Origin of the sequence: Mesorhizobium sp. M7A.F.Ca.US.010.02.1.1, assembly GCF_004023085.1 — a bacterium.
Taxonomy (GTDB): domain Bacteria; phylum Pseudomonadota; class Alphaproteobacteria; order Rhizobiales; family Rhizobiaceae; genus Mesorhizobium.
This window is the reverse complement of record NZ_RZRV01000010.1, coordinates 57,672-113,471: the sequence shown is the minus strand read 5'-3', so window position 1 is coordinate 113,471 and position 55,800 is coordinate 57,672. Positions and strand designations below refer to the sequence as shown.

The following is a 55,800-nucleotide window of genomic DNA, read 5'->3' as shown; positions in this document are numbered from 1 at the left end:
GGAAGCCGCCGACGCTGGTGACGACGCCGAGGGATATTTCCATGAGCTTCTTCATGGCTTCGGCGCGAAATACTTGGCGTAGGCGGTAGCGAGCGAACGCGACGCCAGCCGTAGATCCTGTTGCGCGTCTTGGACTTCCGGCCGGTCGCCCGCCTGCAATCCGGCCTCTGCAAGCGCCACCGCGACCGACAAATCGTAGACTGCCTTTGTCAGTGAAGCTTGCTCGGCGGGTTCACTGGTTTGCGCGGACCGGATTTGCGCCCCGGCGTCGGCAAGCGTCTTGCCGATCGATTGCAGCGTATCCACCGTGTATGTGGTCGGCGCCGCCCCCGCCGCCCAAGCGTCCAGCGTCATCATCACGGTCTGCGATGCAGAGGCCGCAGTTCGTGATTGCTGCTCGACCTGATCGGAAGATGAGCATGCCGACAAAATCAGCAGAAGCAGGCACAGGCAGTCGAGCCTGAGATGGCGGCGTCTAGCAATCAAATCCGGCGTTTGGTGCGCCACGGAATAAGTCTCCCCGGCCCAACAAAACTGCGGCCTGCGTAAATCTGATCTAGAGCGCTCGTCGTGTCCGTCAACGACCGCGGCTCCCGATCCGGAGCACGAGGCGGCGAGCGAGGTCCAGATCGGTTTCAATTGGCACATCAGCGCAAGCTGAAGGTCAGTCGGGGCGATCCCCGCTCGAAGCGTCTCGGATTCTGTATTCGTTAACGAGGCCGAGAACCTGACTTCTGACTGTGTCGCGCGCGTCGGGCTGGATGAAAAACATCAGCCGTTCGACCGCTTCCACGACTGCTTCCGGCAGATCCGAAACCGCATCGGTGAATTCGCTGCCGTGCTCGTACATATTGTCCGTCAGTTTCTTGTCGAGGTCGGAAAGGATGCCCATTCATCCACACTCCAGATCCGTGCTGTATTAAACTCAGTTCGGCACCGTCACCGCGACGTCGCCTCGCCTGTTGCTGCCGGCCATCGATCACTGTTGCCCCGGCATTTCCGTGTTTTCCCTGGGATTTTTCTGGACGCCGGCAGCCGGGGCGGTATCCGCGGGGGCATTGCCGCCCTGGTTCTGCTCCGGCGCGCGTTTCAGCGGCGAGGTCTGCCAGCCCATATCGACGTAGAAAAAGCCCACGACGAAACCGACAATGATGACCGCCGCTATCACCAGCGAGATTATTGCGTTGCGTCGCTCCATAGGCCTAGTCGCCACTTGGCTTTGGAGATGCGGGCTGCGTTGGCTGCGTACCTTGCTGGTCGCCGCCGGTGCTGGTCTGCGGCGTCGGGTTGGTGTCCGTCGTGGGATTCTTGTCCACCGGCTGGCTGTTCGTAGTGTCCGTCTTGGACTTGGCCGGATCGGCATTGTCGTTGCACCCCGCCAAGGCGAGTAATGCCGCTGACATCAATAGCACTGCTCTCATGCCGATTTCTCCTGGCTGAGTTCGGGCGAAGCCGCCTGCCAATGACCTATTCGGTCGAACCGCACCGAAAGCCCCTGTTTGACCGCGCTTCTAGCCAGCAAATGGTCCAGTTCGGCGTCTTCGATCGGACTTCGTACGACTTGGCGAATGGCCTTGCAGGCAAGTTCCGTCGAGACGAAATCATATCTCCTGCTCCTGGCGACAACATATTGTTCGACCAGCATTTTCACGCGCCTGAGCGCGATTTCTTCGGCGTATTGCATTTTATTCCTCCTGCGCCCCGAACTGCCGAACGGGTTTGTTGTTCCAAAACATGATTGTCGAGGTGATTAGATGCTCGCGCTTTCCGATAGAAAGCGCGAGCGGATCAGGCTGAGGGGACCCGATCGTGCAGCATCAAACAAGGGGAGCAACGATGCTGCATGATATCGAACTCGCCCGGACCTGAGTTGTTCCACCTCTCCACGCCGCGTGTTCATTGAACTCAAGAACAAATCCTTGTCACGGCCTGCATACGGCCACGCATTCAACCTCTCCGTACGGAACAATCCGTCCCGACAGTGGTTCGGCCGAAGCGAAGCTCGGAGGACGAGATGACGAATGAAAAATTGGCCGTGGTGACGGGCGCCTCGAGCGGCATTGGGAAGGAACTCGCCAAACTGTGCGCCAAGGACGGCTACCACCTGATCCTAGCCGCCGACGAGCCCGCGATCCAGCAGGCAGCTGAGGCGCTCGGTTCGCATGGTGTGACTGTCGAAGCCATCGAGGCCGATCTGGCGACCGAGGAGGGTGTCGATCGTTTGATCGCCGGGATCGGCGATCGCGATGTCGACCTGTTGTTCCTGAATGCCGGACGTGGGCTCGGCCGTGGTTTCGTCGATCAGGATTGGAAAAAAGTACGCCGCATCATCGACACCAACATCACCGGGACAGTCTATCTCGCGCATCAACTCGGAGCCAGGATGGCACGCCGCGGCCGAGGCCGCATTCTCTTCACAGGATCGATCGCTGGTTTCATGCCGGGCACTTTCCAGGCGGTCTACAACGGCACCAAGGCTTTCATCGATTCCTTCTCGATCGCACTGCGTCATGAGTTGCAGGCCACAGGAGTCACAGTCACCGTGCTGATGCCCGGGGCAACGCAGACGCGGTTCTTCGAACGCGCCGAAATGATGGATACCAAGGTCGGCACCGATGAGAAGGACAATCCCGCCGATGTGGCCGAGGCCGGCTACGAGGCGATGATGGACGGTGAGGAACAAGTCATCAGCGGCTGGAAGAACAAGCTGCAGGTCGCCGCGGCACATGTGACGCCGGCAGGCACGCTGGCCGAACAGCACCGCAAGATGGCCGAGCCGGGTTCTGCCTCCAAAGGCTGACCTTCAGCCTTCACGCCAGAACCAAAATGTCGGGCAGACTCTTCTGCCGACCTTCTTCCAAGGCAGGAGCACCATCATGAAAGCGCTCACGTGGCACGGCAAAGGCGACATTCGATGCGACCAGGTGGCTGATCCCGCCATCGAGGATGATCGTGACGTCATCATCAAAGTCACCTGTTGCGCCATATGCGGCTCGGACCTGCATCTGATGAACGGATATATGCCGACGATGGAGTCGGGCGATGTGCTCGGACACGAGACGATGGGCGAGGTCGTGGAAGTCGGCAGCGGCCATTCGAAATTCAGAAAGGGCGACCGCATCGTGGTGCCTTTCAACATCTCATGCGGCGAATGCTGGTTTTGCCAGAAGGGGCTGTTCTCGCTTTGCGACAGGTCCAATCCCAATGCCAAACAGGCTGCCGAAGTGATGGGACAATCCCCGGCTGGCCTGTTCGGCTATTCGCATCTGGTCGGCGGCTATTGGGGAGGGCAAGCCGAATATCTGCGCGTTCCTTTCGCTGATGTCGGTCCGATAAAGGTGCCCGAGGGAATGGACGACGAACAGGTGCTGTTCCTCTCCGACATCTTTCCAACCGGCTATATGGCGGCTGAAAACGCCGGCATCGAGCCAGGCGAAACCGTCGCCATCTGGGGTTGCGGTCCGGTTGGTCAGTTCGCCATTCAGAGCGCATGGATGCTCGGCGCCGGCCGCGTCATTGCCATAGACAAGGTGCCGGAGCGGCTGGCGATGGCTCGCGAGCACGGCAAGGCCGAGACGCTCGACTTCAGCAACTCCGATATCTACGACGCCTTGATGGCGATGACCGATGGCCGCGGTCCGGATCGCTGCATAGACTGTGTCGGTACCGAGTCGGATCCCGGCGCCAGTGCCGACTCCATGCTCGACAAGGTCAAGGCTGCCGTCTATCTCGGCACCGATAGGCCGCATGTATTGCGCGAAGCAATTTACTCCTGCCGCAAAGGCGGCACCATCTCGGTGCCCGGCGTCTATATCGGCCTCGTCGATCATATTCCGTTCGGCGCCGCCATGAACAAGGGACTGACCTTCCGGATGGGTCAGACGCACACGCAACGCTATCTCGAACCGCTCCTGGCCATGGTACAGAAGGGCGACATCGATCCCTCCTTCGTGATCACGCACCGGGCAGACCTCGAAGCGGGACCGGACCTCTACAAGACGTTCCGTGACAAGCAGGATGGCTGCATCAAGGTGGTGATGCGACCGCATGGCTGAGATGTCGGTATCTTGCGCGGGGTCCACCTTGCGCGGATTCCCCGCCAAGGATAGCACCGACGCTGCCGAGGAACCTGGAACTTTCGACCGTGGCGGCGGTTGACCCGCAGAATAAACTCAGGGCGACGAGACTGTCGTGCCCGCCCGCTGCGAAGGAAGTTATCGCCATGAGCAATGAGAATCCCACATCGAAACCCAGCGTCCGGTCGCCAAACGCCGATGCTCTGCCGCACCCGAGACGGGACGCCAGTGACACAGATGCCGGTGCCAAGCCGCTGACGCCGAAAACCGCCGGCACATCCCGGCCATCGGCCCCGCCGCTGGACAATCCGGTTGCCAATCGAAACGCCGGGCGGCCGCGTCAGGCGAGCACCACGCCTAGGCCGACCGACAAGCCCCTGGACTGATCGAAACCGGCCTCTTGAAATCACAGCGAGTGTTTGTCGGGACGAAGCGATGCCAGGTCGGCCAGGGTGTTGAGAAGTGCAGCGTCGCCTGCCGGTTTCGGCACGAATTTGCAGTTTCGGAAGGGTGTGGGAACGTCGCGCGGCCCAAATCCGGTCATGAATGCGAAGGGGATGCCGCGAGCCAGCAATGTTTCGGCCACGGGCAGACTTGTTTCACCGTTCAATTGAATGTCCAGCAGCGCCACGTCGGCTTTGCCTGCATCGATAAGCTGACGAGCCGCGGCGACCGACGAGACCGGGCCGATCACCGGATAACCCGCCGCACGCAGGCGAGACGCGACGTCTTCGGCGATCAGCCATTCGTCCTCGACCACCAGAACGCGCGGCCTGTCGTCGCTCACGGCGCCTCCTTGTGATTTGCCGGAAACGCGATCTGGACGCTGAGGCCGTCCTTGTGGAACGCGGTCTCGACATGGCCGCCGAGCCTGTAACCGATTTCTCCTTGCAACAAGGTCAGGCCAAAGCCGTTGTCCAAGGGCGCCTTGACAAGAGGACCGTCCTTCTCTCGCCAGCCAAATGTGAAACTGTCATCCTCGATCGACCATTGCACACTGACCTTGCCGTCGGTTTTTGACAAAGCGCCATACTTGGCCGCGTTGGTGGCCAGTTCATGAATGGCCATGCTGAGGGAAAGCCCCTGTTGCGGGCCTAATTTCACGTCTGCGCCATCGAGTTCAACCCGCTCGATGCCGAAGGGTTCGAGCTCCTGCTGGAGCAATTCCCTGACCGAGGCTTCCTTCCATCTCTCCCGGGTCAGCAGGCCGTAGGCCCGCGACATGGCATGCAGGCGGCCGATCAGCGCATCCGCGAACTCCTCCTTCGTATCAGAACTTTCCCGCGTGCGGCTTGCAATGCTGGCGATCACCGCAAGCATGTTCTTGACCCGGTGGTTGAGTTCCGAGATGAGCACCTGCTGATGCTCTTCTGCCTGTGCCAGCGTGGTAACGTCGACAAGTGTCACCACCACGCCCTGGATCCTGTTGCCCTTGTCCCGATAGGGATTGATGCGGACCATGTGGAACAAGCCCCTGGCATCGCGCGCCAGATGGTGATTCAGGATCTCGCCTGTCTCGAACACCTTGTCGATGTGCTGCTTCAACTCTGGGTAGTCGAGTTGGCTCGACAAATCCGTCAGCGGCCGGCCAACATCGGAGGGGCGCAGGCTGAAGAAGGATGACGCCGCCGGCGTGAAGGTGCGGACCACAAGGCTGCGGTCGAGGAAAATGGTCGCGATGTCGGTGCTTTCGAACAGGTTGCGCAGATCGCCGTTAGCGTGGTTGAGCTCTTCTATCTTGGCCGTCAACTCGGCGTTGATCGTGTTGAGTTCCTCGTTGAGCGACTGCATCTCCTCCTTCGAGGCTTCGAGTTCCTCGTTGGTGGATTGCGCCTCCTCATTGACGGAGACGAGTTCCTCGTTCGACGATTTCACCTCCTCCAGTGCGGTCTCGTATTCCTCGATCATCGATTGCAGGCGCTCTCTGGTATCGCGCAGTTCCCGCTCGAGATCGGCGGTGCTGTCACTGTCACGGCTGCCGCCGTCTTCCTCTGAGCGGGCCTGCGTCGGGCCCGACGGCTCGAAAAGGACAAGGTAAAGCGGCTCGCCGTTGCCGCGTTCCGCGAGCGGCTCGATCGTCAGCCTGATCGGCTGGACCCGTTCGTCGTCTTCCTCCACGGTGAGGTTTTCCCGCACCACTGTGCGGCGCGTGGTCGTCGCTTCGCGCAGTGCGGCGCGGAGATCCAGCCGCAGCCCACGCCTTGCCATCGTCAGCAACTGCCGGCTGGGAATCCCTTGTGGCGCTTCGAGATATCTGCCGGTCCTGGCCGAATAATAGACGACATCGCCCTCGGCGTTGACCAGGACATGCGGCGGCGCGAACCGTTCCAGCACCTGCGCCTCCACTGCCTGCCGCAGGGGATAGCCGACAAGTCCCTTCTTCGAGCCGGCGCTTTCGGATGGGAAGACGCTGGAATGACTTTCCCCGATCAGGGCCGGCAGTCTGATGTGCGGTGAGGCATGCTCCCGCGCATGGAAGATGCGATGTTTCTTGTCGAAGGTGGCGAACAGATCGTCGTGCTGCCCGACGCTTTCGGAGGTGCCAAGGAAAAGGTAACCGCCGGGCTTCAGCGCATAATGGAAGACAGGGATGACGCGGTTTTGGATGATCGGGCCGAAATAGATCAGCAGATTGCGGCAGGAGACCAAGTCCATGCGCGAGAAGGGTGGATCGCGAATGACGCTGTGCGGCGAGAAGATGCACAGTTCGCGTATCGCATTGCTGATGACATAGCTTTCGCCATCGCCGTTGAAAAACCGCTGTTTGCGTTCGGGAGAAAGACCTTGCAGCAAGGCTTCCGGATAGCGTGCCGCCCGCGCCACCGCCAGCGCCGGCTCGTCGATGTCGGTGGCGAATATCTGGACGCGCGGAACGACCGTAAGCTTCTCCATGTGTTCGCGCAGCAGGATGCCGATGGAGAACACCTCCTCGCCCGTGGCGCACCCGGGAACCCAGACCCTGACGGTGTCGCTGGCGGTCTTGCCTTCGAACAGCTGCGGTATGATCTTTCGCTCGAGCAACTCGAAGGCATCGGGGTCGCGAAAGAAGTTGGTGACATTGATCAGCAGATCGCGAAAAAGGCTCATCACCTCGCGAGCATCCTTCTTCAGCCAGTCTATATAAGCGCTGATGGAATGGACCTGGGCGATCTGCATGCGCCGCTTCACGCGGCGCAGGAATGTCTTGGTCTTGTAGCCCGAGAAGTCGTGGCCGGAGTGGCTGCGCAGAATGGCGTATATCTGTTCTCGCACCTTATCGATGTCGGCCGTATGGTCGCCATCATCTTCCGCCAGCCCCTCCAGCGGATCGAAGCCGCGGGCGAAAGCCTCCAGCTTCGCCCCGATCTCCTCGGCGGGCACAGCGACATCGACGAGTCCGCTGGCAATAGCGCTCTGTGGCATGTCGGGATTGCGCGGCCCATAGCCGTCCGGCGCTTGCGCGACGGTAAACCCGCCCCGCTCCTTGATGGCCTTGGCGCCCAGGGTTCCATCGGAGTCGCCGCCCGACAGGATGACGCCAACGGCATATTCGCCCTGGTCTTCACCCAATGCAGCGAAGAAGATATCGATGGGCTTGCGCTCCTGGGTAAGCCCATTCGGCCGGCGCAGGTGCAGCACCCCCGATTCAATGGCCAATGTCACGTTTTGCGGCATCACATAGACGTGGTCGGGTTGAACCACCATGCCGTCCCCGATCACGATGACAGGCATCTCGGTGTAGCGGCTGATGACCTCGTGCAACAGGCTTTCGCGCTTGGGGCTGAGATGCGTGATGATGACGAAAGCCATACCAGGCTGACCGGTCACGCCCTTGAACAGACCTTCCATCGCGGGAATGCCGCCCGCGGACGCGCCTATGCCCACGATGGGAAATCTAGTCGATCGGGCAGTCACGGCATGTCCCCCTTTCGCCGACCCGACCTGAAATCCCCTCAAGGCCGGATCGGACAGGACACAACCATATAGCGCGCAAAACGGATGGAACAAGACGTCAGGGATGACGTTGAACCCGATATCAATGGTGGTTCAATGGCAAAACGATCTGCTGACATAAAACTCCCGACGCCGGTGGTATCAGGGGAGCCTGGATCGCTTGGAAGTTCCCATGCTGGGGCCGTCCCGGATCGCATGCTGGCGCTTACGAGACGGTTGCAGGCGGCCTTGGACGACAGAATTCGGAAGGCAAATCCGCTGCATTCTAACCTCCGTTCCAAGAAAGGATGACGACGTGCGCGACCTGCGGGGGCTGCATATTCTGATAGTCGAAGACGAATGGACGATGGCGGGGGATCTTGCGCGGTTTTTCAGCAATATGGGCGCCATCATCCTCGGTCCCGCTGCAACCGTCGAACAGGCATCCAAACACACCGGGACGGCTGAAGCTGCAATCCTCGACGTCAATCTCAATGGCCGACGCGTGTTTCCAATCGCCGATGAGTTGATGCGCCGGGGTGTCCCCTTCGTGTTCTTCAGTGGCGATGACGACATCGCCATTCCCGATCATCTCCGCTACGCCAGCAATTTGCGGAAATCCTCGGGCAGCCAGGCGGTGTTCAACGCGCTCTTTCCCCCGCAGGCATCTGGGCGGGAGACCCCCATGTCGGACCCCTCCGACGACGTCTTCGCGCTTTTGCCCAAACTGCGACTTGCGGCGCGCCTTTTGCTGGCAGACGTCGAGGCATCGGATCGGCTCGTCGAGAGGACGCTCGAGCAAGCGATCCGGGATGTCGACCGCAGACAGCTTGGTCAATCCACTGAAAACTGGCTCAACGGCATCATGCAAGAGATGGCGAAAACCCGCGGCGCAAAACTGATGCATTAGTTTGCCTTCCAAGAAAACTTGGCCGTACAGATAGGCCATTTGACCGGCGTCATCAGCCCTTCTGATTGCGCTCGACGAACTTGTTGAAACGGCTGGCTTTCCCCTCACCGGTCTTGGCCTGATACAGAAAGGCCAGATCATTTTCGTCGAATATCCGGAAGAACTCGTCCCATTCGACGGGCTCGAATGCTTCCTCGGGCTCGCCGAAGTCGATCCGCAGGATGCCGCCCTCGCCTTTGGTGCGCACCACTGCCGGCCGGCCATCCCGCTCCTCGGCCCATTTGCGAATTTCGTCGTGGTTGGTGGTCGTTTGCGACTGAGACATTGAAATCTCCTTTGATCATCGGCGTTGCCACATGGGACACGCGGGCTGTCGGGCGTCCTAACAGCACAGGGGCGCCAATGTTCCAGCACCGCGCGGTGATCGCGCTGCGCCGGCTCCCAATGGGACCGGCCAAAGGAACTTTGTTGAAGCAAGGGAACAAACCTTTTGCCGAAAAGTTCGGGGCGCCGAGGTTACTTGTCTGAGGAGTCGTCGTGAAACGCATATTGGTTACAGGAGGCTGCGGCTTCATCGGCCGGCATGTCGCACAGGAACTCGTCGAGCAGGATTATTCGGTTCGCATCCTCGATGCGCTGCTGGAGCAGGTGCATGCGGGCGAAGCCGTCGCGCTTCCCGCTGGAACCGAGCTGATCAAGGGCGATGTCCGGGACCGAGAGGCGGTCGCCAGTGCGCTGGAAGGTGTCGACGCGGTCATTCATCTGGCGGCGGAAGTCGGCGTCGGACAATCGATGTACGAGATCGCGCGCTATGTCGGCGCCAACGATCTCGGCACCGCAACGCTGCTCGAGGCGCTGATCAAGCACCCGGTCGAACGGATCGTCGTCGCCTCGTCGATGAGCGTCTATGGCGAAGGGCTCTATGCAACGTCCGACGGCCGGCGTGTCGACAATGCTCGGCGCAAGGCGAGCGACATCAGGAGCGGGCAATGGAACCCGCTGTCGCCAGATGGAGACGCCCTCTCGCCGCTGCCGACGGACGAAGAAAAGCCGGTCGATCTCGCCTCCATCTATGCGCTGACAAAATATGCCCAGGAGCGCGCCGTGCTGATCTTCGGCGAGGCCTATGGCGTCGATGCGGTCGCGCTGCGCCTGTTCAATGTCTTCGGCGCCGGCCAGGCGTTGTCGAATCCCTATACCGGCGTGCTGGCCAACTTCGCTTCGCGTCTCGCCAACGGCCAACGGCCAATGATCTTCGAGGATGGCGAACAGAAGCGCGATTTCGTCCATGTGCGTGACGTCGCCCGCGCCTTTCGCCTTGCTCTGCAGCAACGCCAGGCAAGGGGTCATGTCATCAACATCGGCAGCGGCCGCGCGTATGCGATCAGCGAAGTCGCGCGATTGCTGGCCGAAGCCATGGGGACACCGAACCGCTCGCCGGAACTGCTCGGCAAAGCCCGCTCCGGCGATATCCGGAACTGCTTCGCCGATATCTCCAAGGCCCGTGAGCTGCTCGGTTTCGAGCCGGTGCGGCAACTGGAGAATTCGCTCGGCGAGTTCGTTTCCTGGGTGCGTAACACGTCCGCCGTCGACCGCGGCGCCGACATGAAGCGCGAGCTAGAAGAACGTGGGCTGGTGTCATGAACACACGCAATCGACGCGACGCGCCGATCGCCATCATCGGCGGCAGCGGCTTCATAGGATCGAACCTCGCCGACAGCCTGTTGTCGGATGGCGAGCCGGTACTGGTGATCGACAATCTCAGCCGTCCGGGCGTCCAGCAGAACCTTGAATGGCTGGCGCAAAAACACGGTGGTCGCCTCACGGTGGAGACGATCGACGTGCGAGACGCCAACGCACTGGCGCCTGTCTTGATGGTTTCCAGGGCAATTTTCCATCTGGCCGCGCAAACCGCCGTCACCACAAGCTTGGTCGAGCCGGGCGAGGATTTCGACATCAACCTTCGCGGAACGTTCAACGTTCTGGAGGCGGCGCGACTGAGCGGTGAGCGCATCCCTGTGATCTTCGCCAGCACCAACAAGGTCTATGGCAGCCTGCCCGACGTCGCGGTCCGCGAGGACGGCGATTGCTATGTGCCTTGCGACAGCGTCATCCAGGCGAACGGCATCGATGAGGCTCGGGGCCTGGACTTCTGCACGCCCTACGGTTGCTCCAAAGGCGCGGCGGATCAGTATGTGCTCGACTATGCCAAATCTTACGGCATGCCGACGGCGGTTCTGCGGATGAGCTGCATCTATGGACCGCGACAGTTCGGAACCGAGGACCAGGGCTGGGTCGCACACTTCCTGCTCAGCGCGCTGACGGGGCGCCCAATCACCATTTACGGCGACGGCAGGCAAGTGCGCGATATCCTGCATGTCTCCGATGCCGTCGCCGCCTACAGGGCCGTGCTCGATCGCATCGAGACCACCAAAGGCCAGGCATTCAATCTTGGCGGCGGCCCGGAAAATGCGGTCAGCCTGCGCAGGTTGTTGAGCGAAATCCGTAGCCTGACCGGCCATGATCTTTCAATCCGCCATGATGGGGAACGCACCGGCGACCAGCCCTTCTTCGTCGCCGACACCCGCAAGATCAAAACCGCGCTTGGCTGGATGGCCCATGTTTCATGGCGCGAAGGCATCCGCGACCTCGCCGACTGGCTGCAGCGCCATCGGCTCGAGCCTCGCCCTGAAGCCGTGAGGTACGTTGCATGAAAATCGCCCTGGTAAACCCGTCCTGGACGTATGACGACAGCATTTATTTCGGCTGCCGCCAACCGCATCTGCCGCTGGAACTCGGCTATTCGAAGGCCCTGCTCGAAGCCGCCGGACATGAGGTGCTGATGCTGGATGGGCAGTTGCAGAAGCTCGACAATTCCGGTCTCTGCGAGCGGGTGGCTGATTTCGCCCCGGCTATGACCGTCGTCAGTACCGCCCCGACCTATCTGTTCTGGCGCTGCGCACCGCCGGAATTGCGTGTGCCGGCCGATTTCCTCAACCGTCTCGCCGGGCGCGGTGGACGCACGGTCGCGGTCGGGCCGCACGGCTCTGCAACGCCGGCGCCGACCTTGCGCAAGCTCGGCGTCGACATCGTCGTGCGCGGCGAATGCGAAGAAGTCGTCGAGCAACTTGCCCGGCGCGACGATTGGAGCGCCGTGCCCTCAACCGCTTATCTGCGGGATGCCAGGGTTGTTTCGAACGGCGGCGTCCACGCCAGCTCGTTTGTCGATCATCCGCCACTCGAATGGCCAGCGGACTGGATCGCAGCCCATGCGCATCACCATCACAGGTTTGACGACAGTCAGGTCGGGTTCGGCGCGGAAGTCGAGGCATCGCGCGGCTGTCCCTACAATTGCAGCTTCTGCGCCAAGATCGATTTCCGTGATGCCTATCGCCGTCGAAACCATGAAGCGGTGGTAGCGGAGATCGATCGGCTGATTGCCCAAGGTGTCGGCTACATCTACTTCATCGACGAGATCTTCCTGCCGCAAAAAGCGTTGCTGGAAGCCTTGGTCGATCGCGACGTGAAATTCGGCGTACAGACCCGCATCGATCTGTGGAAGCCCGAGCTGCTGGAATTGCTGGGCGCCGCGGGCTGCGTCTCCATCGAGGCCGGTCTCGAAAGCCTGACCGTCGAAGGCCGGGCAATGCTGGCCAAGCGCTGCCGGCTGGGGACCGAGGAACTCGCCGCGCTGCTCGTCGATGCCAGACGTCACGTTCCATTCGTCCAGGCCAATCTGATCGGCGTGGTCGAGGATGATCCCGCCCTGGTCGAGCACTGGCGAACCCACCTGATCGACCACGGCGTATGGGCCAACGAACCTGTGCCGCTTTACCCGTATCCGAGTTCGCCCAGCTACCGCGAGCTTTGGGGCGAACCCGACGACCTTGCCTGGGAACGGGCCCATGACCACTACCTCGCATCCTTCCAGAAATTCAGTGACATCCAGGAGAGGCGGCCGCGGCCGCTGGCGGAACTGGAGGCGACATGTTGCGGACACTGACGCCGCGCTCGCGGCGCATCCTGATGACCGTCGATGCCGTGGGCGGCGTATGGCGCTATGCGCTTGATCTGGCACGGGAACTTGTGAACGGCGGCGACAACGTGGTGCTTGCCGGCCTCGGTCCGCAACCGTCGAGGCAGCAGGCCGAGGAGGCGGAGGCTTTCACGACGCTGATCTGGTTGAACACGCCGCCGGATTGGATGACCCGCGACGGCGGCGACCTCGACGCGCTGCCGCGGGAATTGCATGCGCCCATGCGCGACCACGCCATCGACCTTGTCCATTTCAACGCGCCGACGCAGGCATCGGGATTCGATGCGCCATGCCCAGCCGTGGTGGTCTCCCATTCCTGCGTGACGACATGGTTCCACGCCGTCAGGAAACAGACAGTGGACGGCGCATGGGCCTGGCAGAAGGAGCGCAACAGGCGCGGCTTGGATCGGGCCGACGCAGTCATTGCGCCGAGCCGCAGCCACGCCGACATGCTTGAGACCTGCTACGGCCCGATCGCGCGCCTGCATGTTGTTGCAAATGGCGCTCGTCCCGTCCCGAATGCCGAAAAACGTCAACCAGTCGCCTTCGCCGCGGCCCGCTGGTGGGACGAGGGCAAGAATGCGGCGGTGGTCGACCAGGCCGCGTCGCTGACGCAATGGCCCGTCTTTGCCGCCGGTTCGATGCACGGTCCGAACGGCGGGCATACCAGCTTCAGCTATGCTGTTCCTCTGGGAGCACTGCCGTCTCACGAGGTGCGCTCCTTGATGGCGCGCGCCGGTATTTTCGTGTCGCCATCGATCTATGAGCCATTCGGTCTGGCCGCGCTGGAAGCTGCCATGTCGGCAACGCCACTGGTGCTTTCCGACATCGCAACCTATCGCGAACTATGGGACGGGGCCGCGATGTTCTTTGATGCGTGCAATCCGCACGACCTCGCTGCCTGCCTCAATCGTCTCTCCAGCGACGCCGAATTCAGGCGGGAGCTTGGCCAGGCAGCCATGCGACGGAGCCGCCGGTTTACACTGGTCAGGCAAGCGGCGGCCATGCGAGGCGTCTACGACAAGGCGGCCCTGGCCATGGCGGGGCGCTGACCATGCGCTTTCTGTTCTACACCCACTCGGTCGTTTCCGACTGGAACCACGGCAATGCCCATTTCCTGCGCGGTATCATGCGGGAACTGATCGCGCGCCGGCACCAGGCGGTGGCGCTGGAGCCGGCGGACGGTTGGAGCCGTTCGAACCTGCTGGCCGAGAAGGGACCCTTCGCCATCGAACGCTTCCGCAAGGATTTCCCAGAACTGATGCCGGTGACCTATGATGCCGGGTTCGATCACGAAGCCTGGATTGCTGAGGCCGACGTCGTGATCGTTCATGAGTGGACGGATCCGGAGCTTGTCGCACGCATCGGCCGTGCCCGGGCCGCTGGCGGCAACTTCATCCTTCTGTTTCATGACACCCACCACCGGGCCGTATCGGCGACCGAGGCAATCTCGGCGCTGCGGTTGGAGCACTATGACGGCGTTCTCGCCTTTGGCGAGGCCTTGCGCGAGAGCTATCTGCGCGCCGGCTGGGGCAAGCGCGTCTTCACCTGGCATGAAGCCGCGGACGATCGCCTGTTCAAGCCGCACCCGGAGATCCACGTCACGTCCGATCTGGTCTGGATTGGAAACTGGGGCGACGATGAACGAACCGTCGAACTCAGGGAGTTTCTGATCAAGCCGGTCCGCGATCTCGGCCTCGAGGCCACGGTGCACGGCGTCCGCTATCCCAAGCCGGCGCTCACGGACCTAGCCGCCGCCGGACTGCGCTATGACGGATGGATCGCCAATGCCGACGTGCCGAAGGCGTTCGCCGCGCATCGTGTCACCGTCCACATCCCACGGCGCCCCTATCGTGAGGGTTTGCCCGGAATTCCGACGATCCGCATGTTCGAGGCGCTCGCCTGCGGCATTCCGCTGATTTCAGCACCATGGTCCGATGTCGAGCAGCTGTTCAGGCCCGGCGTCGACTTTCTGTTTGCCCACAATGGCTCGCAAATGCGGCAACACCTGCGGGCGGTATTGGCCGATGCGGATTTCGCGGCTTCCCTGGTGACTTCGGGTCTCGAGACCATCCGCTCGCGGCACACCTGCTCGCACCGCGTCGACGAGTTGTTCGGCGTGCTCACGGAATGCACAGCCGAACACACCATCAACAAGACCACCGCAAAGGAAGCCGCCGCATGAAGATGGCATTCTACGGATCGAGCCTCTTGTCGTCCTACTGGAACGGTGCCGCGACTTACTATCGCGGGTTGCTGAAGGCGCTTTCCCAATTGGGCTACGAAATCACCTTCTATGAGCCCGACGTCTACGACCGGCAGAAGAACCGCGACATCGAGGCGCCTGACTGGTGCACTGTGGTCGTATATGAAGCGACCCAGCACGCACTGATGCAGGTCGCGGCACGCGCCGCCAGCGCCGACATCGTCGTCAAGGCGAGTGGCGTCGGTTTCGAGGACGAGGCGCTGCTGCGCGCCGTCCTCGACCACGCCCGCAGCGACGCGCTGGTGGTATTCTGGGACGTGGACGCTCCAGCAACCCTTGCCCAGCTGCGCGACGAACCGGACCATCCGCTCCATGGCGCCCTGCAAGAAATCGACCTTGTGCTGACCTATGGCGGCGGCGACCCCGTCGTCTGGGCCTACCGTGCCATGGGGGCGAACGAATGCGTGCCGATCTACAATGCGCTCGATCCCCAAACGCATCACCCGGTCGCCAGCAATGCGCGTTTCGCTTGCGATCTGGCGTTCCTGGGCAACCGGCTGCCGGATCGTGAGGCACGCGTCGAAGCGTTCTTCCTCGATCCCGCAAGCCAGCTTCCGAAACAGCGTTTTCTGCTCGGCGGATCTGGCTGGGGGGACAAGCCGCTTCCCGCCAACGTCGGCTGGCTTGGTCACGTTGGCACCCGCGATCATAATGCCTTCAACGTCACACCCAAGGCAGTGCTGAACATCAGCCGCGACAGCATGGCCGTAAACGGTTTTTCACCGGCCACGCGTGTCTTCGAGGCGGCTGGCGCCGGTGCCTGCCTCATCACCGACGCGTGGCTGGGCGTGGAACTGTTCCTGAAACCAGGCGAGGAGATCCTGGTGGCACGCGACGGCGGCGATGTCGCCGAGATCATGCGCTCGCTGACCTCCAGTCGTGCAAAAGCAATCGGCCAGGCCGCACTTTGCCGCGTGCTGGCCGACCATACCTACGCGCTGCGGGCGGACGTGGCCGATGCCGTCTTCAAACGTCATTTCGAGCAGGGGACCGTGGAGGCAGCGGAATGACCAAGCAATTGAACATCGTCTTTCTCGGCCTGTCGCTGTCCTCGTCCTGGGGAAACGGCCACGCCACGACGTTTCGAGGCCTGCTGAAAGGTCTGCACGAACTCGGCCACCGCGTGACCTTTCTGGAGCGCGACGTGCCGTGGTACGCCAACCACCGCGATCTGCGAGATCCGGATTTCTGCGCCTTGCGCTACTACGAAACCACTGCGGAGTTGCAACGCGACTACGCCCGGTGCCTGGAGCAGGCCGACATCGTCGTCATCGGCTCCTTCGTGCCGGAAGGGCGCGTGGTCATCGACATCGTCGCTTCATTTTGCAAGGGGCGCTTCTGCTTCTACGACATCGACACACCGGTGACCGTGGCGCAGCTTTCGGCCGATGATTGCGATTATCTGAGCTGGCGGCAGATTCCGTATTTCGATGTCTACTTCTCGTTCACCGGCGGGCCGATGCTTGGCCATCTGGTGGAGGAGTTCGGCGCGCGCCGAGCCGAACCGCTCTACTGCTCGGCCGACCCGGAACGGCATCACCGGACCGGCGATCCGATCCGCTGGGATCTCGGCTATCTCGGCACCTACAGCGCGGATCGGCAGGCAACGCTGAACGCGCTGCTGCTCGAACCCGCACGGCATATGCCGGACCGCCGTTTCGTCGTATCGGGCTCGCAATACCCATCCGACATCACCTGGCCGGACAATGTCGAACGCATCGAACATTTGCCGCCCGCCGATCATGCCGCGTTCTACAGCCGTCAGCGCTACACGCTGAACGTCACACGCAGTTCCATGATCGCTGCCGGATGGTCGCCCAGTGTGCGCCTGTTCGAAGCGGCTGCTTGCGGCACGCCCATCATCAGCGATCGCTGGCCGGGGCTCGACAGCTTCTTTCCCGCATCGGCGATCCACACCGCCGGAGAAACGGACGCTGTCGTCGAGATCCTCTTCGGCGAGTCCGAGCGCACACGCCGGGCCATGGCCCGCCGGGCCCGCGAACGCGTCCTCGCATTCCACACCGGTGCGGCCAGGGCCCGCGAATTCGTGGCGGCGTTGACACAGCCAAGGGCGGCGGCCCTCGATTTCGACATCGGAAGCGCAGCATGACCGGCATACAGGAGAAAACGACGATGCGACAAAAAAGAAACGCGCAAAGGGCAAAGGCAGTGCTTGTTGCCGGCGGTGCGGGATTCCTCGGTTCGCATCTTTGCGAAGCATTGCTCCGCGACGGCTGGCGCGTGATCTGCGCCGACAATTTCCTGACTGGGCGCATGGAGAACATCATCTCGATCATGGACCAGCCGGGTTTCCGATTGATCGAGCAGGACATCTGCCGGCCATTGGATCTCGGCGAGCCCGTGGAGCGTATCTTCAATCTGGCATGCGCTGCCTCGCCGCCGCGTTACCAGGCCGACCCGATCCACACCACGCGAACCTGTGTGATCGGCACGCTCAACCTGCTTGAACTCGCTGCCCACAATAACGCGCGGCTGCTACAGGCCTCGACGAGCGAAGTGTATGGCGATCCGGAGCAACATCCTCAGAAGGAGGACTATGTTGGCCATGTGAACTGCACCGGCCCACGCGCCTGCTACGACGAGGGCAAGCGCACCGCCGAAACGCTTTGCTTCGACTATCTTAGAGCCGGCAAAGCCGACGTGCGCGTCGCGCGCATCTTCAACACCTACGGTCCGAGAATGGATCCGGCGGACGGCCGCATCGTCTCGAACCTGATCATGCAGGCGCTCGAGAAACGTCCTCTGACGATCTTCGGCGACGGCTTGCAGACGCGATCCTTCTGCTACGTCTCCGATCAGATTGATGGATTGAGGCGACTGATGGATATCGATCCCAATCCGGGCAAGCCGGTCAACCTGGGCAATCCCGGAGAATTCAGCATCGTGCGACTGGCGGCGTTGGTAAAGGCGATGACCGGCACCAAATCGGATCTGAGATTTCTGCCGCTGCCGCAAGACGATCCTCGGCGCAGGCAGCCCGATATTTCGCGTGCAAAAGCGCTGCTCGGCTGGACACCGAAGGTGCCCCTCAACGAAGGGCTCAAGCTGACGATCGATTATTTCGCGGCGCTCGAAGGCAGTCGCATCGGCGATCAGATGACAGGCTTTGCCAAAAGGGCGAGACCCGCATCCGGCGGGCTGCAGAACCTTCCGGCATGATGCGAGCCGGCGGTCGAATCTTTCCCGAGATCGTGCGGAACATCCGCCCAAGCTTGTGGTTTGGCGGGAGGACCCGATACGGAGGATCATCCTCATGCAACCCAAGCGACCCGCGAGGGATATCGACCAGATGGCCGAACGCGAGACGGCTGCCTATCTGCGGCGCGCCTCGATCACCTATCTCGAGTGCTGCGTCAGCCTGATGATGACGCATCTCCAGCGGGAGGAAGTGGCCACTATTCTCGAGCAGGAAGCAGACATGTTGCGAAGGCTGGACTGATCGGAACGATCATGCCCGGCATTCGTCCAGGAACCGTCTCAGTCGCATCCTATATCGGTCTGCCGTCGCGGCCAGCCTTGCTTTTTCCCGGCCATTTTCGGATTGCGCAGCCGTGCTCCAGAGCCCGAGCTGGAATGCCAAATAGCACGGTTCGAAAAAGCCGATGTGGCCGTTGTCGATGGCAAGCTTCATTCCTTGGACCAGGGTCCTCACATCGCTGTCGGATAGCCCGTACTCGACACGGGCGCCGGCAATGTCCCACTCAATCGGCTGGCAGCCGATCAAATCGTGTGCCCGGCAATGGTCGACAGCATCTGTCTTGAGCACCCTGCCGTCGGCACGAACGAGAAACTCCCACGGTTGTAGCTTTCCGTCGATTTCAACCCGCTGAAGCACATGCGCGGGAGTTTTTTTCGCGAGCCAACCGCGCAACGTCGCCGCGCGTTTTTCGCCCAGGGCTTCCGACGCATTGGAAACAGCCATCTCCGCGAGTGCAAGCAATGATGCACCCGGTTCGCAAGTTCGAAGATTAAGCGCACGCCAGGCCAGGTAATTTGTGAACTCCGCGATCAGCCTTTCCTTGGGCAGCGGCGCCTGATCCATCGTGGTGCCGTCAATCCACCGTTCAACCAGAAAGCCATGGCAAAGCGCGACAACTTGCGATCCGAACCCGGCTTCATGCAACATCGCCGCGGCTCGTTTCTTGCGCAGTCCGGTTTCGCCGAGGCCGGCAAATTTGACGAGCCAGCGGTCACGCCCGGCGGACGCAAGGAATTTGCGCCGCTCGGTACCGCGTGGGCTCGGCGGCCAGCGCCCTTCGTCGATGTAGTGGGCGGCCCGCCACTCGCCGCCAGATAGCTCGGTCAGGCTTAATTCCGGCCTGCCGACCGCCTCGGCCACCCAGTCGCGCAACGTGGGAATTTTCGAGCTTTCGGAGAAGGTGCATTCAAACGCCGTCGCCACATGCTTCGGACAGCGCGACCATGTCTCCCGAGCCTCCGGCGACGCTTCGATGCCCGGGCCGCCTGAATGGCTGGGAAACAGGTGAATGCGGTCCGTATCGATACCCAGTTCACGCAGCCACACGACAACGGCATGCATCGAACTGCCGGACAGGCCAGGACCCTCGTCGACAACCGCGAAACGCGCCGATGGATTGTTCATCCAAGTGGCGATCGACCGCGGATCGGCGTTGATATGCCTGCGGAAGGGATGGCCGATCGGGCGAACGCTGAATGGTGCCGGCGCACCAATCGAGGCCGCCACCATAGCTGCCAGCCCGAGGCCAATGCTGCGGACGCCGATCACGCATGTGTTCGCATCGAGACCCGACTTCTGCGCCGCGTCCAAATAGCTTTCGGGATAAAGCGCATAATGCGCATAACCCTCGGCAGAGCCGGTCACAACCTCGGCTTGGCAGTCGAGCCCGGCCAGCAGTTTGAGAAGTCCCGGGTCGATGCCACCGCCGGCGTCAAAACCGCTTTGCCACGACTTCGCCACCTCTGCCGCAAGTCCGACCAGCAACCTGGCGCCTTGCTGTTGTCGTGGCGAAAAGATGTCGATGCCGCTAGTTTCGAAATCGACATCGGCAAGCGCCTGAACCAGCTCCGACACGCTGATGAACAGTCCGACCAATGCAGCATGGCGTTGGATGCCATGAGACATCCGATCCAGGCTTTCGGCCATTTCGCTTGCTGCTTCGCGAAGCTGTTGTGCGTTCTGCGTCTGCTTGTGGTCGCCGTAGACGATCATCGATCGGTTTTCCAATGCTTGCCGTGCGGCAACGCATCGAATGCAGCTTCGATCCATGCTGTCTCGCGCAATTTTTCGATGGGCGGAGGAACATTCCGGCACGCTGATGGTTCGGCGCCAGGAACTTACCTTTGAACAACATAGGGTGGCGGTTCGTGGGATCGAAAAAGGTTCGTGTTGGTATCGTTGGTGTCGGCAACTGCGCATCCTCCCTCGTGCAGGGCCTCTCCTTTTACCGTCACGCGAAAAGCAACGAACCAATCCCTGGGCTGATGCATGCCGACCTTGGCGGCTACCATGTCGACGACATCGAGATTGTCTGCGCATTCGATGTCGCCAGGAGCAAAGTTGGCCTCGACGTCGCGGAAGCGATCTACGCCGCCCCCAACAACACGTTCCGCTTTGCCGACGCGTTGACAACCGGCGTTCGCGTCGAGCGCGGACCGACGCTGGACGGGATCGGCAAATATTTGCGTGACGAGATTGAAGAAGCTCCGGAGCCGGTTGCCAATGTCAGCGAGATCCTGCGCGACAGCAACGCTGACGTGCTGGTTTCCTACCTGCCGGTGGGTTCCGAGGAGGCGACCTGCTTCTATGCCGAATGCGCACTCGAGGCCGGCTGCGCCTTCGTCAATTGCATACCCGTTTTCATCGCCTCACGTCCGGAATGGCGCCGGCGCTTTGAGCAGCGAGGACTGCCGCTGGTCGGCGACGATATCAAGAGCCAGGTCGGCGCGACCATCGTGCACCGGTTGCTGGCCAATCTCTTTCGCGAACGCGGCGTGCGCATCGACCGCACCTATCAGCTGAATTTCGGCGGCAACACCGATTTTCTCAACATGCTGGAACGCGAGCGGCTGGAATCGAAGAAAATCTCGAAGACACAGTCCGTGGCCAGCCAGTTCGATGTTCCCCTGGAGCCGGGCAATATCCATGTCGGTCCGAGCGACCATGTGCCTTGGCTCACCGATCGCAAATGGGCCTATATAAGGGTGGAAGGCACGACTTTCGGCGGCGTGCCGCTCAATGCCGAACTCAAGCTGGAAGTCTGGGATTCTCCAAATTCAGCCGGCGTGGTGATCGATGCGTTACGCTGCGCCAAGCTGGCGCTCGATCGCGGCATAGCCGGTGCCCTGACCGGTCCCTGCAGTTATTTCATGAAGTCGCCTCCCGAACAGTTCACCGACGCCGAAGCGCGGCAGCGCACGCTTGCGTTCATCGCTGGCAAGGACGAGCCTTTGCTCGATGCCGCAGAATGACGACGACCTTCTTTCTGATCCGCCATGCGGCACACGACAATGTCGGCTCTTATCTTGCAGGCCGGATGGACGGCGTTTGCCTCGGCGATGCCGGCAAGGCACAGGCAGCGCAGCTTGGCGGCCGCATGGCCCGGGAGCCTATCGTCGCGATCCTGTGCAGCCCGCGTGAGCGTACGCGAGAGACGGCGCTGCCAATCGCGCTAGCCTGCGGTGTCGGGGACATCGCGATCTGCGCCGAACTCGACGAGATCGACTTCGGCGACTGGTCGGGAAAGACTTTCGATGAGCTGAATGGCGACGCCAGTTGGCGAGCGTGGAATGACCAGCGGCAGGAGGCAAGGACACCGAGTGGCGAGACCATGCAGGATGTCCAGCAACGCATTGTGTCGCTGATGGCCGCGGTCCGCGAGCGGCATCAGAACCAATGCGTCGCCCTGGTCAGCCATGCCGATGTGATCAAGGTCGCCGTCTGCACCGTCCTTGGCTTGCCGGCCGGTGACTGCTTTCGCTTCGACATCGATCCCGCCTCGATCACGACGATCGTGTCGGGGGACTGGGGGGCGAAGCTGATCCGATTGAACGAAGTTGCCTGACGAGGATTTGCCGGATGCAGATGGTCATTTTCGGTCTTACCGTCACGTCTTCATGGGGTAACGGCCATGCCACTTTATGGAGGGGACTGATCAGAGCCCTCGCCCGGCGCGGCTGGTCCATTACCTTCTTCGAACGCGACACACCCTACTATGCCGGAACGCGCGATCTCGATCATCTGGACGGCGGCAACGTCGTGCTCTACCCGGACTGGGAGGACATCCGCCGGGTCGCGGAGCAAACGATCAAACGATCGGATGTCGTGATCGTCACCTCTTATTGTCCCGACGCCGTGGACGCCTCGCGGCTGGCGCAACAGGCAGGGCGCGGAGTGCGGGTCTTCTACGATCTGGACACTCCAGTCACGCTTGCCCGCATCGAACAAGGTGAGCGTCCACCCTATTTCGGCCCCGAGGGTCTTGCGGATTTCGATCTCGTCCTGAGTTACACAGGCGGCCCGGCGATCGACGCGCTAAAGACGGTGCTGGGTGCGCGCCACGTGGTGCCGCTCTATGGGCATGTCGATCCCGACCAACACCGGCCGGCAGCGCCGCGAGCCGATTTCAGGGCCGATTTGTCCTATCTCGGAACCTATGCGCCAGATCGCCAGGCAGCAGTCGAAAATCTGCTGGTTCGCCCAGCTGCGCGCTTGCCGGACCAGCGCTTCGTCATCGGCGGCGCACAATACCCGCAGGAGTTCCCGTGGAGCGACAACATCTTCTTCGTCAGGCACCTTCCGCCGGCCGATCACCCGGCGTTTTTCTCATCCTCTCGTCTGACGCTGAATGTCACCCGCGAGGCGATGGCGCAAAAGGGCTGGTGCCCTTCGGGCCGGTTGTTTGAAGCAGCGGCATGTGGAGTGCCGATCATAACCGACACCTGGCCGGGCCTAAGCAGCTTCTTCGAACCCGGCAGCGAGATCCTGCTGGCCCACGACACCGATGACGTCGTCGCGGCGCTCGCCTTACCCGCAGGAGAACTCGATGCCATCAAAACCCGAGCGCGCGAACGGGTTCTCGACGAACACACCTCTGCTCGGCGCGCGGCGGAGCTGGACCACATTCTAAACGACGCCTTTCAAAGATCTCCCGGCGAACCGATGATGGAAGCAGTCTGATGTTGGGCATTGTGCCCGCTGCCGGGCGCGGCAGCCGCATTCAGCCGCTCGGCTTCTCCAAAGAGCTGCTGCCGGTCGGCAGTCGGATCGATGGGCAGACCGAGCGTCCCTGCGCCGTGAGCGAGTATCTGGTGCGGCGGATGGTGCGCGCCGGCGTCGACAAGATCTGTTTCATCATTGGATCGGGCAAATCCGACATTCTCGAATATTACGCCGCCGGCTATGGTGACGCCGCGGCTCTCTTCGTGGTGCAGCCCAACCCGGTTGGGCTTTGCGATGCGATTTTTCGGGCAGCTCCTCTCGTCGCGCCCAATGAGGTCGTCCTGGTCGGCCTTCCCGACACGATCTGGTTTCCCGAGGATGGCTTCTGTCATTTGCCTGACGATCAGCTTTCATTTCTGCTCTTCCCGGTGGATCGTCCGGAATTCTTCGACGCCGTCATTGTCGATGACCACGAGCGCGTGATCGAAATCCAGGTCAAGCAACAGGATGCCGGCACGAACTGGGTTTGGGGTGCGTTCAAGATGCCGGGCCAGATTCTGCATCAGCTTGCGGCACTCTGGCGCGAGCGGGAATGCCGTGACGAATATATCGGCACGTTGGTCAACGCCTACCTTGCGGCCGGAGGTCAAGCCTCCGGCGTCAAGGCTGGGTCCGCCTATGTCGATGTCGGCACGTTCAATGGCTATCGCACGGCTCTGCGGCTGCTCGAGGACGGCGCCGCACCCGTCCATCACCAAACCGCCACGATTATGCCAGGTGCCCGTTCGCATGTGCCTGTCGTTCCCGGCGAAGGAGCCTGATCATGCTGCATTCCCATGCCGAAATCCGCCGCCGTATCGATGCTCTCGGCCCATGGTTCCACAACATGGAACTGGCGGGTGTCGAAACCGCTCCCAACCATTTTCTCGGCAATTATCCGCTGATCAAATGGCGCAAATTCGCCGAGGCCATTCCCGGGGATCTGACAGGCAAGACGGTGTTGGATATCGGCTGCAATGCCGGTTTCTATTCCATCGAGATGAAACGGCGAGGTGCTGCCCGTGTCCTCGGCATCGATTTCGATGAGGCCTATCTGGCGCAGGCCCGCTTTGCCGCCGAGATCGCCAATTGCGAAATCGAATTCCAGAAACTTTCGGTCTACGACGTCGGCGCCCTGCGCGAAACATTCGATATCGTGCTGTTCATGGGGGTGCTTTATCACTTGCGCCACCCCTTGCTCGCGCTCGACCTTATCCGTGAGCATGTCGCCGGTGACCTGATGATCTTCCAGTCCATGCAGCGCGGCAGCACAGATCTGCCCGAGATGGAAGAGAACTATCATTTCTGGACGCATGACCTGTTCGACCGGCCGGAATTTCCCAAGCTCCATTTCATCGAGCACCGCTATGCCGATGACCCGACCAACTGGTGGATTCCCAACCGCGCCTGCACCGAAGCGATGCTGCGCAGCGCCGGATTTGAAATCGTCCTGCATCCGGAGCAGGAGGTCTATTTCTGCCGCGCCGCCGGCGACCCGGCCAGTGGCGGTCCCGTCTACCCCTCGAAAGGACAGCGCCATGATTGAAGCCGCGATGATCTGGAACGAGCCCAACAACAAATCGCATTGGGACCCGGAACTCGACCCTGATTGGAGCCGCTTTGCCAGGATGGCGATCCTGTCGGCGGACGCAATCGCATCTGAAAACCCGGCTTTGACCAAAGTGCTCGGCGGCATCTCGCCGATAGATCCGGGGTTCATCACCCGCATGAAGGAATTCGGCGTGCTGGATCATGTAGATGCCGTCGCTGTGCACGGCTTTCCCCTCGACTGGAATCTGTGGCAGATCCAGGAATGGCCGCAGAAGATCGGCGAGATCGCGACCGTCACCGACCTTCCCATCTGGGTCAGCGAAGTCGGCGTATCGACCTTCGGCGCCGAGGAAATCCAAGTCTGGGGGCTCAAGCGCACAGCTGAATTGCTGCTCGGCAATGCGCCACGCATCCAGTGGTACAGCCTCTATGATCTTCCGCGTGAATGGGAAGCAACGACGCGGCACCGCGAAGCCGAGGGCTCGTCTTATTACCGGCATTTCCATATGGGGCTGCTGCGCCAGGACGGCACGCCAAAGCCCGCGCTGGAGGAATTCCTGCGCCATGCACCTGCAATGGGCCTGGTGCAGTGGTTTCATTTCGAAGACCCGCGGCTGGACGATGCCGTCGCCTGGATGAAGCGGCTGGGTGTCACCAATATGCGTACCGGGCTTTCCTGGGCGGACAGCTTTCGGCCGAATGCGCTGGACTGGTTCGACCGGCAGATGGAAGCACTCGCCGATTTCGATGTGACGGTCACCTTCTGCTTCACACCTCAGCACCGCGGAATGATGCCCCACCACACCAGCCCCCCCCTGGTGCCGGAGGAGTTCGCGGAATTCTGTTCAACCATGATCCGCCGCTATGCGCCTGGCATGACATCCGCCTCGCTCCCCACGCAGCGGGCCTCGGCCGCGTGAAATGTCATGGTGCCCATGCATCAGATGCCGGGCTCCGCGACGCCGTTGACAGGTGGAGATGCGGCGCAGGGCAACGAGACGCGACCGGCCGCGACGCTCACCGTCCTCAATGTCGCCTACCCTCTCGCACCCGTCGGCCCCGACGCTGTCGGCGGTGCCGAACAGGTTCTGTCGATGCTCGATCGGGCACTGGTTCAGGCCGGTCATCGATCTATCGTCATTGGCTGCCGAGGCTCCAGAACGAGCGGCACGCTTGTGGAAATACCGGCCGAAAACGGCGTACTCGACGAGGCGGCGAAGAGCCGCGCACAACAGGCCCATCGCGACGCGATCGCGGCTGCCCGCGCCCGATGGCCCATCGACGTGGTTCATCTGCACGGCATTGATTTCGACGCTTATCTGCCCGACGATGGTCCGACCTTGGTGACCCTCCACCTGCCATTGGATTGGTATCCGGCCGCGGCATTGCGCCCGACGCGCGGTGACCTCTGGCTCCATGCGGTCTCGCCCAACCAGCAGAAAACCGCGCCATCAGGCGCCAGGCTGTCGGCGCCGATTCCAAACGGCGTTGACATCGAAGCACTGACCCTGCTGCAGCCGAAGCGCGACTTTGCCCTTGTTCTAAGCCGGGTTTGCCCGGAAAAGGGCGTCCACCTGGCGCTCGACGCAGCCAAACAGGCAGATGTGCCGCTGGTCATCGGCGGCAAGGTCTATCCCTATGAAACGCATACGCGGTACTTTCGCGATGAGGTCCAACCTCGCCTCGATGACCGCCGCCGCTTCCTTGGCCCGCTCGGCTTCACCGCCAAGCGACGCATTCTCAACGCAGCGCGCTGTCTGGTCATTCCGAGCCTCGCAGCCGAGACCAGCTCGCTTGTGGCCATGGAGGCCCTCGCCTGCGGTACTCCGGTGGTCGCCTTTCCAAATGGTGCGCTTCCCGATGTCATAGAGCACGGCAGGACGGGCTTTCTCGTCGACACGGTCGATGAGATGGCCCAAGCCATTCTTGCGGCGTCCAGCTTGGATGCCGAGACATGCAGGGCCGAAGCGCGACGGCGGTTTTCGCTGGAACGGATGATCTCGTCTTACATGGACGCCTATCAGGCGCTGGCACAGCTTGGCAGTGGTCGCCGGCGCTTCGCCGCGGTGCCGTGAGTAAAGCTGTGCTGCGCAGCGAAATCATCGGTGACCTCGCACAATTCGACGCCTTGACGCCGCACTGGTGGAAACTGTGGCAGCAGAGTCCCTCGGCGACGCCGTTTCAATCTCCCGCCTGGCTGGTGCCGTGGTGGCACGCATTCGCACCCGGTGAACTGGCGACGGTCGCGGTATGGCGCGGCGGCGATCTGGTCGGGCTGGCGCCGCTCTATCTCGAGCATGGGACCGCCGGTTCGAAGCTGCTTCCGGTCGGCATTTCGCTCAGCGACTACCTGGACATTCTGGCTGTCCCTGGGATCGAAGCCGAGGTCGTCGCCATTGTCGCCGAGTCGATCCTCTCGATCGGGTGGGTGCAATGGATCTTGTCGGACTTGCCGCAGGACAGCGTCGCCCTTGCGATGACGCATCCCGAGATGGATTGGCCGACCGCCCATGCCGCCTGCCCCGTGCTCGCCCTCGCCGGCGACGAAACGCTTGCAGGCTGCGTCCCCGCAAGACGCAGACGCCAGTTGCGTCGGGCGCGTCAAGCCGCATCAAGATGCGGCCGGATCGCGATGTCGTCGGCGAGCGGCAGTCCGCAAACCTTCCTCGATCAGTTGATCCGCCTGCACAATATGCGCTGGGCCGAACAAGGAGGCGGTGTGTTGGCCAACGCCGCCGTCGAGCAATTCCATCGGCTCTCACTTCCCGTGCTCGATGCTCACGGTCTGGTGCGATGCTGGCTGTTCGCGATCGATGGCGGGACCGTCGGCGCCTATTACGGATTTCACCACTGCGGCCGTGCCTATGCTTACCTCGGTGGCTTCGACCCTGCTTATGCCGAGGAGAGCCCAGGCGCGATCCTGATTGGCCACGCAATCGCGGAAGCGATCCGCGAAGATGCGCGCGAGTTCGATTTCCTGCGCGGCCAGGAGGCCTATAAATATGGCTGGGGCGCCGTCGACAGGTGGACGATGCGCAGGGTCTGGACGCGGAGTTGATGCATGAGTGTAACCGCACCGAAAGCCGCCCGGCGCCTGACATCGGTCAGGCTGGCGGTTGAAGACTGCGTGGCCGATGGCATTTGCGCCGAAGGCGTTCTCGTCAGACTGGCGCTCCACCTGCCGCCCACAATTGGAGCGGCGGAATTGGCGGAGGTCGTGCTGAAGGTCCAGCCGGCGGATGCCGGCGACGCAGCAAGGCTGCGAAAGGTCGCCGGACTGCTGCGCTGCAAGCCAGACGTCTTCGCCATGTTGCAGGCAGCGGGTGGCGCCGTTCGGCATGAGCGCAATGAGGATGAGACGAATGTCGCTGTCGTCAGGCGGCTGGCCTCCAGCTTCGATGCCGCGGCAGCGATTTCGGGAGCCGCGAGTGTCCAACTGGCATCCCTCGGCGATGAGGCAAGGCTCACAGCCACGACCAACGAAATCGTTGCATGGCTGGAAGCGCGAGAATTCACCGGAAGGGAACGGAGCATCCTCGACATCGGTTGCGGCATCGGCCGTTTCGAGCGTGCGCTGTGCAAATCCTTCAAGCGGATGGTCGGCATCGACATATCGCCGCGGATGATCTCCATCGCCTCCGAGCAATGCGCCGCACTCGGCAATGTCGAGTTGCGACAAACCTCCGGTCTCGATCTGTCCGAATTCGCCGATGCCAGTTTCGATTGCGTGCTGGCGGTGGACAGCTTTCCCTATCTGGTTCTGGCCGGCATGGCTGATCGGCATTTCGACGAAATTGCGCGCGTTCTGAAACGGCCGGGCTGGCTCGCCTTGCTGAACTATTCCTATCGCGGATCACTTCTCTCAGACCGCGATGATATCGGCCGTCTGGCGCAAGCTCATCAATTGCGGGTCCTCATCGACGGCGAGAAGCCGTTTCGGTCGTGGGACGGCGACGCCTTTCTGCTCGCTGGGTGAAGCGGAACATTACAGCGCGATGCCAGTTCGGACGTCGAACAACGGGCACCGACGAGTGTCCCCGATTCGAAGGAGGATATCATGGCATCCGGCGGTAAAAAACATTTCGGCCGCAGCAGCCAAGCAAGAGTGCCGGCGCCGGCGCGGTGATCTCCCCGGAGAAGGACGAGATCGAAGAAAACGCGGTCTTGTCGAATCGCGACAAGAAGCAGCATGCCAGGAGCGCGGGCAGGACGGCAATCGGATCAAGTCCGATCAATATCCGGGTGACGCCGCTGACCGATTGCCGAAGGACTGAACGCCACCGCAGCGCGTCCATGGCCCGCGGCGACGAAGGAGCAGCAAGGAAATAAACCTGTGCAAGGGGCCGCTGGTGAGCTTCTTGGCGGTGGACACCGCCTTGTAATGCAAGGCGCTTACCACCACACTAGGATCAAGGGACCGCTATCAAGAGAATGTGATGTCTCGTTCGAGCGACGATACCGCGGATCCGCATGTCGAGATGGCTGTGGATCAGGAGATTGCTTCCCTGCTGGCCGCCATAGAGCAGGAAAAAATTCCAGACCGCCTGACCAAGCTGGCGATCGAATTGCAAAACGCGCTCGTCGAGAAACGTCGACGCGACGTGAAGAACTGACTATCTGCGGCCGTCGACCTCGACATCGAGCTGACCATCCGAAAGCTGGTTTCTTCTCTCCATCAATGTCTCCAGCGAACTCTCTCCAAGGAATTCAAGGATGTTGGCGCGCGCACGGTTCAGTCGGCTTTTGACCGTCCCGACCGCGCAACCGCATATGTCGGCGGTTTCCTCGTAGCTCACTCCCAAAACGCCGATCAGCATCAGGACTTCGCGTTGGTGTTCAGGCAGCCTTTGAATGGCGCCGTGAACTTCCCTGCTCTGAACGGTCCATTCCTGGGTGGCTTCCGAAATCGGTCTCGAAGACGCGCAATCGAGCAGTCCTGGCGCCTCCCGGGCAGCGATCTTGACCCGGGTGTAATAAGTGTTGCGCATGATGGTGAAGAGCCACGACTTCATGCGCGTACCGGGTTCGAACTTGTCGATGTTGGCGAGACCCTTGGTCAGTGTCTCCTGCACGAGATCGTCGGCGTCGTCGGGGACGCGGCAGAAGGTGCGCGCGAATGCCCGCAGGGCAGGTATCAGGTCAACGATGGAAACTTCATTGGTTTCCTGGTCGGCCAAAAGGCAGCCTCCGGATGACAATGGTCCAGCTCCCAGAAGAAAGAGTGTGTGAACGCAGCCCCAGCTAAATGCATGGAAGTTTGGTTCGTTCCTCGTGCTGGAGACAACTCTTCATAAATTCTGCGCAGGCGGAGATATCTGTCATCCGATCGGCGCGCACCATCGCCGCAGCAGTCACGGCTCCTCCGGCAGCGGTGTCTCCAGCGTCCATTTTTTACGGGAACAAAGCCGCTCACCGGCAGTTTGATGGCTTGACCACTTCAACCTTCCGGTATCGATCGAGGACCTGTCATGGCCAAATCCGCTCGCCCCTCCGCTCGCCAATCGGCAAGTGGACTGGATCAGAATAGCGCGCGCGGAAATGGCGGCGAGTTGCACCAGATCGCGGGGGATGAAACGCCTGCCCTTACGACGGCGCTCGGAACGCCTGTCTCCGACGACCAAAACACATTGCGGATCGGTGAGCGCGGACCATCGCTGATCGAGGACTTTCACTTTCGCGAGAAGATTTTCCACTTCGACCACGAACGCATCCCGGAAAGGGTCGTTCATGCCCGCGGCTACGGTGCGCATGGTTTTTTCGAGACCTACGAGTCACTTTCCAAATACACACGTGCCGACATTTTCCAGCGAGTTGGTGAAAAGACGCCGGCATTCGTTCGTTTCTCGACGGTTGCCGGCAACAAGGGCTCGTTCGATCTCGCCCGCGACGTGCGCGGCTTCGCGGTCAAGCTCTACACCAAGGAAGGCAATTGGGACCTGGTCGGCAACAACATCCCGGTCTTCTTCATCCAGGACGCCATCAAGTTTCCCGATCTGATCCACGCCGCCAAACAGGAGCCCGACCGCGCCTTTCCGCAGGCACAGACGGCGCACGACAATTTCTGGGACTTCATCAGCCTGATGCCGGAATCGATGCACATGGTGATGTGGATCATGTCGGATCGCGCGATCCCGCGTTCCTTCCGCTTCATGCAAGGCTTTGGTGTGCACACGTTCCGCCTCGTCAACGCGAAGGACGAATCCACCTTCGTCAAGTTCATCTGGAAACCCAAGCTCGGCATGCAATCGGTGGTCTGGAACGAGGCGGTCAAGATCAATGGCGCCGATCCCGACTTCCATCGCCGCGATCTGTGGGAGGCCATACAGGCCGGCAATTTCCCGGAATGGGAGTTGACGGTGCAACTGTTCGATCAGGCGTTTGCCGACAGTTTCGACTTCGATATCCTGGATGCAACGAAGATCATTCCCGAAGAGGTCCTCGAACCAATTCCCGTCGGTCGGCTGGTGCTCGACCGGATGCCGGATAATTTCTTCGCCGAGACCGAGCAGGTGGCGTTCATGACGCAGAATGTGCCGCCCGGAATCGATTTTTCCAACGATCCGCTTCTGCAAGGCCGCAACTTCTCTTATCTCGATACCCAATTGAAACGGCTGGGCAGCCCGAACTTTACCCATCTGCCGATCAACGCGCCGAAATGCCCGTTCGCCCATTTTCAACAGGACGGGCACATGGCCATGCGCAACCCGGCCGGTCGCGCCAATTATGAGCCGAACTCATGGGGACTGGGACCGCGCGAGGATCCGCAGCGTGGCTTCCGTTCTTTCGCCGATGCCGAAGAAGGGCAGAAAGTACGTCTGCGCGCGGAGAGCTTCGCCGATCACTACAGCCAGGCCCGGCAATTCTTCAACAGCCAGACACCACCGGAGCAGCGTCACATCGCGATGGCGCTGACATTTGAACTGAGCAAGGTCCAGGCACCGGCGATCCGCGAGCGCATGGTTTCGCATTTGTTGAACATCGATGAAACGCTGGCGACCACGGTCGCCGACAAGCTCGGCATCCGTGACCTGCCCGAACCTGCCGAAGCCGCCGTTACGCCGCGTGATGACTTGCTGCCGTCGCCGGCGCTCAGCATCATTCAAAATGGGCCTGATAGTTTTGAAGGCCGCAAAGTCGGTGTCATGCTTAGCGATGGAGCCGATGTCGCGCTGTTCGAGGAACTTCGTTCCGCCATCGAAGCGGAAGGCGCGGTGATGGAGGTGGTTGCGCCCAAGGTGGGCGGCGTCGAAACCGCCGACGGCACTCACATCGAGGCAAGGCACATGATCGACGGCGGTCCATCCGTATTGTTCGACGCGGTGGTGCTGCTCCTCTCCGAGGCGGGCGCCGAGTTGCTGGTCAAGGAGGCCGCTGCGAAGGATTTCGTGTCTGATGCGTTTGCGCACTGCAAGTTCATCGGCTTCACCACAGGGGCCGAGCCGCTCCTGATCAAAGCAGGCGTCGCTCCCGATGCCGATGAGGGGTTGACGCGGCTGGATTCGGCAGCTTCGGTAACTGCGTTTGTGCAGTCATGCCGCAAACTGCGGCTCTGGGCGCGGGAGGCGGCTGTCAAGCTTTGATGCGATGGCGCCAGCTGTTCCGTTGGCGTGTCCGCAGGCCTTGGTTGCCGCCACACCAGCCGCCACCGCGATCTACGAGCGGCCTTCCTTGCTGGACGCTTGTTGCCGCTGCTTTTCCAGGACCTCGTCGGTCCCGACCAGCTTCTTTGCTCCGCCTGAAATGGTCGTGGACACCACCGAGGGCGGATCGCTCGCCGGAAAGGAATCCTCCAACCCCGCCTGCAGTTGGTCCTCGAGCGTCTGTGGTTCTTCGGAACGGCCGGGCGTTCTGCGCGTGTCTATCTTCTCAAGTGCCTGTTTCTTTTTTGGCGAATCGTTGGCGTTCCGGACCAGGGCGTAAAGCTGCTCGATCGCGAATTCCTTGATCGATTCGAAATCGGCCCGATCGTCCTTTGCTGCCTCGATTTGATCAACCATGGCTTTCTCGAAGCGGTCGAGGCTGTCGGCTCCGCAGGCATGGGAAAGGCGCAACAGGGCCTCGTTCAGCATCAACGGAGCGAAATGTGCTGAAGCTTCAAGCCTGAGTTGCCTTAAACGATCCGGAGTGGCGGCCTGCAACTTTGACATGGACAACCTCATTTCTCCCACAAACGTCTCAACGACATTTGACCGCCGATGTTCCACCATGCCTGAACATCCTTCCCACCCGGCGAGCTACAGGAACCAGCTTGCTACCAACCCCGCCGACGCCGCAAGAATCGCCAGGATCGTCACCCCACCCAGGATGTTCGTGCTTGTGCTGTTGACCTTGTCACCCATGATCTTGCGGTTGTTGGTCATGATGAGAAGGAGAAGCAGCAGCGGCGGCGTTGAAAATCCTTGCACGATGCCGGACCAGACCAGAGCTTTCATCGGGTTGAAGCCGAAGAAATTGAGGCCCACCGCCACCAGCGTTATGACCCCGATCACGATGTAGAATTTGGGAGCCTGCCGGGGTTTGGCATGCAAGCTATTCTTCCATCCCATCGCCTGAGCGAAATCGAAAGCGGCGCCAGCGGTCATGATCGGCACGGCCAGAAAGCCGACGCCAATTATACCGGCCGCAAAGAGAATGCCGGCAGCGTCGCCGGCAAGCGGCCGCAGCGCTTCGGCCGCCTGTGCCGCTGTCTCGATCTGCGTCTGCCCGGCCTTGTAGAGCGTCGACCCTGTCGAAAGGATGATGAAATACATGATCAGATTGGAAAACGTCATGCCGATTAGGATATCGCGGCGGGATCGGCGCAGCTCGCCCTCGGTGGCGCCTTTGCGCTCTTCGAGGCTCGTTCGACCCTTGGCGATCTCCTCCTCCACCTCCTGATTGGACTGCCACGTGTAAAGGTATGCGGAGAGCGTGGTCCCGACGATGGCGACGAGGATGGACAGGTATTCGCGGCTGAACTCGATTTTTGGCAATAGCGTGCCACGCAGAACGGAGGCGGCATCCGGTTTGGCAAGCACCGCGGAGACCACATAGGCAAGCAGAGCCAGAGCCAGCCACCGGAACACATTTCGGATCAATTTATACGATCCGAACACCTGCAGGGCAAAAATGACGACCGCAACGACAATGACGACCAAGGGAGCAGGCAGAGGAACGAACAGCACGATGGCCGCCGACATGGCGCCAAGGTCGGCGGCTGCCTCGATCGTGTTGCCAATCAGTACGCCCACCAGCACAGACCATAGCAGCCAACGCGGATAGAAGTCCGATATGACCTTGAAGAGCCCGCGACCCGAAACCTGGCCAAGTTTGGATGAAAGGTAGACGACGAGATACATCATCGGCAGCGTGACAGGTGCCGTCCACAGCAGGTCGGGGCCGAACCGGGCTCCGGCGCTCGCGTAGGTACCGATGGCCGAGCAGTCGTCATCGGCCGCGCCGGTGATCAAACCAAGCCCGAGAGCCCGAACGACGCCACCTTTTTTTTGCTCGCTTGCCCTTTGGCCCTCTTCAGGTGGCTTGTTCATTGAAGCGCGTCTTTACCGGGGCCACGCAAGAAATCATGACGAACATTCCAATCGGATGCCGATGAAGCAGCCGTTTCAAGCTGCATTGAGATCAAGTTCGAACCTCTGGTCAGGCTTTTTGTTCCTGGACACAGTCCCGGCCCGCGACGGCGTTTCATCCCATGCGGGTTCTTTCGGCGGAGCCGAACATCCAAGCGAATGCTCCGTCCCCTGAAGAAGAGAATGCTTGTCTCGAAGCCTGTCATTCAGGCGACTTCTTTGAAGGAATGTCCAGCGGCGCCAAAGTCGAGTGTGGGGCCCGGCTGTTCATCCGCTTCGTCAGCGGCTCGTACCGCCGCCGATCACCATCCGCACGCCGAGGCCGATGATGAGACAGCCGGCGAGCCGCTGCTGCCAAAGCCTTGCGCGAGGGTGCCGCATGACCCATGCGCCGGCCGCGCCCGATGCCAAGGCGTAGGCTCCCAGCACCAGCACACCGGTTATCTTCTGTGTTGCGCCAAGCAGCACCAGCTGCAACGTGACGGAGCCCCTATGCGGATCGACAAATTGCGGCAGGAACGCAACCATGAACATCAAAGGCCAGGGATTGCTCAGATTGGCGATCATTCCTTCCCGGGCGGCGGCGAGCGGCCGCAGGGCCTTGAGGTCACCCGTGGGAATGGTTGCCGAGGATGAAAGCAGCAGCCGGACACCCAGCCAGACGATGTAGGCCGCCCCGGCCCATCGAAGCAGATTGAACGCCAGGGGCGAGGCGTGGACAAGCGAGGACAGGCCGAATGCAATCAGCGGAAGCTGCACAAGTCCGGCGCCCAGCGTCATGCCGAGCACCGTGAACAGCGCCACGTCGCGCCCCTGCCCGATGCCGCGTGCCATCACCAGCATGCTGTCGGGGCCTGGCGGCATCTGCATCAGAATGACGGTTCCGACAAAAGCTATCCACAATGAGGGATCGATGGGACATCTCCGCTCGCGTTGCCGATGACATCAAAGCGACCAGCCGTCATCCGGGTTCCGCGGCAAATTAAAATGTCCCATCGCGAAGAACCAGGCAGAACCGTCAGATGGAACGCGGTGCCAGTCCTGGAAGTTGAAAAGCCGGAGCCGTTCCTGAACCGGTTTTGGAGGCCTGACCCGTGCATGAACCGATAAACGCCTTCCCGCTCCCGCTGGACACTCCTCCGATGGAGGCCAGGCTTGCCGATGAAATCCCCAGGGACGGGAACCGCTGGCAGTACGAGCCCAAATGGGACGGATTTCGCTGCCTGGCTTTCAAGAGCGACAACGCCGTTGACCTGCGCGCCAAATCCGGCAAGCCGCTCGGCCGCTATTTTCCAGAAATCACGGAGATTTTGCGTGACCTCAAGCGCGGGCACTTCGTCATCGACGGCGAGATTGTCATTGAGGTTGACGGTGAGCTTTCCTTCGAAGCGCTGCAGATGCGCCTTCACCCAGCACAAAGCAGAATCCGCAAACTGAGTTCGCAGACGCCTGCCAGTCTGATCCTCTTCGACATGCTTGCCAGGCCGGGCGGCGAGGTCATCACGGGCAAGCCACTTGTCGAAAGGCGGCGAGCGATCGAGGACTTCGCGACCTCCTCGAACAGTCCAGATCTTCGCCTGTCGAAGTGCGCTTATGATGCAGCCACGGCGGCTCGATGGCTAAACGGCTCCGGCCATGCATCGACCGACGGCATCGTGGCCAAAGTGCTCGATGAGCATTATCTGTGCGGCGAACGTGCGATGGTGAAGGTAAAGCCGAGGCGCACCGCCGATTGCGTTGTCGGCGGTTTCCGCTATCTCGCGGACAGTCGTGAGGTCGGCTCGCTGCTCCTCGGCCTCTACAATGACGACGGCAAGCTCGATCACGTCGGCTTCACGTCGACCATCGCCAGGACCGACAGAGGAGCGCTCACGCGGCGGCTGGAAGGGCTGCGGTCAGAGCCCGGATTCACCGGCAAGGCGCCCGGCGGCCCGAGCCGCTGGAGCACGGAGCGCAGCGGACAATGGGAACCCTTGGAACCTGAACTGGTGGTGGAGGTCCGCTTCGACCACGTTACCGGCAATCGGTTTCGCCACGGCACCAAACTGCTGCGCTGGCGCCCCGACAAGGCGCCACGGCAATGCACGTTCGAGCAGATCGAATAGACCGCTCCGGGGAGATCGCTTCCAGAAACCTGTCACGATTTATTGTGACGAAGGAACCAACTCGGGATTCACCGGTTCGGACACCATCCGCCGGAGCTACCCTGACATGCCAAATGCAGCAGAAATTCTCATCGATACGCTCGTCGCCTGGGACGTGGAGGTGGTGTTCGGCTTGCCGGGAGACGGCATAAACGGCGTCATGGAAGCGTTGCGGACGCGGCGCGACAAGATTGCCTTCGTTCAGGTCCGGCATGAAGAATCGGCTGCCTTCATGGCATGTGCGTATGCCAAGTGGACAGGTAAGCTGGGCGTGTGCCTTGCGACGTCCGGTCCCGGCGGAACACATCTTCTGACCGGCCTCTATGACGCCAAGCTCGACCAGGCTCCGGTGCTGGCGATTACGGGCATGCAGTTCCACGATCTGATCGAGACGTTCACGCAACAGGATGTCGATCTGACGCGCGTGTTCAATGATGTCTCCGTTTATAACGCCCATGTTGCCGATGCCGCGCATATGGAAAACGTCGCCAGCCTTGCCTGCCGAACCGCGCTGGCGCGCAAGGGCGTCGCACATCTTTCGATTGCCAGCGACATCCAGGAGCAGGAGCGCGATCCGTCGAAGCGCTCCAAGCGCAATCGCCCGGCGCACACGCCGCAGGATATGTTCGCCGCTCACAGCGTACCGCTGGACGTTGAGCTCGACAAAGCCGCCGACATTCTCAATGACGCTTCGCGGGTTGCGATCCTGGCCGGACGCGGCGCCATCGGCGCGGCCGCCGAACTCGAACACACGGCGCGCCTGCTGCAGGCGCCTGTCGCGAAGGCCTTGCTGGGCAAGGCGGTGCTGCCGGACGACCATCCCTACACCACCGGCGGGATCGGCATTCTTGGAACCCTGGCTTCGCAAGAGGCGATGGAGAGCTGTGACGCGGTGCTGATTGTCGGTTCGACCTTTCCCTATATCGAATACTACCCGCAGCCCGGGCAGGCCCGTGGCGTCCAGATCGACTGCGATGCGCAGCGGATCGGCTTGCGCTTTCCAGTCGAAGCCGGCCTTGTCGGCGACGCGGCCGAGACATTGCGCGCGCTCAACCAACGTCTGACGCAGAAGCCCTCCGATGAGTTCCTGCACCGTTCCCAGGAGACCATGAGAAAATGGCGCGAGATGATGCGGCAGTCGGAAGACATGCAGGCGCAACCCTTGAAGCCACAGGCGATTGCCCGGGCGTTCGGACAACGGTTGGCCGACGACACGGTGCTGGCCACGGATTCCGGTCAGAACACGGAACTGGCCGCCCGCCATGTCGATCTTCGCAGCGGCCAGGCATTTGGGGTGTCCGGATCGCTGGCGTCGATGGCTTGCGGTCTCGCCTACGCCATCGCTGCCGGCATAGCATTCCCCGGTCGCCCGATTGCCGCCATCGTCGGCGATGGCGGCTTTGCCATGCAGCTCGGCGAATTCTCGACGGCGGTGCGCTACAAGATCCCGCTGAAGGTTCTGGTGATCAAGAACAACATGCTCAATCAGATCGCCTGGGAGCAGATGATGTTTCTGGGGAATCCGCAATTCGGCTGCGAATTGCAGCCGATCGATTTTGCCATGGCGGCGGAAGCAATGGGCGCCAAGGGTTTTCGCATCGAGCGGACCGATCAGATCGAGACGGTTCTCGACCAGGCTTTCGCCACGGAAGGCCCTGTCGTGATCGAAGCGCTGGTCGATGCCTATGAGCCGCTGATGCCGCCCAAAATGCCGGCAGACTATGCCAAGAACTTCCGCCAGGCCCTGCCGCGAACACCGGGACACGAACGCATAGAAGAAAATATCGCCCGGGAGCCGGCGAAATCGATGATGGACGCCTAGAGGCGGCGCAAGGAGGTGGGAACAGCGCGCCTCCTTGGCTTCATTCTGGATCTTTCCAGATGAACTGGTGCTCTTCCGGGTGACGGATGCGGATCATGAGCTTCGACGCGCTTTTTTCGACCTCCATCTGCTACGGTAACGGCGCTCCGCAGGCCGGTTGGACTCTGGCGCTCCCCATCACATTGCCACTGGCGGCAATCCTTTTGCTGTATGTTGCCGGCGCCAGCCGACTGTAGCGACGGAGCGGACGCCGCCGTGTTGATGCTGGCCTGCTGCTTTTGCTGGCAAGACGCCTGCGCCGTGGGGCGACTTCAGCGCGCCTCATGTTCGCGCATAGAGATAGGCGGTAATGTCGCGCGCCTCTTGAAGCGACAGATTTGTATTGGGCATGGCCGCCTTCGGGTCTACATCCCGCGCCCTGCTGATCCAGCGCATCATCGCATCCGGGGTGGCTCGCGACGCCCCGATATATCCTCTTTCGACGACGCCTTGCAGGGACGGACCGACGGTGCCATGGGCGCCGGGTACCCCCGGGATTTCGTGACATCCGCCACAGCCGTGGCGGATCATTGCCGGGACGGCCCGGTCAGGGTCGCCACCGATGGCCTGTGCAATGGTGGTTTCCCGGAGATTGTCGCCGCGGACCAAGTTGACGGCGCAAACTACCGGAATAATGACGATTGCCGCGGATACGCCTGCCACCCAGGGCAGCGCGGATGGCATCAGCCTGACGGGTTGTCGGCTCATCCGCGCATGCCATCGCAGTCGCAAAACGCGGCCCGATCGCAGCCCCAGGGAAAGGAGCAATGTCCGGCAGCGCTCCGAGGCACCAATCTATTTGTTGCAGTTCTGCACATTCGACGTTGTCGTGCCGGAGGCGGTGTTTGTGTCGGTATCATTGCCCGCGGCGTCCTTGCAGCGGTCGCTCATGCCGTTCGGGGTGGTTGTCGAATTTGTTGCGTTCGGGTCAACGGGGGTTGTCGAAGTACCGGAACCGGAACCGGCGGTACCATTGGCATCATTCGTGGTTCCGGGCGTCGTGCCCGAACCGCTGTTGGAGCTTGAACCGTTCGACTGCGCCATTGCCGATGTGGCCAATGTGAGCGCGAGCACAGCGGTGGAGAGAAGTTTGACAATCATGGTGGATCTCCTGGTTGTGTACCGCCACCAAACCAATCCTTTGCTGATAGTTCCCGGCGAAATCGTGTTCAGCGAAATTCCTGTGAAACGGTTTCAGGCTACCGCAGACTGTTAGCCGCGCGACGGCAGTCGGTATAAGCGCCGCTTGTTGCGCCGTCCGGCCGCGGAAGCAGCGCCAGCCGCATATCCTCGCCAAACACATCGTCGCTCGATGGTGGTTGCTGCAAGCGCCCTCAATCATCCCTGGATCGTGCAGGAAACAGCTCAATCATCGCAACGAAAATCACACCGACGGGCCGAACACGAATGTAGCAAGCAGAACAAGGAAAATCACAGCGATAACTGCGACCGCCCACATGACAATCCTTCTTGTCCCCCGTTGCTCTTGCTTGCGAGAGATATCTTCTGACACAGTACGAAATCCTTGCTGCAAAATTCAACTGACGATAAGGCTCGGCGCCTGCATGGCCCGGACCTGCCGAATTGGCACCCGGGCCGCGTCTTGGAGTTGGCCGCAGCCGGGGCTCACACGCCTACCAGCCCTGCCGACCGTACCAGTCATCGATATCGCGCCGCACACGGTCCTTTTCGAGGCCGTAACGCTCCTGGATCTTGCCTTCGAGTTGATCGCGCTTGCCGGCGATGCGGTCAAGGTCATCATCCGTGAGTTTACCCCACTGCTCCTTGACCTTGCCTTTCACCTGTTTCCAGTTTCCTTCCACGCGGTTCCAGTCCATGACACCGTTCTCCTTCGGTTTGAAAACGTCTAACCTCGGAGAGCAAACGCAAATCAACGACGGATGTTCCTGGAACTCGACAGCAAGGCGCTTGTCTTGCTCTCACAGGCCGCGATCCATTCCTTTACGCTCAGTCTGCGTCATCAATTGAGGTCGAGCGGAATTCGGGTGGTGGAGATGGCTCCGCCAATTGTCGATACCGGTCTCGTTGGCAGCACCCGCAGCGGAGGAACAGCCAACCGTATGATGGTCAGTCCGGACGAATTCGCCACCGAGGCGCTGCGCATTCGAAGCGGACAAGGACGAGGTGCTTGTCGGCATTTTGGCCCATACGCGCCGGATGGGCGAAGCTTTGTTCGAGCGGATGAACAATCACTCCTGAGCCATTATGGGATCGCCGTCGCGGTTGCGGCAATCCGCTGGTTTCCGTGCGTCCCTCGAGGTTTTGTCAGCTATGTCCCCGGGGTCGGAACACAGACTGGATGGTAGGCCCGGAAGGTCAACGTTTCTACAGAATCAACTCGTTGTGGCTGATCCCACTCCTGCAAGGCGGGCAAATCATGGACTGGAGCGGCGGCCTCATTCTGTAAAATCCGGGCGTTGGCAGCTTTGCCAGCTAAGCAGCGACGCCACCTAAATAGGCGCTGATAACCGCTTCATTGCTCGCGAGATCGCTGCCTGGTCCCTCAAGAACAACGCGTCCGGCCTTGAGAACGTAGCCGTAGTCGGCGAATTTCAAGGCGACTTTGCTATTCTGCTCCACAAGCAGAATGGTCACGCCTTCACGATTGAGGCGCTGCACGATGTTCATGACTTCCTTGATCAGTTGCGGCGCCAGACCCATGGAAGGCTCATCGAGCAACAGCACCTTGGGCGCGGCCATGAGGGCTCTGCCGATCGCCAGCATCTGCTGCTCGCCTCCCGAGAGGTTCCTTGCATCGCCATTCTGTCTGCGCGCCAGGATGGGGAAGAGCTCAAAAACATGATCCAGCCGCCGCCGGCGCTCGACGTCGTCGGCAAGCGTGAACGAGCCCAGGTCGAGGTTCTCCCTGATCGTCATGTCGCCGAAAATACGCCTTCCCTCCGGGACGTGGACGAGCCCGCGATGCGGCAGGCGATGGGCAGGGACTTTGGTTATGTCCTCGCCCAGGAAGCGAACACATCCGGAGGATGCGGCAACAAGGCCGGACAGCGTGCGCAGGGTGGTGCTCTTGCCCGCACCATTCGCGCCAAGCAGGGCGACGATCTGGCCGCGCTTGACCGAAAGGCTGACACCATGAAGGGCTTCGATGCCGTCATAGCGTGCGACGATGCGGTCCGCGGAAAGAACGATTTCGGCGTCCATCAGTCCTCCGTACCGAGATAGGCTTCGATGACCCTGGGGTCTTTTCGCACGGCCTCCGGCGGTCCGTCGGCGATCTTCTGCCCATAGTCGAACACCACGATCTTCTCCGACACCTGCATGACCAGGCCCATATCGTGCTCGATCAGCAGGACGGTGACACCGGTTTCGTCACGGATGCGGCGGATCAGGTGAACAAGGTCCAGCTTCTCGCGCTCGTTCAGGCCGGCGGCGGGCTCGTCCAGCAGGATGAGTTCGGGCGCCGACGCCAGGGCTCTTGCGAGTTCGAGCCGCCGTTGATCGCCATAGGAAAGACCACCGGCACGGCGATGCGCATGCTGCTCGATGCCGACAAAATCGAGCCAGCGCATGCCAGCCGCGCGGATCGTCTCCTCCTCGCGCCGCTGTGCCGGCAAGTGCAGGATCGCCGACATGATGCCGTGGCGGCTGCGGCAATGCTGGCCGGACATGGCGTTTTCCAGAACGGTCATTTCCTGGAACAGCCGGATGTTCTGGAACGTGCGGGCGAGGCCGAGCGCGGTGATGCGATGCGGCGGCAAGCCGGTGATTGGCCGGCCGCCCAGACTGATCGAGCCGCCCTTCGGCTTGTAGAAGCCGGTCAGGCAATTGAAGAGTGATGTCTTGCCGGCCCCGTTCGGCCCGATAAGACTGTTGATGGCGCCTTTCTCAACCGAGAACGAAATGTCGTGAAGGACTTTCAGTCCTCCGAAACTGAGACGCAGGTCGCGGACTTCCAGCAGCGCCATGGTCAAACTCGCTTGTCCGGCCACAGCCCGTTCGGCCTGAAGAGCATGATTGCCAGCAGCGCAACCGCGGTCACCAGGGGACGATAGGTTCCCGCGCCGCGCAGCACCTCCGGAAGCAGGGCCACGAGAACAGCACCAAGGACGACGCCGGGAATGCGGCCCATGCCGCCCAGGACGACGCCGAGAAGGATGAGCAGCGATTGGTTGAAGGTGAAACTCTCCGGCGAGATGGCCGTCATCTTGGCTGCGTAGAAGCATCCGGCCACGGAAGCGATCACAGCGCCCATCATATAGGCTTGCAGCTTGGCCGTGACACGGTTGATGCCGATGCCAGCGGCGGCGTCCTCATCGTAGCGAACGTAGAACCAGGCTCGTCCCATTCGCGATCGCTCGACGCTCAGACAGACGAAGGCGGTGAGAAGCGCAAGCACCAGGAACGCATAGTAGAAGTGCTGCACCTGCATCAGCCTGAAGCCGAATATCTCCGGGCGCTCGATGCCGATGAGTCCGCTCGCGCCACCGGTGATGTCGAGGTTGCGGGCGATGATGCGCACGATTTCGCCGAAGCCCAGCGTCACGATCGCCAGATAGTCGCTGCGCAATCTCAATGTCGGAGCCCCGATGATGATGCCGGCCACGCAGGCGGCGACCATGGCGACCGGGATGGTAAGCCAGAAATTGAACCCGAATTCCGCGGTCAGGATGCCTGATGTGTAGGCGCCGACCGCGAAGAAGGCGGCGTAGCCGAGATCGAGCAGGCCTGCATAGCCGACGACAACGTTGAGGCCGAGGCACAGAACGACATAGAGCAGCGCCGTGGTTGCCACCTCCGTCACATAGGCGTTGGCGAATTGCGGCAACACCAGCGCGCAGGTGAGCGCCGCCAGGCCGGGCAGCACGACGGACCAGCGCATCAATTGCGGTTGCCCGGCGGTCGGCATGGTTCTCACTTCGTCGGTCATCACACCCGCTCCACGACAGAGCGTCCAAGAAGGCCGGTCGGCTTGAACACAAGGAACAGGATCAGGGTCCCGAACACGAAGACGTCACGCCACTCCGAGCCGACGAAGGGCAAGGACGAACCGAAAGCTTCGAGCAGGCCGAGCAGCAATCCGCCGAGCATGGCGCCCGGCACGCTGCCGATCCCACCTATGACCGCGGCGGTGAAGGCCTTGAGCCCCATGATGAAGCCCATGAAGAAATGGACACTGCCATAATAGGCGCCGGCCATGACCCCGCCGCCGGCAGCGAGCGCCGAGCCCATGAAGAAGGTCAAGGCGATCACCCGGTCGACATCGATGCCCATCAGGCGGCTCGCCCCCATGTCGATGGACACGGCGCGCATCGCCTTGCCGTACATGGTGCGTGAGACAAAGGCCTGCATGCCGGCCATAAGAGCGATGGAGGCGGCCACCAGCACCATCTGCGTGTAGGTGATGTGAACGGTGGAAATATCCACGCCGGCAAAACCGAGGTCCGTGTTGAAGGCGTAATGCCGCCCGCCTGTCAGGGCGAGTGCCGTGCCGTTCAGCACCATCGACGCGCCGAGCGCCGTGATGAGGATGGAGAGGCGCGGCGCATTGCGCATCGGCCTGTAGGCGAAGCGTTCGATGATGACGCCGAGCAAGCCGACAGCCAGCATCGACACAAGCAGGGCGCAGACCACGCCCAGCCAGCCATTGCCGACCCATATGCCGACGAAGGAGAACACGATGAGGCCGACGAAGGCGCCGTTCATGTAGATGTCGCCATGGGCGAAATTCAGGAGCTTGATGACGCCGAAGACCATGCTGTAGCCAAGCGCGATCAGGGCATAGAACGAGCCGACGATAAGACCGTTCACCAGTTGCTGAATAAGCAGGTCGAGCGTCATTGATGCTCCAGGGCAGAATTGAAAAAGTCTTGTCTGAGCGCAGCGTCGGCACACCAGACAATCGGCGGTGACGCCGAGGCCGCCACAAGGCCTGCCTCGGCGTCAATCCGGTTGGCCTTTATTCGGCTACCCACTTGCCGCCCTTGGCGATCACCGGGCGGAAATTCGAGGTCTGGAGCGTGTTCTTGTCGGTGAACTTGATTTCACCAGCAAGGCCCTTGAAGTCGCTCGCCTTGAGCGCCTCGATGATCGCTTTCTGATCCGCCGACTTGGCCCGCGTGATCGCATCGACGATCAGGTCGCCCACATCGTGGGAGAGCGCCGCATAGGCGCCGGCGTCGCGGCCATAGGTTTCCTTGTACTTGGCCTTGAAGTCGGCGGCGCCGGACAAGAGGTCGACAGTCGGGGGAGACAACAGGTACACGCCCTCACCGGCCGACCCGGCGATCTCCAGATATTCCGGTGAATTGTTGCCGTCGCCCAGCACAATGCCGCCCTGGAACCCGGCCTGCCGGAGCTGCTTGGTGAGCAGGGCGCCACCGGCATGATATGCGGTCCAGAAGACAGCGTCGGCGCCGCTCGATTTGATCTTGGTGACGACCGCCGAATAGTCCTGCTCGCCGGCCGTGGTGGTCTCCTTGGCGGCAATTTCGCCGCCTGCGCTCTTGAAGGCTTCGGCGGTCAGCTTGGCCAAGTCGGACGAATAGGCATCGCCTTCGTCCACGACCGCGATCTTCTTGTAGCCGTTCTTCTTGAAGAGCTCGACGGCTGTCGTCGCCTGCATGTCACCGGTTGAATTGGCTAGGAAGGCATTGCCCTGATTGGCGGCGACCAGCTTGGTCGAGTTCGCTCCGATGATGACGAATGGAATGCCGGCGTCACCATAGATCTTCAATGTCGGCAAGACGGCGCCCGAGCAGTAGCCGCCGACGATGGCGGTCACGCCTTCCGAGACAAGCTTGCTGCCTGCGGTCACCGCCTGCTGCGGATCGCAGGCGTCGTCGGCGGTAGTGGTGATGATCTTGTCGCCGTTGACGCCGCCTTTGGCGTTGACGGCATCGATCGCCATCTTCACGGCGTTCTCCATATCCTGCCCCTCACTGGCCAGTTGGCCAGTCATGGGGGCCACAATGCCGATCTTGATGTCGGCAGCCGCGGCCATCGTGGTCATAGCCAGCCCGGCAAGGGCGGTGGCACAAGCAAGCCTCTTGGCAAGCCTCTTGAAGGAAACAACCATTAATTCTCTCCATTTCCCCTGTTGGCGCATCCAGGCGGCGTGCCCGAAATGCATTGTTTCGCCCCTCGGTTAGCTGCGGAGCGGTTATGTTGAGCAAGATCGCTAGCCGGCCACGCGATTTGTCACCCGCAGGCTCTGATCCGCCGATCAGTGACTGCCGCCGGCAGCCCGGGCATAGGCTCCCTGGTAGCGGTTCTCCCGGATGCTCTGCATGATCTCGGCCTCACGCGCTTCTTGCGCCCTGACGGCGGCCAGCAAAGCCGCGGCATCTTCGATTGGAAATGCCACGACGCCATCCTCGTCACCCACGACGATGTCGCCGGGACCGACGACCATGCCGCCTATGCAGACGGGAACATTGATGGCTCCCGGCCCATCCTTGTAAGGTCCGAGATGGATGGCCGACCGTGCGAAGCATGGAAACGGATTGCGGCCGATGGCACCGGCATCGCGAATGGCGCCGTCGATGACAATGCCTGCGGCGCCGCGCGACGCCGCGACACTTGTCATGATCTCGCCGACCAGCGCGCGTCCTTCATACCCGCCGCCATCGACGACGATGACGTCTCCGGGCTGCAACAGATCGAGCGCACGATGGATGAACTGGTTGTCGCCGGGGCGGGTCCTGACCGTCAGCGCCCTCCCCGCCATGACGCCGCCCACCCGGTGAAATGGCCGCAACCCGACAGCCCCGGGGACACGGGCGAGATTGTCGCTGATCAACGGCGTCGCCAGAGCGCGGAACGCGTCGATCAGTTCGCTTTCCTGTGATCCATCCGCCATCGTCTGCACTCCCCGTCGTCGGCACTTTTATGAATATAGTATCCAATCACAATTAATTCAGTGGAGTCAACCGGCTTGCAATGGTCGGCAGAAAAAAGCCAAAGCAGCTCATAAATGCCGCTCCTTGGGCAAGAATGCCCAAAGCCCCACCCATCATCCGGGCTTGCAACGGCGTCGAAGTTCAAGATAGATTGGATAACATATCCACGAATATCGTGATTGTGAAAAGGGAATTGACTGTGAAGCACGCAGGAAAAGTCGTGATCGTTACCGGGGCGGCACAGGGCCTGGGCCTTGCCTGCGCCGAGCGCTTTCATGCCGATGGCGCCAAGGTCGTGCTTGTCGACGTGCAGGCCGATCGCGGGCGCGAGCATGCCGAACGTCTTGGCGAGCGCGCCGCCTGGCTATCGGCGGATCTCTCCGAATGCACGCAGGAAATGGCAGCCGATGTTGTTGCCAAGGCCACAGAGCGATTCGGCGGTGTCGACGTCCTCATCAACAATGCCGGCATCATCCATCTGGACGATTTCGTCGACTTCCCCGAGGAAGCCTTCGACCTGGTTCAGCGCGTCAATCTCAAGGCGCCCTTCCTGCTCGGGCAGGCCGCGGCAAGGGCCATGATCGCGCAGGGACGCGGCGGCTCGATCATCAACATGTCGTCGATCAACGCCATCCTGGCCATTCCCAATTCGGTCGCCTATGCCGTGTCCAAGGGTGGCATCAAGCAATTGACGGCGGTGATGGCCGTCGGATTGATCCCGCATAACATCCGCGTCAACGCCATCGGCCCCGGCACCATCCTGACCGACATGGTCAAGAGTTCGGTCATGGCCAGCGAAGCGCAGCGCCAGACCATCCTGTCGCGCACGCCGAGCGGCCGCTGTGGCGAACCTTCGGAGATCGCCAGCGTCGCATCCTTCCTGGCCAGCGACGACGCTTCCTACATCGTCGGCCAGACCATCTATCCGGATGGCGGTCGCCTGATCCTGAACTATACGGTGCCGGTGAAGGACTGACCCCCCATGGTTGTCGGTACGCCTCACATCAGTCTTGCGGGATCGGGCGCGCTGCTGCTCGATGGCGTGCAGGGGGCTTTCAGCGATGCCACCCAGGAACTGGTCTGGGCGGTGGCGAATGCCGCGCTGCGCCTAAAGGGGGTGCGCGAGGCCGTTCCCGGCATGAACAACCTGCTGGTGGTATTTAACCCACTCGCTACGGACGCCCACAGCGTCACGGGTCAGCTGATGTCGCTCTGGGCTTGCACCGATGCCCACGCGGTGACCGGCACGCATCATACCATTCCCGTCAGTTATGGCGGCGCGCGCGGCGAGGATCTCGCCGGCTGGGCCGCACATTGCGGCATGTCTGTCGACGAGACCGTCAGCCGCCACGCGGCGGCCACCTACACCGTCGCCGCCATCGGCGCCATGCCGGGCTTTCCCTATCTGTCCGGTCTCGACCCGCTGCTTGCCTGGGCAAGGCGCAGCACGCCTCGCCTCAAAGTCACTGAGGGCGCCGTCATCATTGGTGGCGCGCAGGCGGGTATCATGCCGATGACCGCGCCGTCCGGATGGCACATAATCGGCCATACCGACGTGAAGCTGTTCAACGCCGAAGCGGAATTGCCCGTGCTGCTCAGGCCCGGAGACAAGATCCGATTCGCAATTGCAGAGATCGAGGCATGATCGAGATCCTCACCACCGGCCTGCCGAACACGGTCCAGGATCTCGGCCGACCCGGTCATCTGGCGCTGGGGGTCAGCCATGGCGGCGCCATGGACAAGCAGGCACTGGCGATCGCCAATCTGATACTAGGCAATGATCCCTCGGCTGCCGGGATCGAGGTCGCGCTTCATCCGTTCCGGCTGCGCGTACATATCGACACCGCCGTCGCCGTCACCGGCGCGGATTGCGCCGTCAGCGTCGGCGATCGGCCCTGCCCTCCCTGGTGGGCCACGACGATCCGCGCCGGCGAGACCCTTGTCCTCGAAGCCCCGCGCATCGGCGCTCGTTCCTATATCGCCTTCGCCGGCGGGCTCGATCTGCCGCCCGTCATGGGGTCGCGCGCGACGGACGTGAAAGGCGGTTTCGGCGGGTTCGCTGGACGCGGCCTGTCGCGCGGTGACCGGCTTGCGCTCAACCCTGCGCAATGCCGCCTTCCCGCGGGCGGCGTCGGCGCGGCGGTGGAGGCGCGGCGAGGCGCGGCGGACGGCTTTGCCTCGGCAATCGAATTGCGGGTTCTGCCGGCCGCCGAGTTCGACGCCTTCACGCTGGAGGCCCAGGCAGCCTTCACCGACAGCGAATGGAGCATCACCAACGACGCCAACCGCATGGGATATCGCCTGTCCGGGACGGCGCTTTCACTCGTCTCACCGCTGGAATTGCTGTCCCACGGCATCGTGCCCGGCACCGTTCAAGTGCCGCCGTCCGGCCAGCCGATCATCCAACTTGCCGATGCCAACACCTGCGGCGGCTATCCGAAGATCGCCACGGTGATCGAAGCCGATTTCTGGCGGCTGGCGCAAGCGCCGGTCGGCGCTCGCCTACATTTCTTGCCGGTCTCGATCGAAGCGTCGACAGAAGCGCTTCGCGCGAACCGGCAGCAAAGTCACGACTTTATCGCCGCCCGAAACCTTATGGCCGGCGAGCAGAGGGCTCCATGAAAATTCGCCCCTTCACCATCGAGATTGCCCAGTCTGAAATCGACGATTTGAAGAAGCGCATCTCGATCTGGCGCGAGCCGGACCAGTTGCAGGCAATAGGCTGGACGCAGGGAACGGAGCACGAGCAACTGCGCCGACTAATGCAACACTGGCGCACCGGCTTCGATTGGCGCAAGCAGGAAGCCGCCTGGAACATCCATCCGCACTACCAGACGGATATCGGCGGCGAAACCCTCCATTTCATCCATGCGCGCGCCGCTGTCGCAACCGGCAGAACGGTCATACTCACCCATGGCTGGCCAGGCAGCGTCTTCGAATTTCATGAGTTGATCCCGCTTCTGACCGACCCGCTTTCGCATGGCGGAAGACAGGAGGACGCCTTCAACGTCGTGGTCCCCTCGATTCCCGGCTATGGCTTTTCAAGCCGACCGACCAGGCCTGGTCTCAACCTGTTCACCGTCGCCGACCTTTGGGCCGAGTTGATGAGCCGTCTCGGCTACAAACGATATCTCGCGCAAGGTGGCGATCTGGGCGCCGGCGTGTCGACCTGCCTGGCGCACGCGCATCCAGACAGTCTCGCCGGGGTGCATCTGAACTTCATCCCCGGCTCATACTCACCTCCTCACGATCCAGGCCCGGATGGCGACCTAAGCTTGGAAGAACGCGCCTTCCTGGAACGGAAAGCCGAATGGGCGGATATTCATGGCGCCTATGCTCATATTCAAGCGACGCGCCCGCAAACGCTTGCCTATGGGCTGACGGATTCGCCGGTCGGACTGGCAGCGTGGATGATCGAGAAGTTCCGCGACTGGAGCGATTGCGATGGCGATCTGGCCAACGCCGCATTTTCGCGCGACGACATGCTCGCCAACATCTCGCTTTACTGGTTCACCCGGACCGTCGCTTCGTCGATGCGACTCTATTGGGAAACGCGCGCCCGTCCGCTTGCATTCGCGTCCGGCACAGCGATCAACGTCCCGCTTGCAGTGGCTTTGTTCCCCAAAGAGCTGCCGATGCCGCCCAGGAGTTGGGTCGAGCGCGTCTTCAAGGACATCCGCCAGTGGACAGCGATGCCGCGCGGTGGTCATTTCGCAGCCCTCGAGCAGCCCGCTTTGCTTGCACAGGATATAAGAGCCTTTGCCGGCGGTCTGGATTTTTAAAGGCAGCGTTTGCGCGCAGCCAAACCCGAAGGCCAGAAATGAACAATACCGCCCTCACCATCGATGCCTTGCATAAGCGCGTCGATGCAATTTTCCGCAAGGCCGGACTGAACCCCATCCAGGCCAGCGCCATCACAAGGGTCATCGTCGCGGCGGAACGCGATGCCTGCAAGTCGCATGGTGTCTATCGCATCGAAGGCGCCCTGCGAACGATCAAGGCAGGGAAGGTAAACCCAGACGCGGTGCCCGAACTGTTGCCGCAAGACGCTCCCGCCATTGTGAAAGTGGATGCGAAGCACGGCTTCGCCAACCCGGCCTTCGAACTGGGCGTGCCGGTGCTGGTCGAGCGGGCACACTCCTGCGGTATTGCCGCGCTCGCGATCAACGATGCGGTGCATTTTTCCGCCCTTTGGGTGGAGGTCGAAGCCTTGACCCAGGCAGGCCTTGCCGGCCTGGCCATGTGCCCGAGCTATGCCACAGTCGCTCCGACCGGCGGCAACGGACCGTTGCTGGGCACCAATCCTTTTGCCTTTGGCTGGCCGCGAGAAGAGCAGCCTCCCTACGTTTTCGACTTCGCGACCTCGGTTGCCGCGCGCGGCGAGATCGAGCTCCACCGCCGGGCAGGCAAGAAGCTGCCGGAAGGCTGGGCCATGGATTCGGACGGCAGGCCAACGACCGATCCCGAAGCTGCCCTGGCGGGCGCCATGCTTCCCTTCGGCGGGCACAAGGGCTCCGCCATCGCGACGATGATCGAGCTGCTCGCCGGGATCATGATCGGCGACTTGACCAGCCCCGAGGCGCTCGAGCTGCTTGGCACCACGACGCTCTATCCATCGCATGGAGAGTTGGTCATCGCTTTCTCGCCGAAAGCCTTCGCCGCCGGCCGGCCCGGCAATCCGCTGGGCCGTGCTGAAGCGCTGTTCGAGGCGATCTTGGGCCAGGGTGCGCGCCTACCCTCGCAAAGGCGGTTCCTAGCCCGCGAGACCTCGGAGCGCGACGGTATCGTTCTCTCGCACCAGGAAATGGAACAACTCGATCGTTTTCTCGAACGGGGGCTCGACGCGGTCTGAATCGGTATCGCCAGGGCCAAGACCAATCACAGGAGGAGAAAAATGCGCTGGACGAAAACATTCACGGTCGTCGGCTGCCATGCCGAGGGCGAAGTCGGCAATGTGATCACCGGAGGCGTCAAGGACGTTCCGGGCAAGACCATGTTCGAAAAGAAGGAGTATCTCGAAGCGCATATGGACGACATTCGTGGGCTGCTCTTGTTCGAGCCGCGCGGTGCGCCCTACGTCAACGGCAACATCATCCTGCCGCCTTGCGATCCCTCGGCGGATCTCGGCTACGTCATAATTGAAAGCACGGAATACCCGCCCATGTCTGGCTCAAACACCATCTGCGTCGCCACAGTGGCGCTGGAAACGGGCATGGTGCCGATGAAGGAGCCTGAGACATTGCTGCGCATGGAAGCGCCGGCCGGCATGATCGAGGTGCGCTGTCTCTGCGAGAACGGCAAGGTGAAGCAGGTGGAGTTCACCAATGTACCGGCCTTCGCGTTCCACCTCGACACACCTGTCGAAGTCGAGGGGCTCGGCACGATCACCGTCGACACCTCCTATGGCGGCATGACTTTCGCCCATGTCAATGCGCGCGCACTCGGCTTCACCGTCAAACCCGACGAGGCCCACCAGATGTCACTGATGGGCCAACGCATCAAGAAGGCGGTCAACGAGCAGCTCGAGGTCGTGCATCCGGAGAACCCGAAGATCCGAGACGTGTCCAACGTGATTTTCGAAGGCCCGATCGAGCGCGTCGACGGTCGCGTGGAAAGCGTCAACGGCACGGTGTGTCTGCATGGCAGGCTCGACCGCTCGCCTACGGGCACCGGCACCACCGGGCGGCTGGCGGTGATGTCGGCAAAGGGGCAGATCGCCAAGGGAGAGCTGTTCCGCAACAAGTCGATCATCGGGACCCATTTCGATTCCCGGGTGATCGCCAATGCGCGCGTCGGCGATCGCGACGCTGTCGTGGTCACCATTGCCGGGCAGGCCTGGATTACCAGCATCGGCCAGTACGGCCTCGACCCGACAGACCCTTATCCACGAGGGCATCGCCTCAGCGACGTCTGGTTCTGAAACGGACGCGGCCGTGCCCTTCGGCACGGCCGCGTAACCGTTCGGTCGCTTAGGCCGCGAACGCTCTGACCCTGACGCCGCTTGCCTCAAGCCGTCTCCTGACATGCGCGGCGATGGCGACGGCAGCCGGCGTGTCGCTGTGGACGCAGATCGAATCGATCGGCGTCCGCAGCATCTGCCCGGAAGGCGTCTCGATGGCGCCTTGCTTGACCATTCGGACGACCCGTTCGGCTGCCCTCTCGGCGTCGTGGATGACAGCGCCTTCCAGCTTGCGCGAAACAAGGAAGCCTTCCTCCGTATAGGCGCGGTCGGCGAATATCTCGGACCTGACCGTCAGCCCAGCGTCGCGCGCGATCCTGTCCTGGAAGCCGAGCGCAATGACCAGGCAGATCAGGCCGGGATCGACGGCCTTGACCGCGCGCGTCACCGCTTCGGCGACGCCACGATCGGTCTGGGTAAGATTGCCTAGCGCGCCATGCGCCTTCACATAGCGGATCGGGTGGCCGGCATAGGCGGAAAGCGCCTGCGCCGCGCCGATCTGGTAGGCGACCAGCCTTTCGATCTCATCCATGGAATGCGGAATGATGCGGCGTCCGAACCCCCACAGATCGGCGAAGCTCGGATGCGCGCCAACGGCAACGCCCTTGTCGCGCGCCATCGAGAAGGTGGCAGCCATGATCTCGGGGTCGCCGGCATGAAAGCCGCAGGCGACATTGGCGGAACTGACGATGTCGAGGATCGCCGCATCGTCGCCGAGCCTGTAGGCTCCAAAACCCTCGCCCATGTCGGAATTGATATCGACCTGCAATCCTTGGGCCGCCATGGCGCTTTCCTCAGTGGTTCGAACCATCGCCTTTGCTTCACACCAGCTCGTAGAGCGGCGTGCCGTAGCCGACGACCGCTCCGTCCTCGATTAGCGCCGCGCCCAGCACGCCGTCTACCGGCGCGAGCACGGCCTTCAGGCATGGGCCGACCTGCAGGACGCCGACCGTCTCGCCCTTGCGAACCACCTGGCCAGGGTCGGCAACCGGCCGACCGGTCGTTGGATGATCGAGACGGAACACGCCGACGCCGGGCGCGCGCACGCCTTTGAAGACCGTTTCGGCCTTCGGGGCTTCGGCCGCGGGTGTCGAGGGAACAACGGATTGCATGTGCAGGCGCAACGAAAAGCCGGCCTCCGACAGTTCTATCTCGCCCATGCCGGCGCTTGCGCACCAGGCGGCCAGCCTTTCGATCTCCTCAATCGTCATCGCCGCCTCGTCCCTGGAGCAGACCGCCTTCAATGAGACGTTCAAGATGATGGATATCGAAGCCGCCGGCGGCAAAGCCGGGCTCCTCCATCAGGAGGCCGTGGAGCGGCGCGTTGGTGGCGATGCCGACAGCCTCCATCTCGCCCAGCGCGCCGCTCATGCGCCGGATCGCCTCGGCCCGCGTCGCGCCATGCGCCAGCAGCTTGGCCACCAGGGAATCGTAGTGCGGCGGCACGGTGTAACCGGAGTAGAGATGCGATTCGACGCGGATTCCCGGGCCGCCGGGCGGCGTCCAGCGCTCGACCCGGCCCGGATGCGGGCGAAAGCTGTAGGGATCTTCAGCGTTGATGCGGCATTCGACGGCGTGGCCCTGGATGCGGATGTCTTCCTGGCTGAACGACAGGGCTTCGCCCCGGGCGATGCGGATCTGCTCGCGCACGATATCGATGCCGGTGACAAGTTCCGTGACGGGATGCTCCACCTGCACGCGGGTGTTCATCTCGATGAAAGAGAAGCGCCCGTCCTCGTAGAGGAATTCGAACGTGCCCGCGCCTGTATAGCCGATGGTTAGGCATGCGTGGGCACACAGCTCGCCGATCTCGGCAATCGCCTCGCGGGCGATGCCGGGCGCCGGCGCCTCCTCAATGATCTTCTGGTGGCGGCGCTGCATGGAGCAATCCCGCTCGCCTAACCACACCGCCTTGCCATGCTTGTCCGCCAGAATCTGAATCTCGATATGGCGCGGGTGCTCAAGGAATTTCTCCAGATAGACTTGCGGGTTGCCGAAGGCCCGGTCCGCCTCTTTCACCGCCATCGAAACGGCTTCCAACAGAGCGCGCTGCTCGCGCACGATGCGCATGCCGCGCCCGCCGCCGCCGCCCGCCGCCTTGACGATGACCGGATAGCCGATGGCCTCGGCAATGGCGCGCACTGCCTGCTCGTCCTGCGGCAGCGCCCCCTCCGACCCTGCAACGCAGGGAACGCCGGCAGCGATCATCGTGCGCTTGGCGGAGACCTTGTCGCCCAAGGTGCGGATCGCCGCGGCCGACGGCCCGATGAAGGCGAGGCCGGCATTTTCGACGGCCTCGGCGAAGGCGGCGTTTTCCGAGAGGAAACCATAGCCCGGATGGATCGCGCCCGCGCCGGTGAGTTGCGCGGCCGCGATGATCTCGGCGATATTGAGATAGCTCTCCGTCGCCGCAGCCGGCCCGATGCAGATCGCCCTGTCCGCCAGCGCGACATGGCGAAGGCTCGCGTCGGCTTCCGAGTGCGCTGCCACCGTCTTCAATCCGAGATCGCGGCAGGCGCGCAGGATGCGCAGCGCGATTTCACCGCGGTTGGCGATAAGGACGGTGTCGAACATCGCCGCTAGCCCAAATCTTCGAGAACGAACAGCACATCGCCGGACTGCACGGCGGCATGGTCGTCCAACGCGATCTGGACGATCCGCCCAGCGCGATCGGATTCCACGACGTTGAACGTCTTCATGGCTTCGAGGACACCGACCTTCTGCCCTTCCACGACCACATCGCCAACCGAAGCGAGCGGCGGTTCGCCTTCGGTGCCGGAACGGTAGAACACGCCGGTCAGCGGCGCGCGGATCGAATGCCGCGCGATGGGCGGAGCTGTCGAAGCCGGATTTGTGAAGACGGCAGGGCCGGCGGCGGACCCCGACTGCGGCGAAGGCTGCGACGCGGATTGCGCCAGCACCCCCTGCCTGGACATGCGGATACGAACGCCATCGCGCTCGATCTCCAACTCGGCAATGGGCGAACGCGAGACAAATTCGATCAGCTTCTGGACGAAGTCGAGATCCATCACCGGCCCTATCGCAGCGCTTCGACAGCCTCGGCGATACGCCCGATCGCTTTTTCGATCAGGTCCATCGACGTGGCTATGGAAATGCGGAAATGCGGCGACAAGCCGTAGGCAGAGCCCTGCACCACCGCGACCCGCGCCTGATCGAGCAGGTAAAGCGAGAAGTCGCCGTCGCTGCCGATAGGAGTGCCGTCCGGGCGGCGACGACCGATCAGGGCCGAGCAATTGGGATAGAGATAGAAGGCGCCCTCGGGCGTCCGGCAGGTGAGACCGGGAATCGCGCGCAGCAGATCCAAAGCGCGGTCGCGCCGTGCCTGGAATTCGAGCGCCCGAGGGCGAAGAAAGTCCTGAGGACCTTCCAGTGCGGCAATGGTCGCGGCCTGCGAGATGGATGACGGGTTCGACGTGCT

Annotated in this window: 60 protein-coding genes (2 of these 60 running past the window's edge); 32 read left to right on the top strand and 28 right to left on the bottom strand. The window is 61.9% G+C overall.

Annotated elements, in window-relative coordinates; all coding sequences use genetic code 11:
• The 6 genes from EOA19_RS13590 to EOA19_RS13565 all read right to left on the bottom strand — a co-directional run.
• Positions 1-55, bottom strand: partial view of a divalent metal cation transporter gene (locus EOA19_RS13590; protein ID WP_128303896.1) — the 5' end (the start) only. The gene continues 1,166 nt to the left of window position 1, outside the view; the window shows 55 of its 1,221 coding nt (coding positions 1-55); it begins with the start codon at positions 53-55; the stop codon falls past the left edge of the window.
• The gene (locus EOA19_RS13585; protein ID WP_128303895.1) at positions 52-507 is read right to left on the bottom strand and encodes a hypothetical protein; all 456 of its coding nucleotides are present in this window, start codon (positions 505-507) and stop codon (positions 52-54) included. Before EOA19_RS13585 ends, EOA19_RS13590 begins: the two co-directional genes overlap by 4 nt.
• A gap of 157 nt (positions 508-664) precedes the next feature.
• Positions 665-892 carry a hypothetical protein gene (locus EOA19_RS13580; protein WP_128303894.1) on the bottom strand — a complete coding sequence of 76 codons (228 nt, stop codon included), beginning with the start codon at positions 890-892 and terminating at the stop codon, positions 665-667.
• 87 nt (positions 893-979) lie between these two features.
• Positions 980-1,198 (bottom strand): hypothetical protein, encoded by a 219-nt coding sequence (locus EOA19_RS13575; RefSeq protein ID WP_013533184.1) that lies wholly within the window; start codon positions 1,196-1,198, stop codon positions 980-982.
• Between the two features lie 4 nt (positions 1,199-1,202).
• The gene (locus EOA19_RS13570; protein WP_023809463.1) at positions 1,203-1,421 is read right to left on the bottom strand and encodes a hypothetical protein; all 219 of its coding nucleotides are present in this window, start codon (positions 1,419-1,421) and stop codon (positions 1,203-1,205) included.
• Positions 1,418-1,684, bottom strand: coding sequence for a hypothetical protein (locus EOA19_RS13565; RefSeq protein WP_023809464.1), 267 nt, complete (start codon positions 1,682-1,684; stop codon positions 1,418-1,420). Before EOA19_RS13565 ends, EOA19_RS13570 begins: the two co-directional genes overlap by 4 nt.
• Before the next feature lie 330 nt (positions 1,685-2,014).
• On the opposite strand from EOA19_RS13565, the gene EOA19_RS13560 reads away from it, so the two are divergent.
• Both EOA19_RS13560 and EOA19_RS13555 read left to right on the top strand, forming a co-directional pair.
• Complete coding sequence (locus EOA19_RS13560; protein ID WP_127292248.1) at positions 2,015-2,800, top strand: SDR family NAD(P)-dependent oxidoreductase; 786 nt, start codon at positions 2,015-2,017, stop codon at positions 2,798-2,800.
• A gap of 76 nt (positions 2,801-2,876) precedes the next feature.
• The gene (locus EOA19_RS13555; protein WP_023809466.1) at positions 2,877-4,055 is read left to right on the top strand and encodes a zinc-dependent alcohol dehydrogenase; all 1,179 of its coding nucleotides are present in this window, start codon (positions 2,877-2,879) and stop codon (positions 4,053-4,055) included.
• 427 nt (positions 4,056-4,482) lie between these two features.
• On the opposite strand, the gene EOA19_RS13550 is transcribed toward EOA19_RS13555, so the two are convergent.
• Entirely contained in the window at positions 4,483-4,863 is a 381-nt protein-coding gene (locus EOA19_RS13550; protein WP_023809467.1) for a response regulator, read from the bottom strand.
• Complete coding sequence (locus tag EOA19_RS13545) at positions 4,860-7,970, bottom strand: CheR family methyltransferase (RefSeq protein ID WP_128303893.1); 3,111 nt, start codon at positions 7,968-7,970, stop codon at positions 4,860-4,862. Before EOA19_RS13545 ends, EOA19_RS13550 begins: the two co-directional genes overlap by 4 nt.
• Positions 7,971-8,304: 334 nt before the next feature.
• On the opposite strand from EOA19_RS13545, the gene EOA19_RS13540 reads away from it, so the two are divergent.
• The gene (locus EOA19_RS13540; RefSeq protein ID WP_164892923.1) at positions 8,305-8,898 is read left to right on the top strand and encodes a response regulator; all 594 of its coding nucleotides are present in this window, start codon (positions 8,305-8,307) and stop codon (positions 8,896-8,898) included.
• A 52-nt stretch (positions 8,899-8,950) separates the two neighbouring features.
• Here the strand turns inward: EOA19_RS13540 and EOA19_RS13535 are convergent, their stop codons facing one another.
• Positions 8,951-9,223 (bottom strand): hypothetical protein, encoded by a 273-nt coding sequence (locus tag EOA19_RS13535; RefSeq protein WP_127255003.1) that lies wholly within the window; start codon positions 9,221-9,223, stop codon positions 8,951-8,953.
• Between the two features lie 212 nt (positions 9,224-9,435).
• Between EOA19_RS13535 and EOA19_RS13530 the strand changes: the two genes are divergently transcribed.
• The 9 genes from EOA19_RS13530 (at position 9,436) to EOA19_RS13490 (ending at position 18,660) form a co-directional block, all read left to right on the top strand.
• The gene (locus tag EOA19_RS13530) at positions 9,436-10,542 is read left to right on the top strand and encodes an SDR family NAD(P)-dependent oxidoreductase (RefSeq protein ID WP_128303892.1); all 1,107 of its coding nucleotides are present in this window, start codon (positions 9,436-9,438) and stop codon (positions 10,540-10,542) included.
• Complete coding sequence (locus EOA19_RS13525; protein ID WP_128303891.1) at positions 10,539-11,612, top strand: NAD-dependent epimerase/dehydratase family protein; 1,074 nt, start codon at positions 10,539-10,541, stop codon at positions 11,610-11,612. The genes EOA19_RS13530 and EOA19_RS13525 overlap by 4 nt, the downstream gene beginning before the upstream one ends.
• A complete protein-coding gene (locus EOA19_RS13520; RefSeq protein ID WP_128303890.1) occupies positions 11,609-12,901 on the top strand; it encodes a TIGR04295 family B12-binding domain-containing radical SAM protein in 1,293 nt (430 codons plus the stop codon). The genes EOA19_RS13525 and EOA19_RS13520 overlap by 4 nt, the downstream gene beginning before the upstream one ends.
• The gene (locus tag EOA19_RS13515; RefSeq protein WP_128303889.1) at positions 12,886-13,986 is read left to right on the top strand and encodes a glycosyltransferase family 4 protein; all 1,101 of its coding nucleotides are present in this window, start codon (positions 12,886-12,888) and stop codon (positions 13,984-13,986) included. Before EOA19_RS13520 ends, EOA19_RS13515 begins: the two co-directional genes overlap by 16 nt.
• 2 nt (positions 13,987-13,988) lie before the next feature.
• On the top strand, positions 13,989-15,119 hold the full coding sequence (locus EOA19_RS13510) for a glycosyltransferase (protein ID WP_128303888.1): 1,131 nt from the start codon (positions 13,989-13,991) through the stop codon (positions 15,117-15,119).
• Positions 15,116-16,210 carry a glycosyltransferase gene (locus tag EOA19_RS13505; RefSeq protein ID WP_023809476.1) on the top strand — a complete coding sequence of 365 codons (1,095 nt, stop codon included), beginning with the start codon at positions 15,116-15,118 and terminating at the stop codon, positions 16,208-16,210. The genes EOA19_RS13510 and EOA19_RS13505 overlap by 4 nt, the downstream gene beginning before the upstream one ends.
• On the top strand, positions 16,207-17,310 hold the full coding sequence (locus EOA19_RS13500; protein ID WP_128303887.1) for a glycosyltransferase: 1,104 nt from the start codon (positions 16,207-16,209) through the stop codon (positions 17,308-17,310). Before EOA19_RS13505 ends, EOA19_RS13500 begins: the two co-directional genes overlap by 4 nt.
• A 23-nt stretch (positions 17,311-17,333) precedes the next feature.
• On the top strand, positions 17,334-18,380 hold the full coding sequence (locus EOA19_RS13495; RefSeq protein ID WP_023809477.1) for a UDP-glucuronic acid decarboxylase family protein: 1,047 nt from the start codon (positions 17,334-17,336) through the stop codon (positions 18,378-18,380).
• A 94-nt stretch (positions 18,381-18,474) separates the two neighbouring features.
• Positions 18,475-18,660: a hypothetical protein gene (locus EOA19_RS13490; RefSeq protein ID WP_032900517.1), complete on the top strand. Its 186-nt coding sequence runs from the start codon at positions 18,475-18,477 to the stop codon at positions 18,658-18,660.
• Between the two features lie 9 nt (positions 18,661-18,669).
• Here the strand turns inward: EOA19_RS13490 and EOA19_RS13485 are convergent, their stop codons facing one another.
• Entirely contained in the window at positions 18,670-20,412 is a 1,743-nt protein-coding gene (locus tag EOA19_RS13485) for a hypothetical protein (RefSeq protein WP_128303886.1), read from the bottom strand.
• Between the two features lie 155 nt (positions 20,413-20,567).
• Between EOA19_RS13485 and EOA19_RS13480 the strand changes: the two genes are divergently transcribed.
• The 10 genes from EOA19_RS13480 to EOA19_RS13430 all read left to right on the top strand — a co-directional run bounded on the left by EOA19_RS13480 (position 20,568) and on the right by EOA19_RS13430 (position 29,564).
• Positions 20,568-21,671 carry an inositol-3-phosphate synthase gene (locus EOA19_RS13480; protein WP_128303885.1) on the top strand — a complete coding sequence of 368 codons (1,104 nt, stop codon included), beginning with the start codon at positions 20,568-20,570 and terminating at the stop codon, positions 21,669-21,671.
• Positions 21,668-22,264: a histidine phosphatase family protein gene (locus EOA19_RS13475; RefSeq protein WP_023809481.1), complete on the top strand. Its 597-nt coding sequence runs from the start codon at positions 21,668-21,670 to the stop codon at positions 22,262-22,264. Before EOA19_RS13480 ends, EOA19_RS13475 begins: the two co-directional genes overlap by 4 nt.
• Positions 22,265-22,278: 14 nt before the next feature.
• Positions 22,279-23,379, top strand: coding sequence for a glycosyltransferase (locus tag EOA19_RS13470; protein WP_128303884.1), 1,101 nt, complete (start codon positions 22,279-22,281; stop codon positions 23,377-23,379).
• The gene (locus EOA19_RS13465) at positions 23,379-24,182 is read left to right on the top strand and encodes a sugar phosphate nucleotidyltransferase (protein ID WP_023809483.1); all 804 of its coding nucleotides are present in this window, start codon (positions 23,379-23,381) and stop codon (positions 24,180-24,182) included. Before EOA19_RS13470 ends, EOA19_RS13465 begins: the two co-directional genes overlap by 1 nt.
• Positions 24,183-24,184: 2 nt before the next feature.
• The gene (locus EOA19_RS13460) at positions 24,185-24,946 is read left to right on the top strand and encodes a TIGR04290 family methyltransferase (protein WP_128303883.1); all 762 of its coding nucleotides are present in this window, start codon (positions 24,185-24,187) and stop codon (positions 24,944-24,946) included.
• Complete coding sequence (locus EOA19_RS13455; protein WP_023809485.1) at positions 24,939-25,871, top strand: beta-xylosidase; 933 nt, start codon at positions 24,939-24,941, stop codon at positions 25,869-25,871. The genes EOA19_RS13460 and EOA19_RS13455 overlap by 8 nt, the downstream gene beginning before the upstream one ends.
• Before the next feature lie 6 nt (positions 25,872-25,877).
• Entirely contained in the window at positions 25,878-27,026 is a 1,149-nt protein-coding gene (locus EOA19_RS13450; RefSeq protein WP_128303882.1) for a glycosyltransferase, read from the top strand.
• Entirely contained in the window at positions 27,023-28,009 is a 987-nt protein-coding gene (locus tag EOA19_RS13445; protein WP_128303881.1) for a GNAT family N-acetyltransferase, read from the top strand. The genes EOA19_RS13450 and EOA19_RS13445 overlap by 4 nt, the downstream gene beginning before the upstream one ends.
• Before the next feature lie 3 nt (positions 28,010-28,012).
• Positions 28,013-28,927 (top strand): class I SAM-dependent methyltransferase, encoded by a 915-nt coding sequence (locus tag EOA19_RS13440; RefSeq protein ID WP_128303880.1) that lies wholly within the window; start codon positions 28,013-28,015, stop codon positions 28,925-28,927.
• A gap of 460 nt (positions 28,928-29,387) precedes the next feature.
• Positions 29,388-29,564, top strand: a complete 177-nt coding sequence (locus tag EOA19_RS13430; RefSeq protein WP_127292183.1) for a hypothetical protein — start codon at positions 29,388-29,390, stop codon at positions 29,562-29,564.
• Here EOA19_RS13430 and EOA19_RS13425 read toward each other — a convergent pair whose 3' ends face one another.
• Positions 29,565-30,128, bottom strand: coding sequence for a sigma-70 family RNA polymerase sigma factor (locus tag EOA19_RS13425; RefSeq protein ID WP_127292180.1), 564 nt, complete (start codon positions 30,126-30,128; stop codon positions 29,565-29,567). It lies immediately after the preceding gene.
• 291 nt (positions 30,129-30,419) lie between these two features.
• Between EOA19_RS13425 and EOA19_RS13420 the strand changes: the two genes are divergently transcribed.
• Positions 30,420-32,531, top strand: coding sequence for a catalase (locus EOA19_RS13420; RefSeq protein WP_128303879.1), 2,112 nt, complete (start codon positions 30,420-30,422; stop codon positions 32,529-32,531).
• A 72-nt stretch (positions 32,532-32,603) separates the two neighbouring features.
• Here the strand turns inward: EOA19_RS13420 and EOA19_RS13415 are convergent, their stop codons facing one another.
• From EOA19_RS13415 to EOA19_RS13405, 3 genes are all read right to left on the bottom strand, one after another.
• Positions 32,604-33,098, bottom strand: coding sequence for a hypothetical protein (locus EOA19_RS13415; RefSeq protein WP_023809493.1), 495 nt, complete (start codon positions 33,096-33,098; stop codon positions 32,604-32,606).
• Positions 33,099-33,185: 87 nt separating this feature from the next.
• Positions 33,186-34,478, bottom strand: a complete 1,293-nt coding sequence (locus tag EOA19_RS13410) for an Nramp family divalent metal transporter (RefSeq protein WP_128303878.1) — start codon at positions 34,476-34,478, stop codon at positions 33,186-33,188.
• Positions 34,479-34,796: 318 nt separating this feature from the next.
• A complete protein-coding gene (locus EOA19_RS13405; RefSeq protein ID WP_128303877.1) occupies positions 34,797-35,387 on the bottom strand; it encodes a LysE family translocator in 591 nt (196 codons plus the stop codon).
• Positions 35,388-35,611: 224 nt separating this feature from the next.
• Between EOA19_RS13405 and EOA19_RS13400 the strand changes: the two genes are divergently transcribed.
• From EOA19_RS13400 to EOA19_RS13390, 3 genes are all read left to right on the top strand, one after another.
• Positions 35,612-36,622: an ATP-dependent DNA ligase gene (locus EOA19_RS13400; protein WP_023809496.1), complete on the top strand. Its 1,011-nt coding sequence runs from the start codon at positions 35,612-35,614 to the stop codon at positions 36,620-36,622.
• 106 nt (positions 36,623-36,728) lie between these two features.
• On the top strand, positions 36,729-38,483 hold the full coding sequence (locus EOA19_RS13395; protein ID WP_128303876.1) for a thiamine pyrophosphate-dependent enzyme: 1,755 nt from the start codon (positions 36,729-36,731) through the stop codon (positions 38,481-38,483).
• Positions 38,484-38,578: 95 nt separating this feature from the next.
• The gene (locus EOA19_RS13390; protein ID WP_245486168.1) at positions 38,579-38,719 is read left to right on the top strand and encodes a hypothetical protein; all 141 of its coding nucleotides are present in this window, start codon (positions 38,579-38,581) and stop codon (positions 38,717-38,719) included.
• An 85-nt stretch (positions 38,720-38,804) separates the two neighbouring features.
• Here the strand turns inward: EOA19_RS13390 and EOA19_RS13385 are convergent, their stop codons facing one another.
• The 9 genes from EOA19_RS13385 to EOA19_RS13340 all read right to left on the bottom strand — a co-directional run bounded on the left by EOA19_RS13385 (position 38,805) and on the right by EOA19_RS13340 (position 46,362).
• A complete protein-coding gene (locus tag EOA19_RS13385) occupies positions 38,805-39,230 on the bottom strand; it encodes a c-type cytochrome (protein ID WP_128303875.1) in 426 nt (141 codons plus the stop codon).
• Between the two features lie 87 nt (positions 39,231-39,317).
• On the bottom strand, positions 39,318-39,623 hold the full coding sequence (locus tag EOA19_RS13380) for a hypothetical protein (protein ID WP_128303874.1): 306 nt from the start codon (positions 39,621-39,623) through the stop codon (positions 39,318-39,320).
• Positions 39,624-40,156: 533 nt separating this feature from the next.
• A complete protein-coding gene (locus EOA19_RS13375; protein ID WP_023809505.1) occupies positions 40,157-40,360 on the bottom strand; it encodes a CsbD family protein in 204 nt (67 codons plus the stop codon).
• Positions 40,361-40,976: 616 nt separating this feature from the next.
• Positions 40,977-41,705 (bottom strand): ABC transporter ATP-binding protein, encoded by a 729-nt coding sequence (locus EOA19_RS13365; RefSeq protein ID WP_023809507.1) that lies wholly within the window; start codon positions 41,703-41,705, stop codon positions 40,977-40,979.
• The gene (locus tag EOA19_RS13360; RefSeq protein WP_128303873.1) at positions 41,705-42,469 is read right to left on the bottom strand and encodes an ABC transporter ATP-binding protein; all 765 of its coding nucleotides are present in this window, start codon (positions 42,467-42,469) and stop codon (positions 41,705-41,707) included. Before EOA19_RS13360 ends, EOA19_RS13365 begins: the two co-directional genes overlap by 1 nt.
• Positions 42,470-42,471: 2 nt before the next feature.
• Positions 42,472-43,431, bottom strand: coding sequence for a branched-chain amino acid ABC transporter permease (locus EOA19_RS13355; protein WP_245486165.1), 960 nt, complete (start codon positions 43,429-43,431; stop codon positions 42,472-42,474).
• Positions 43,431-44,342 carry a branched-chain amino acid ABC transporter permease gene (locus EOA19_RS13350; RefSeq protein ID WP_023809510.1) on the bottom strand — a complete coding sequence of 304 codons (912 nt, stop codon included), beginning with the start codon at positions 44,340-44,342 and terminating at the stop codon, positions 43,431-43,433. Before EOA19_RS13350 ends, EOA19_RS13355 begins: the two co-directional genes overlap by 1 nt.
• 118 nt (positions 44,343-44,460) lie before the next feature.
• Complete coding sequence (locus EOA19_RS13345; protein WP_245273099.1) at positions 44,461-45,579, bottom strand: branched-chain amino acid ABC transporter substrate-binding protein; 1,119 nt, start codon at positions 45,577-45,579, stop codon at positions 44,461-44,463.
• Between the two features lie 147 nt (positions 45,580-45,726).
• Positions 45,727-46,362, bottom strand: coding sequence for an RraA family protein (locus tag EOA19_RS13340; protein WP_023809512.1), 636 nt, complete (start codon positions 46,360-46,362; stop codon positions 45,727-45,729).
• A gap of 239 nt (positions 46,363-46,601) precedes the next feature.
• On the opposite strand from EOA19_RS13340, the gene EOA19_RS13335 reads away from it, so the two are divergent.
• The 6 genes from EOA19_RS13335 to EOA19_RS13310 are packed head-to-tail and all read left to right on the top strand — an operon-like array spanning position 46,602 to position 52,322.
• Complete coding sequence (locus EOA19_RS13335) at positions 46,602-47,378, top strand: SDR family oxidoreductase (protein WP_023809514.1); 777 nt, start codon at positions 46,602-46,604, stop codon at positions 47,376-47,378.
• Between the two features lie 6 nt (positions 47,379-47,384).
• Positions 47,385-48,047, top strand: a complete 663-nt coding sequence (pxpB, locus tag EOA19_RS13330) for a 5-oxoprolinase subunit PxpB (RefSeq protein WP_128303871.1) — start codon at positions 47,385-47,387, stop codon at positions 48,045-48,047.
• Positions 48,044-49,024, top strand: a complete 981-nt coding sequence (locus tag EOA19_RS13325; RefSeq protein ID WP_128303870.1) for a biotin-dependent carboxyltransferase family protein — start codon at positions 48,044-48,046, stop codon at positions 49,022-49,024. Before pxpB ends, EOA19_RS13325 begins: the two co-directional genes overlap by 4 nt.
• Entirely contained in the window at positions 49,021-50,184 is a 1,164-nt protein-coding gene (locus EOA19_RS13320) for an epoxide hydrolase family protein (protein ID WP_128303869.1), read from the top strand. Before EOA19_RS13325 ends, EOA19_RS13320 begins: the two co-directional genes overlap by 4 nt.
• A 38-nt stretch (positions 50,185-50,222) precedes the next feature.
• Positions 50,223-51,254, top strand: a complete 1,032-nt coding sequence (locus EOA19_RS13315) for an Ldh family oxidoreductase (RefSeq protein WP_128303868.1) — start codon at positions 50,223-50,225, stop codon at positions 51,252-51,254.
• Positions 51,255-51,296: 42 nt separating this feature from the next.
• Positions 51,297-52,322, top strand: a complete 1,026-nt coding sequence (locus EOA19_RS13310; protein ID WP_128303867.1) for a proline racemase family protein — start codon at positions 51,297-51,299, stop codon at positions 52,320-52,322.
• Positions 52,323-52,371: 49 nt separating this feature from the next.
• Here EOA19_RS13310 and EOA19_RS13305 read toward each other — a convergent pair whose 3' ends face one another.
• The 5 genes in view from EOA19_RS13305 to EOA19_RS13285 are tightly spaced (at most 37 nt apart) and all read right to left on the bottom strand, a layout consistent with a single transcriptional unit that may run on beyond the window.
• Complete coding sequence (locus EOA19_RS13305; RefSeq protein ID WP_128303866.1) at positions 52,372-53,145, bottom strand: 5-oxoprolinase subunit PxpA; 774 nt, start codon at positions 53,143-53,145, stop codon at positions 52,372-52,374.
• Positions 53,146-53,182: 37 nt separating this feature from the next.
• Complete coding sequence (locus tag EOA19_RS13300; protein ID WP_128303865.1) at positions 53,183-53,572, bottom strand: biotin attachment protein; 390 nt, start codon at positions 53,570-53,572, stop codon at positions 53,183-53,185.
• Positions 53,562-54,935: an acetyl-CoA carboxylase biotin carboxylase subunit gene (accC, locus tag EOA19_RS13295; RefSeq protein ID WP_128303864.1), complete on the bottom strand. Its 1,374-nt coding sequence runs from the start codon at positions 54,933-54,935 to the stop codon at positions 53,562-53,564. Before accC ends, EOA19_RS13300 begins: the two co-directional genes overlap by 11 nt.
• 5 nt (positions 54,936-54,940) lie before the next feature.
• Entirely contained in the window at positions 54,941-55,390 is a 450-nt protein-coding gene (locus EOA19_RS13290; protein WP_023809523.1) for an acetyl-CoA carboxylase biotin carboxyl carrier protein subunit, read from the bottom strand.
• 8 nt (positions 55,391-55,398) lie between these two features.
• A protein-coding gene (locus EOA19_RS13285) for a pyridoxal phosphate-dependent aminotransferase (RefSeq protein ID WP_128303863.1) crosses the window boundary here: on the bottom strand, positions 55,399-55,800 show its 3' portion. The gene runs 801 nt beyond the window's last position; 402 of the gene's 1,203 nt are visible here — the last part of the coding sequence; its start codon lies off the right edge, out of view; it ends in the stop codon at positions 55,399-55,401.

Coding starts and splice junctions, on each gene's coding strand:
- EOA19_RS13570 (WP_023809463.1), bottom strand. CDS start 1,421: ATGAGAGCAGTGCTATTGATGTCAGCGGCATTACTCGCCTTGGCGGGG.
- EOA19_RS13485 (WP_128303886.1), bottom strand. CDS start 20,412: ATGATCGTCTACGGCGACCACAAGCAGACGCAGAACGCACAACAGCTT.
- EOA19_RS13535 (WP_127255003.1), bottom strand. CDS start 9,223: ATGTCTCAGTCGCAAACGACCACCAACCACGACGAAATTCGCAAATGG.
- EOA19_RS13580 (WP_128303894.1), bottom strand. CDS start 892: ATGGGCATCCTTTCCGACCTCGACAAGAAACTGACGGACAATATGTAC.
- EOA19_RS13430 (WP_127292183.1), top strand. CDS start 29,388: ATGTCTCGTTCGAGCGACGATACCGCGGATCCGCATGTCGAGATGGCT.
- EOA19_RS13305 (WP_128303866.1), bottom strand. CDS start 53,145: ATGGCGGCCCAAGGATTGCAGGTCGATATCAATTCCGACATGGGCGAG.
- EOA19_RS13455 (WP_023809485.1), top strand. CDS start 24,939: ATGATTGAAGCCGCGATGATCTGGAACGAGCCCAACAACAAATCGCAT.
- EOA19_RS13410 (WP_128303878.1), bottom strand. CDS start 34,478: ATGAACAAGCCACCTGAAGAGGGCCAAAGGGCAAGCGAGCAAAAAAAA.
- pxpB (WP_128303871.1), top strand. CDS start 47,385: ATGGTTGTCGGTACGCCTCACATCAGTCTTGCGGGATCGGGCGCGCTG.
- EOA19_RS13510 (WP_128303888.1), top strand. CDS start 13,989: ATGCGCTTTCTGTTCTACACCCACTCGGTCGTTTCCGACTGGAACCAC.
- EOA19_RS13450 (WP_128303882.1), top strand. CDS start 25,878: ATGGTGCCCATGCATCAGATGCCGGGCTCCGCGACGCCGTTGACAGGT.
- EOA19_RS13375 (WP_023809505.1), bottom strand. CDS start 40,360: ATGGACTGGAACCGCGTGGAAGGAAACTGGAAACAGGTGAAAGGCAAG.
- EOA19_RS13310 (WP_128303867.1), top strand. CDS start 51,297: ATGCGCTGGACGAAAACATTCACGGTCGTCGGCTGCCATGCCGAGGGC.
- EOA19_RS13565 (WP_023809464.1), bottom strand. CDS start 1,684: ATGCAATACGCCGAAGAAATCGCGCTCAGGCGCGTGAAAATGCTGGTC.
- EOA19_RS13555 (WP_023809466.1), top strand. CDS start 2,877: ATGAAAGCGCTCACGTGGCACGGCAAAGGCGACATTCGATGCGACCAG.
- EOA19_RS13345 (WP_245273099.1), bottom strand. CDS start 45,579: ATGGTTGTTTCCTTCAAGAGGCTTGCCAAGAGGCTTGCTTGTGCCACC.
- EOA19_RS13560 (WP_127292248.1), top strand. CDS start 2,015: ATGACGAATGAAAAATTGGCCGTGGTGACGGGCGCCTCGAGCGGCATT.
- EOA19_RS13495 (WP_023809477.1), top strand. CDS start 17,334: ATGCGACAAAAAAGAAACGCGCAAAGGGCAAAGGCAGTGCTTGTTGCC.
- EOA19_RS13290 (WP_023809523.1), bottom strand. CDS start 55,390: ATGGATCTCGACTTCGTCCAGAAGCTGATCGAATTTGTCTCGCGTTCG.
- EOA19_RS13325 (WP_128303870.1), top strand. CDS start 48,044: ATGATCGAGATCCTCACCACCGGCCTGCCGAACACGGTCCAGGATCTC.
- EOA19_RS13350 (WP_023809510.1), bottom strand. CDS start 44,342: ATGACGCTCGACCTGCTTATTCAGCAACTGGTGAACGGTCTTATCGTC.
- EOA19_RS13365 (WP_023809507.1), bottom strand. CDS start 41,705: ATGGACGCCGAAATCGTTCTTTCCGCGGACCGCATCGTCGCACGCTAT.
- EOA19_RS13355 (WP_245486165.1), bottom strand. CDS start 43,431: ATGACCGACGAAGTGAGAACCATGCCGACCGCCGGGCAACCGCAATTG.
- EOA19_RS13320 (WP_128303869.1), top strand. CDS start 49,021: ATGAAAATTCGCCCCTTCACCATCGAGATTGCCCAGTCTGAAATCGAC.
- EOA19_RS13520 (WP_128303890.1), top strand. CDS start 11,609: ATGAAAATCGCCCTGGTAAACCCGTCCTGGACGTATGACGACAGCATT.
- EOA19_RS13340 (WP_023809512.1), bottom strand. CDS start 46,362: ATGGCGGATGGATCACAGGAAAGCGAACTGATCGACGCGTTCCGCGCT.
- EOA19_RS13300 (WP_128303865.1), bottom strand. CDS start 53,572: ATGACGATTGAGGAGATCGAAAGGCTGGCCGCCTGGTGCGCAAGCGCC.
- EOA19_RS13490 (WP_032900517.1), top strand. CDS start 18,475: ATGCAACCCAAGCGACCCGCGAGGGATATCGACCAGATGGCCGAACGC.
- EOA19_RS13415 (WP_023809493.1), bottom strand. CDS start 33,098: ATGTCAAAGTTGCAGGCCGCCACTCCGGATCGTTTAAGGCAACTCAGG.
- EOA19_RS13385 (WP_128303875.1), bottom strand. CDS start 39,230: ATGAGCCGACAACCCGTCAGGCTGATGCCATCCGCGCTGCCCTGGGTG.
- EOA19_RS13360 (WP_128303873.1), bottom strand. CDS start 42,469: ATGGCGCTGCTGGAAGTCCGCGACCTGCGTCTCAGTTTCGGAGGACTG.
- EOA19_RS13460 (WP_128303883.1), top strand. CDS start 24,185: ATGCTGCATTCCCATGCCGAAATCCGCCGCCGTATCGATGCTCTCGGC.
- EOA19_RS13575 (WP_013533184.1), bottom strand. CDS start 1,198: ATGGAGCGACGCAACGCAATAATCTCGCTGGTGATAGCGGCGGTCATC.
- EOA19_RS13505 (WP_023809476.1), top strand. CDS start 15,116: ATGAAGATGGCATTCTACGGATCGAGCCTCTTGTCGTCCTACTGGAAC.
- EOA19_RS13440 (WP_128303880.1), top strand. CDS start 28,013: ATGAGTGTAACCGCACCGAAAGCCGCCCGGCGCCTGACATCGGTCAGG.
- EOA19_RS13390 (WP_245486168.1), top strand. CDS start 38,579: ATGAGCTTCGACGCGCTTTTTTCGACCTCCATCTGCTACGGTAACGGC.
- EOA19_RS13315 (WP_128303868.1), top strand. CDS start 50,223: ATGAACAATACCGCCCTCACCATCGATGCCTTGCATAAGCGCGTCGAT.
- EOA19_RS13515 (WP_128303889.1), top strand. CDS start 12,886: ATGTTGCGGACACTGACGCCGCGCTCGCGGCGCATCCTGATGACCGTC.
- EOA19_RS13500 (WP_128303887.1), top strand. CDS start 16,207: ATGACCAAGCAATTGAACATCGTCTTTCTCGGCCTGTCGCTGTCCTCG.
- EOA19_RS13465 (WP_023809483.1), top strand. CDS start 23,379: ATGTTGGGCATTGTGCCCGCTGCCGGGCGCGGCAGCCGCATTCAGCCG.
- accC (WP_128303864.1), bottom strand. CDS start 54,935: ATGTTCGACACCGTCCTTATCGCCAACCGCGGTGAAATCGCGCTGCGC.
- EOA19_RS13405 (WP_128303877.1), bottom strand. CDS start 35,387: ATGCAGATGCCGCCAGGCCCCGACAGCATGCTGGTGATGGCACGCGGC.
- EOA19_RS13470 (WP_128303884.1), top strand. CDS start 22,279: ATGCAGATGGTCATTTTCGGTCTTACCGTCACGTCTTCATGGGGTAAC.
- EOA19_RS13475 (WP_023809481.1), top strand. CDS start 21,668: ATGACGACGACCTTCTTTCTGATCCGCCATGCGGCACACGACAATGTC.
- EOA19_RS13525 (WP_128303891.1), top strand. CDS start 10,539: ATGAACACACGCAATCGACGCGACGCGCCGATCGCCATCATCGGCGGC.
- EOA19_RS13380 (WP_128303874.1), bottom strand. CDS start 39,623: ATGATTGTCAAACTTCTCTCCACCGCTGTGCTCGCGCTCACATTGGCC.
- EOA19_RS13395 (WP_128303876.1), top strand. CDS start 36,729: ATGCCAAATGCAGCAGAAATTCTCATCGATACGCTCGTCGCCTGGGAC.
- EOA19_RS13420 (WP_128303879.1), top strand. CDS start 30,420: ATGGCCAAATCCGCTCGCCCCTCCGCTCGCCAATCGGCAAGTGGACTG.